Genomic DNA, 55,982 nt, shown 5'->3' with positions numbered 1-55,982 from the left:
CCGGGCGACGGAGTGCTTCTCGCCGTACTCGCTCATGTCGATGCGGACCGTCGCGCGCTCGTCGTCGAAGAGGAAGTCCGCGAGGGACTTCGCGAGCTCGGTCTTGCCGACGCCCGTGGGGCCGAGGAAGAGGAACGAGCCCGTCGGGCGGTCGGGGTCGGAGATGCCGGCCCGCGAGCGGCGGACGGCGTCGGAGACCGCGCGGACCGCGGTGGTCTGCCCGACGAGGCGCCGGCCGAGCACCTCCTCCATGTGGAGCAGCTTCTCCGTCTCCCCCTCGAGGAGGCGGCCCGTGGGGATGCCCGTCCACGCGGCGACGACCTCGGCGATGTCGTCGGCACCGACCTCCTCGTTGACCATGCGCTCGGCGCGCTCGTCGGCGTCGGCGCTGCCGGCGGCGTCGAGCTCCTTCTGCGCGAGCGGGATCTCCCCGTAGAGGAGCCGCGACGCGCGCTCGAGGTCACCCTCGCGCTGCGCGCGCTCGGCCTGGGCGCGGAGCTCGTCGATGCGGGCGGTGAGCTCCCCGACCCGGTTGAGACCGGCCTTCTCCGCCTCCCACCGCGCCTGCAGCCCGGCGAGGCGCTCTGCCTTGTCGGCGAGGTCGGCGCGCAGCCGCTCGAGCCGCTCCTGGGAGGCGGCGTCGTCCTCGTGGGACAGCGCGAGCTCCTCCATGCGCAGCCGGTCGACGCCGCGGCGGAGCTCGTCGATCTCGACGGGACTGGAGTCGATCTCCATGCGCAGGCGGCTCGCGGCCTCGTCGACGAGGTCGATCGCCTTGTCCGGCAGCTTGCGCGCGGGGATGTAGCGGTGGCTGAGCGTCGCCGCCGCGACGAGCGCGGAGTCGGCGATCTTCACCTTGTGGTGGGCCTCGTAGCGCTCCTTGAGGCCGCGGAGGATGGCCACGGTGTCCTCGGGCGACGGCTCGCCGACCATGACCTGCTGGAAGCGCCGCTCGAGCGCGGCGTCCTTCTCGACGTTCTCGCGGTACTCGTCGAGCGTCGTGGCGCCGACGAGCCGGAGCGCACCCCGGGCGAGCAGCGGCTTCAGCATGTTGCCCGCGTCCATGGCGCCCTCGGCGGCGCCCGCGCCGACGACGGTGTGGAGCTCGTCGATGAACGTGACGATCTGCCCGTCGGAGGCCTCGATCTCCGCGAGGACGGCCTTGAGCCGCTCCTCGAACTCCCCGCGGTACTTCGCGCCGGCGACCATGGCCCCGAGGTCGAGCGCGACCAGACGCTTGTCGCGCAGCGACTCGGGCACGTCGCCGGAGACGATCCGCTGGGCGAGGCCCTCGACGACGGCGGTCTTGCCCACGCCGGGCTCGCCGATGAGGACGGGGTTGTTCTTCGTGCGGCGGCTCAGCACCTGCACGACGCGCCGGATCTCCGCGTCGCGGCCGATGACGGGGTCGAGGCGACCCTCGCGCGCGTCGGCGGTGAGGTCGCGGCCGTACTTCGTGAGCGCGTCGTACGTGCCCTCGGGGTCCGGGCTCGTCACCTTGCCGGCGCCACGGACCTGCGGCAGGGCGGCGAGGAGGCCGTCGCGGGTGGCCCCGGCGCCGCGCAGCACCTCGCCCACCGGGCCCTGGTCCGCGGCCAGGCCGAGCAGGAGGTGCTCGGTGGAGACGAACGCGTCGTCGAGGCCGCGCATCTCGTCGCCCGCGGCGGCGAGGGTGGTGTGGACGCCGCGGGAGACCCGCGGTTCGGTGACGGAGGTGCCGGACGCGCTCGGGAGGGCGTCGACGAGCTGGTCGGCGCGCCGCCGCAGCGCGTCGGCGTCGGCCCCGACGGCCGCGAGGAGCGCAGAGGGCACCCCGGCACGGTCGGCGAGGAGGGCCTGGAGCAGGTGTGCCGGCTCGACGAAGGGGTTGCCCTCCGTCGTGGCGCGGTGGGCGGCCGCGGAGAGCGCCTCCTGGCTGCGGGTGGTGAGCTTCGGGTCCAACAGACGTCCTCCTGGTCTTGAGCCGATCGGGCTCAAGTATGGAAGTTGAGCCACGTCGCGTCAACTTCGGTGGGCTGCCGCCGGACGTCCCCACCCATAGGCTCGTCCGACATGGCGAGCAGGCAGTCCACCCGCGAGTCCGACGGCACGACGAGCGCCGCAGGCGACGGCAGCGGCACGCACGAGGACTTCGAGTCGCGCGCGTGGCTCACCGACATGGACGGCGTCCTGGTGCGCGAGGGGGAGATGGTCCCTGGCGCCGACCGGTTCCTCGCCGCGCTGCGCGAGGCAGGCCGACCGTTCCTCGTCCTGACGAACAACTCGATCTGGACCGCGCGCGACCTCGCGAACCGGCTCCAGGGCAGCGGCGTCGACGTCCGCGAGGAGGAGATCTGGACCTCCGCGCTCGCGACGGCGACGTTCCTGCGCGACCAGGCCGAGGGGGCGTCGGTCTACGTCGTCGGCGAGACCGGCCTGACGTCGGCGCTGCACGAGAGCGGGTTCGTCATCACCGACACCGACCCGGACTACGTCGTGCTCGGCGAGACCCGCACGTACTCGTTCGAGGCGATCACCAAGGCGATCCGTCACATCACGAACGGCGCCCGCTTCATCGCCACGAACCCCGACCCGACGGGCCCCTCCCCCGAGGGACCGCTGCCCGCGTGCGGAGCCGTCGCCGAGCTCATCGCGACGGCGACGGAGCGCCGCCCGTACGTCATCGGCAAGCCGAACCCCGTGATGTTCCGCTACGCCATGAACCTCATCGGGGCGCACTCGGAGACCACGACGATGGTCGGCGACCGGATGGACACCGACGTCGTCGCCGGCATGGAGGCGGGCCTCCGCACCGTCCTCGTGCTGTCCGGGTCCACCCACGAGAAGGAGCTCGGCCGCTACCCGTACCGGCCCACGCTCGTGCGGGAGTCCGTCGCCGACCTCGTCGACATCGTGTGAGCCCGGGCCGCGCGCCGGGGTGGCCCGGTCGGCGCGGGGTCACTACGGTCGGGCAGGTCCCGCTGCTCCCGGGCACCGGCGCCCGGGTCCCGACCCGAGGGAGCCCAGATGTCCGCGAGCCTGCCGCTGCTGGCGACGAGCGCCACGACCGGTCCGATCGAGCGGGTGGAGAACGCCATCGACGGCGCCTTCACACCGGTGTCCGACGCCGTCAGCGCCGTCATCTTCGCGCCCGTCACGTTCGGGGAGATCTCGTTCCCGTGGATCGTGTCGTGGCTCATCATCGGCGCGGTCGTCTTCACCATCGGCTACAAGTTCATCCAGATCCGCGGCTTCGCCCACGCGACCGCCCTCGCCCGCGGGAAGTACGACGACCCCACGGCGCCCGGTGAGGTCACGCACTTCCAGGCGCTGACCGCGGCGGTGTCGGGGACCGTCGGCCTCGGCAACATCGCCGGCGTCGCGGTCGCGGTGTCGATCGGCGGGCCGGGCGCGACGTTCTGGATGATCGTCGCCGGCCTGCTCGGCATGGCGACGAAGTTCGTCGAGTGCACGCTCGGGGTGGCCTTCCGCGAGGAGCACCCGGACGGCACGGTGACCGGCGGTCCGTTCCGCTACCTCGCCGTCGCCTTCCGCAAGCTCAAGGTGCCCGGCCTGGCCAAGGTCCTCGTCGCCGTCTACGCGGTCGCGATCCTCGCCTTCGGCCTCGCCGGCGGGAACATGTTCCAGGCCAACCAGACCTTCGCGCAGGCGGAGAACGTCACCGGCGGCGCGGACGGCCCGCTCGGCTCCGGCGGCGCGTCGCTGATCTTCGGTCTGGTGCTCGCGACGCTCGTCGGCGCCGTCATCATCGGCGGCATCCAGTCGATCGCGAAGGTCACGAGCCGGCTGGTCCCCGCGATGGCGATCGTCTACGTGCTCGCGTGCCTCACGGTCCTCGCGTTCAACGCGACCGCGGTGCCGGGGGCGTTCGCCGCGATCGTCGACGGCGCCTTCGACCCCGAGGGGGTCGCGGGAGGGATCATCGGCGTGATGGTCGTCGGCTTCCAGCGCGCGGCCTTCTCCAACGAGGCCGGGCTCGGGTCCGCGGCCATCGCGCACTCGGCGGTCAAGACCCGTCACCCGGTGACCGAGGGCTACGTCGCCCTGCTCGAGCCGTTCATCGACACCGTCATCATCTGCACGATGACGGCCGTCACGATCGTCGTGGCGTCGCCCCAGTCGTGGCTCGACGCGCGGGACGCCTACGCGGCCGGTGAGAGCCCGAGCCCCGACGGCGTCGTCCTCACCTCCGACGCCTTCGCGACCGTCATCCCGTGGTTCCCCGTCGTGCTCGCGATCGCGGTCGCGCTGTTCGCGTTCTCGACCCTCATCACGTGGTCGTACTACACGCTGAAGGCGTGGACGACGCTGTTCGGCCGCACGCCCGGCAGCGAGCTCACCTTCAAGCTCCTCTACTGCGTCTTCACCGTCATCGGCACGGTGCTGACGTTCTCCGCGGTGCTGAGCTTCGCCGACGCGATGCTCTTCATCTGCGCGCTCGTCAACATCCTCGGGCTCTACCTGCTGTTCCCCGAGGTGCGGCAGATGCTGCGCGACTACACCGCGGCGCGTCGGGCGGGCGAGATCGTTCCGATCGCGGAGCGCGAGCCCACCGCCTGACCGCCCACGTCGGCAAGAACGCAGACCTACGCGCCAACCGTCGACACAAACGCAGACCTACGCGCCAACCGTCGACACAAACGCAGACCTACGCGCCAGAAGTCGGCAAAAACGCAGACAGACGGCGGGGCGGGTCAGGCGCGGGACTGCGGGCGCCAGACCACGAGCGCCGTCGACACCTCGCGGCGGCGGGGGCGGCGGCCGGGCGGCATCGCGACGATGTCCCCGGCGGCCCCGGCGGCGAACACCCGGTCGGCGGCCTCGCGGGTGCGGCGCAGGTCGTCGCGCGCGGCGGCCAGCTCGTCCTTCAGCCGGCGGACCTCCGCCTCGAGCTCGAGGATGCGGCGGATACCGGCGAGGTTGACGCCCTCCTGCTGCGACAGGCGCTGGACCTCGCGGAGGCGCTCGACGTCGTCGTCGGTGTAGCGCCGGCCGCCGCCGCGGGTGCGGGTCGGGGTGACGAGCCCCTCGCGGTCGTACTGGCGCAGCGTCTGCGGGTGCATGCCGGCGAGGTCGGCCGCGACGGAGATGACGTAGGCCCGGCGGACGGTCCTCGCCTCGCTCACGACGCCACCTCCTGGCGCAGGGACTCCGCCGCGGCGAGCAGGTCGGCGCGCGGGTCCGCGCCCTCGTCGGCCCGGCGCAGCGTCTCGACCGCCGCACGCGCCTCGCCGCTCAGCTTCTGCGGCACGACGACGGTGACGGTCGCGAGCAGGTCGGTGGGAGCGCCCTTGACGGCGGGGCCGCGGCCCTTGAGCCGGAACGTCCGCCCGGACGGGGTGCCGGCGGGCACCTTGAGCCGGGCGACGCCCTCGAGCGTCGGGACCTGCACGGTCGCCCCGAGGGCGGCCTCGGCGAAGGTGACAGGCACGTTCACGCGCAGGGCGGCACCGTCCCAGGAGAAGACCTCGTGCGACTCGACGCGGACCGTCACGAGCAGGTCGCCCCGGCCCGCCGACCCGGTGGCGCCCTTGCCGCGCACGCGGACCTTCTGCCCGTCCTTCACCCCGGCGGGCAGGCGGACGTGGACGGTGCGCGGACCGGCGCCGGGGTCGGCGACCTGGACGTCGACCTCGGCCCCGAGCAGGGCGCGCGCGAGCGTCACCCGGGCGGTGGCCGTGAGGTCGGCGCCCTTGACGGGGCCGCGGGTGGCACCGGGGAAGCCGCCGGTCGGCCCGCCGCCGGGCGCGCCCCCGAACCCGGCCTGCCCGCCGAGGAGGTCGGCGAGGAGGTCGTCGAACTCCTGCGAGCCCTGGCTGCTGCGGCGGCCGCTCGTGCGGGTGCCGTAGCCGCCGCGGGGCGCCCCGCCGAACATGCCGCCGAACAGGTCCTCGAAGCCGGCGCCGCCGGGGCCCGCCCCGCTCCCCGCGGTGAAGCGGGCACCGGAGCGCATCGCCCGCACGGCGTCGTACTGCTGGCGCTTCTCGGGGTCGGACAGGACCGAGTACGCCTCGCCGATGTCCTTGAACCGCTGCTCCGCGGCGGCGTCACCGGCGTTGGCGTCCGGGTGGTGCTTGCGGGCGAGCGCGCGGTACGCCTTCTTCACCGCGGCGGCGTCGGCGTCCTTGGGCACGCCGAGGACCGCGTAGAAGTCCTTCTCCAGCCAGTCCTGTCCCGTCATGGTGCGGACCAGGGTGCAACCCTGAGTCGGGTCGTGTCAAGTTTGGCTCAGCCGTCGACGGCCGAGGCGGTGCGAGCCGCCTCCCTGAGCGCCGCCAGGTACGCCATCGACACCTCGAACGGCGTGTACCCGTTCGACATGACGACGGCGGGCGCGCCGCGCTCGTGCCCGACGACCGCGCGCAGCGCGGAGCCCACCGGACCCTCGCCGTGGAGGACGGCGGCCTGGACGGCCTCGTCGACGCCGCTGGAGCGCAGCGTCTCGGCGGGGTCGCTGCCGAGCACCTCGGAGACCGCCGACAGCAGCCCCGCCGTGTAGGCGACGTCGCGGTGCTCCGGCTCGAGCCGGCCGCACGCGCCCGCACGGGCGAGCATCGTGACGACGTGCTCGCGGGGGACCTTGCGCGACCCGCCGAGCACCATGAGCACGACCCACGCGCTGAGGATGCGGGGCCCGAGCAGGACGACGGCCTGCAGGACCGAGCGGACGGGGCGCCCGACACCGGCGGGGCTGCTCGCCGTCCGCAGCACCCGCAGGGCCAGGCCCGGGTCGGAGGACACGAGCGCCTCGACCTCGGACGCCTCCGCCTCCGCGGCCAGCGCGGCGAGGAGCCGGACGCACGCGACCTCGGACGGCGTGAGCGTCGACGTCGCGACGGTGCGGGGACGGTCGAGGAAGAAGCCCTGGACCAGGTCGGCGCCGGCCGCGGCCGCGAGCTCGAGGTCGAGCTCGGTCTCGACCCGCTCGACGAGGACCTGCGCGTGCGGTGCCACGGCTCGGGCCTGTTCGACGACCTGGTGGAGGGCGGCCTGGCCGAGGCGGGACAGGTCGATCTTCACGACGTCGGCGACCCGCAGGAGCGGCTCGCGGCGGGCGTCGCCGTCCCAGTCGTCGATCGCGACCCGGTAGCCCTGGGCGCGCAGCCGCTCGACGCCCTCGAGGACCTCGGCGTCGACACCCACGTGCTCGAGGACCTCGACGACGACCCGGTCCGGCACGTCGGGCAGCGGGACGTCGCCGACCACGTAGCCGCGCGGCGCGTTGACGTAGAGGGGCAGCCGGCCCGAGATGTCGTCGACCCCGAAGTCGCCGAAGACGGCGCTCAGCACCTGGGCCGTCGCCGCCTCGTGGTCCTGCTCGTCCTGCAGCGACTCGATGGGGAGCTGCCGGAACAGCAGCTCGTAGCCGACCAGCCCACCGGCGATCCCGCCGACGAGCTCATGGATGCCCTGACGGCCCACGAGGACCGTGTGGAGGCTGCTGGTGCTCACCGTCACACGGTCCTCGTTCGGCACCGCCCGTGCCCGACTTGACCCTCAGGCGGGGGTCGCCACCGCCACACGGGCGGGGCGCAGGACACGTTCACCCGTTCGGTAGCCCCGCTGGAGCACCTGGGTGCACGTCGGCACGTCTACCTCGGTCTGCCCGTCCTGCAGCAGCGCCTCGTGGAGCGAGGGGTCGAACGGCTCGCCGGCCTCCCCGAACGCCTCGAGACCGAGCCGCTGCAGCGTGGCGGTCAGCTTGTCCGCCACCGCCGCGAAGGGACCCGTGAGGTCGCCGTGCTGCCGGGCGCCCTCGACGTCGTCGAGGACGGGCAGGAGCGCGGCGAGGACGGCGGCGCGCGCCTCCTGCCCCGCCTGCTCCCGGTCGCGCTCGACGCGCCGGCGGTAGTTGACGAAGTCCGCCCGCTCCCGCTGGAGGTCCTGCAACCGCGCGTCGGCGAGGGCGAGCGCCTCACCGAGCGGGTCCGACCCCTCCCCGGCCGGCCGCTCCGGGCCGTCGACCGGCGGCAGCCCGCCCTCGGCCCGGGCCGCCGCCTCGTCGGCGGCGGCCACGGACTCGTCGGGTCCCGGGTGGTCGGTCCCTACGGCCTCCTGCTGGTCGACGGCCTCCGCCGCCGCGGCGAGGTCGTCGCCGGCGGGTGCGGGGACGTCGCTGCCGGGCTGGCTCACGCTGTCCTCGGGCTGACCGGTCACTTGCTCTCGTCCTCGTCGACGACCTCCGCGTCGACGACGTCCTCGTCGGACCCCGCACCGGCGTCACCGGGGGTGTCGCCGGCCGCGCCCTGCGCCCCCTCACCCGAGGCGGCCGTGGCCGCGTACATCGCCGCGCCGAGCGCCTGGCTCGTGCTCGACACCTTCTCCACCTTCGCCTTGAGGTCGTCGACGGGGGTGGCGGGGTCCTCGAGCGCCTTCTTGAGGTCGGCGAGGGCCGTGTCGACCTCCGCCTTCTCCGACTCGGGGAGCGTGTCGGCGTTGTCGGCGAGGAACTTCTCCGTCTGGAAGACGAGCCCCTCGGCCTGGTTGCGGGTCTCGGCCTCCTCGCGGCGCTTGCGGTCCTCCTCCGCGTGCTCCTCGGCCTCGCGCACCATGCGGTCGATCTCGTCCTTCGGCAGCGCCGAGCCGCCGGAGATCGTCATGGACTGCTCCTTGCCCGTGCCGCGGTCCTTCGCGTTGACGTGGACGATGCCGTTGGCGTCGATGTCGAAGGTGACCTCGATCTGCGGCACGCCCCGCGGGGCCGGCGCGATGCCGGTGAGCTCGAAGGTGCCCAGCGGCTTGTTGTGCTGCGCGAGCTCGCGCTCGCCCTGGAACACCTGGATGAGCACCGACGGCTGGTTGTCGTCGGCGGTCGTGAAGACCTCGCTCCGCTTGGTCGGGATCGCGGTGTTGCGCTCGATGAGCTTCGTCATGAGCCCGCCCTTGGTCTCGATGCCGAGGGACAGCGGCGTGACGTCGATGAGGAGGACGTCCTTGCGGTCGCCCTTGAGGACGCCGGCCTGGAGGGCGGCGCCGAGGGCGACGACCTCGTCCGGGTTGACGCCCTTGTTCGGCTCCTTGCCGCCCGTCAGCTGCTTGACGACCTCGGTGACGGCCGGCATGCGGGTGGACCCGCCGACGAGGACGACGTGGGAGATGTCCGAGACGCTGATGCCGGCGTCCTTGATGACCTGGTGGAACGGCGCCTTCGTGCGGTCGAGCAGGTGGGAGGTCATCTGCTCGAACTGCGCGCGCGTCAGCTGCTCGTCGAGGTGGACGGGCCCGTTCTCCGTCATCGACAGGTACTGCAGGGAGATGCTCGTGCTCGTCGAGCTCGACAGCTCCTTCTTCGCCTGCTCGGCGGCCTCCGAGAGGCGCTGCATGGCGATCTTGTCCTTCGACAGGTCGACGCCGGTCGACATCTTCACCTTGCCGAGCAGGTGCTCGACGACGGCGTTGTCCCAGTCGTCACCCCCGAGGCGGTTGTCCCCGGAGGTCGCGCGGACCTGGATTGTGGAGAAGCCGTCGTCGTCCTTGCCGACCTCGAGGAGGGACACGTCGAACGTGCCGCCGCCGAGGTCGAAGACGAGGATGTTCTCGTCCTCCTTGCCCTTGTCGAGGCCGTAGGCCAGGGCCGCCGCGGTGGGCTCGTTGATGATGCGGAGGACGGTGAGGCCCGCGATCTCGCCGGCCTCCTTCGTCGCCTGCCGCTCGGCGTCGTTGAAGTACGCGGGGACGGTGATGACGGCGTCGGTGACGGCTTCGCCGAGGTAGGACTCCGCGTCGCGCTTGAGCTTCTGCAGGACGCGGGCGCTGATCTCCTGCGGCGTGTACTTCTTGTCGTCGATCGACTGGGACCAGTCGGTGCCCATGTGGCGCTTGACGGAGCGGATGGTCCGCTCGACGTTGGTCACGGCCTGGCGCTTGGCGATCTCGCCGACGAGGACGTCGCCGTTCTTGGCGAACGCGACGACGGAGGGCGTGGTGCGCCCGCCCTCGGCGTTCGCGATGACGCTGGGCTCGCCGCCGTCGAGGATCGCGACGACGGAGTTGGTGGTGCCCAGGTCGATGCCTACTGCACGGCCCATCGGGGGTACTCCTTCTGCTGGGGCGTTCGCGCGGCCCGCCGGGTCGACGGGCCGTTCCGACCACGAGAGTCGGTCTTGAGCCGTCCCGTGTCAAGTCGGGACGCCTCATTCTTGAGCCGATCGGGCTCAACTCCGGCGATCTGTTGCCGCCACGGGTCTCCAGGGGCAGGGTCGGGACATGCCGACCTTCGCGTGGAAGCTGATGTCGATCGCCTTCCGCTTCGCCGCCCTGGCCGTGGTCAACAAGGTCCTCCTCGTCACGTGGAAGGCCGTCACCGGACGGGAGGCTCCCGAGGAGCCGGAGAGCCCGGAGGTGCGCGCGGTCGAGGCGCTCGTCTTCGCAGCGATCAGCGGCGCGGCCGTCACCGTCATCCGGACCATGGCGACGCGGCAGGTCGCCGCCCGGACGGCGAAGAAGGGCAACCAGCTGCCCGAGGCGATGCAGACGCCCTACACGGGCGACGAGACTCGCCCGAGGCGTCGTCGCTGAGCGCCCGTACCCTGGCTCCGTGCTGAGGTTCCTGCGCGGGAGGACCGCCGACGGCGAGGTGTCGCCCGCGGCCCGGCTCGTCGCCGTGCTCGTCGTCGTCGCCATGCTCGTGACGGCGGCCCCGCTCCTCGTGGTCGCGACCCGGTGGCTCGTCGGGCTCCTGTGAAGGGCAGCGGCCGGCGTCACAGCTGGTCGCGGACCCCCGCCTCGTGGCGGACCTCGCCGAGCTGCTGACGCACGTCGCCGTGCATCGCCACGCCGGCCGCCCCGCGCCGCCCCAGCGGCAGGGAGGTGCGGTGCGAGGCGTCCTCCAGCTCGAGGGCGAGGGCGGCGTAGAGGGCGAGCGCCCCGAGCACGAGCCCGGTCGCACCTGCGGCCGACGACCAGCCCGCCGACCCGGTGAGCTCCGCCACCCCTGTCACGGCGAACCGGAGGGCGGACAGGGCGATGACCGCCGCGGGCACGAGCTTGGTGCGCGCAGCGGCCGCCGGGACGCTCAGCGCGAGCGCCGAGAGCACGAGCAGGACGCCGAGGCCCGCGCTCGAGGCGCCGGGTGCAGTCGTGAGGGTGACGTACCCGACGACGACCCAGGTCCCTGACAGCACCGCCATACCGGTCCCGGCGACAGGGTCGCGTGCGAGGAAGCCGAACACGGACGCGAGCAGCTGGACCGGTGCGGTGAAGAGCAGGGCCGCGAGGGCGACCACCCGCCCCTGCTCCGGCGGCAGCCAGCCGAGCTGGAGGACCGCGAAGGCCGTCGTCGCCACCGCGAGACCGAGGAAGCCCAGCGGGAGGGGCGTGCCCACGGGTCGCAGGACGATCCTCGTCATGCCCAGCGCGTCGTCCGGGGAGCCACCCTCCCCCATCAGCTGACGAGGATCTGGGTGGCGGACTCCTTGAGCTTCGCGTTCGCCCACCGCATCTGCCGCAGCGTCTCGGGGTGGCAGGCCTTGCTGAGCGCCAGCAGCTCGGCGTCCCGCACTCCCTGCGCCGCCTGCGCGACCAGCTCCCAGTCGACCGAGACCCCGCACGCGAGCGTGTAGACCTCGCGGACGTCGACGAGCAGACGGAGGGCAGCCCGCGGGTCCCGACCGACGGCGTCCGACCACCGCTCGCGCGCGGCTGCCAGCAGGCCCTGCCCCGTGACCGGCTCGGGGTCGAGGTCGACGTCGTAGCGGCTTCCCGCGTCCGCGAGCGCGCGGACGTGCGCTTGCGACCACGACGCGAGCTCACGGCCGAGGTAGAAGACGTCGTGGTCGACCCGGTGCCGCTCCGACACCTCGAGCAAGGCCCGGGCGAGCTCGTTCTCCGAGCGGTGCAGCTCCCGCAGCGCCATCCCGATCTTCATCGTGCACCTCCGGCGACCCGGGCGCGGACGTCCTCCTCGACCGCGGCCGCCGGCCCTCCCGCCGTGGCGGGCGGACCGGTTCGCACCGAGCGGGACGCGGTCGTCGAGGGCGCGGCCGACGGCGTCCCGTCACCGCGCTCGAGCAGCCGGACCCGCGCGACGGCCGTCTTGAAGATCGGCTGCTTGGAGCAGGGATCCCACTCGGTGACCGTGAGCTCGTTGGCCGCGCGCGCGCCACCGTCGGGCTCGTGCCCCGACGGGGTGTCCCAGTAGCCGTAGTGGAAGGGCAGGAAGACGACGCCTCGCCGGATGCCGCTCACCCGCAGCCGCGCCTGCACGGCGGCGCGCGGGGACGCGACCTCGAGGAGGTCGCCCTCCGCGACGCCGTACGCGTCGGCGTCGTGCGCGGACATCTCGACCCACACCTCCGGGGCCGCGGCCTGCAGCTGGGGCGCCCGGGCCGTCTTCGTGCGGGTGTGGAAGTGGTAGAGGGTACGGCCGGTCGTGAGCTGCAGCGGGTACTCCTCGCTCGGCAGCTCGTGGGGCGGGACGTACCGGGCGTACTTGACGACCGCCTTGCCGTGGGGGTTGAGGGCCTTGTACTCGGTCTGGCTCACGGGCGCCCCGGTGACGAGGTCCCGCCCGTAGCTCTCGCAGTAGTCCGGTGCGCTCCAGAACGCCCCGTCGACGTACAGGCGCTCGGTGCCGTCCGGGCTGCGGTCGTTGCAGGGCCACTGGACGCCCGATCCACCCTGCAGCCGGTCGTACGTCAGCCCCGTGTAGTCGCACGGCCGACCGCGCGTGCACTCCTTCCACGCCTCGAAGGCCGACTCCGGGTCGTGCCAGTGCACGAGCGGGCCGCCGTCCTTGTCCTGGAAGCCCATGCGACGCGCGTAGTCGAGGAAGATGTCGAGGTCCGGTCGCGCCTCGCCGGGTGGCTCGACCGCCTTCCCCGAGTAGTGGACGGTGCGGTCGACGTTCGTGAACGTGCCCTCCTTCTCGCCCCACGTCGCCGCGGGGAGGACGACGTCGGCGATCTGCGCCGTCTCGGTGAGGAAGATGTCCTGGACGACGAGGAAGAGCCGTTCCTGGGACAGCACCGAGCGCACCCGGTGCAGCTCCGGGAGGGACACGAGCGGGTTGGTCGCCTGCACCCAGAGGAAGCGGATCGAGCCCTCCTCGGCGTAGCGCAGCTGCTGCATGACGTGGGTCGGCGGGGTGTAGTGCGGGATCGTCATCGGGTCGACGTTCCACACCCGCGCGAGGTCGGCGACGTGCGACTCGTTCGTCCAGTTCCGGAACGCCGCGAGGTCGCCGTCCGCGCCCGCCTCCCGCGTGTTCTGTGCGGTCGGCTGCCCGTTCATCTGGAGGATGCCGTTGCCAGGCGTCCCGAGCCTGCCGCGGACCAGGTGGATGTTGTTGACCTGGACCGCGGCCGCGGTCGCCTGGTTCGACTGGTAGAAGCCCTGGAGCACGGTGGAGAGCAGCCGGTCGGCGGTGCCGACGAGCCGCGCCGCCTCGCGGAGGTCCTCGACGGGCACGTCGCAGACGTCCGCCGCTCGGTCGGCCGACCACGTGGCGAGCTGCTCCTTCAGCTCGTCGAACCCGACGACGTGGCGCTCCACGTAGTCGTGGTCGACCCAGTCGTGGGCGATGACCTCCGCGAGCAGTCCGTTCATGAGCGCGACGTTCGTGCCGGGGCGTGGCGCCAGGTGCACCGCCGCCTCGCGCGCCACCGGGGTCAGGCGCGGGTCCACGCACACGACGGCGGGCGGGTTCGGCCCCGCGAGCCGGTCGAGGATGCGGGTCCACAGCACGGACTGCGTCTCCGCCATGTTGTGCCCGTACAGGGCGATGACGTCGGCGTGGTCGACGTCGGTGTACGACCCGGGCTGGCCGTCGCAGCCGAACGACTGCTTGAGCGCCGCGGCCGCCGTCGCGGTGCACAACCGGGTGTTCCCGTCGACGTGCGGGGTCCCGACACCGGCGTGGGCGACGACACCGAGGGTGTAGTACTCCTCGAGGAACAGCTGACCGGTCGTGTAGAAGCCGAGGGCGGAGGGTCCCTGCTCGGCGAGGAGGTCCTGGCTGCGGCGCACGACGAGGTCCATGGCCTCGTCCCAGTCGGTCTCCACGAGCCGGCCGCCCCGGCGGACGAGGGGACGTGTGAGGCGGTCCGGCGAGCGGTTCGCCTGCCACCCGAACAGGTCCTTCGGGCCGAGCCGGCCGTGGTTGACACGGTCCTCCCCGCGCCCCCTCACCCCGACCACCCGGCCGTCCTTGACGGCGATGTCGAGGGCGTCGCCGTTGCTGTGGAGGATGGACGCCGACTGGACCCACCGGTCGACGTCCGCCTCGGTCACCCCGTCGGCGAGGTGCATGTCGACGCGGACCGGCCACACCTCCCCCCGCCCGTAGGGCGTGCGGGTGCCCCACGGCGCCGCGATCGCGTCCCTGCTCATGCTGCCGCCCGTGTCCGCCGCTCCTGCATGGGCCTCGCGTACCCGGTGACGCAGGTTCGACACCCTCAGGTGGTTACTGGTCGGTAACATGAGAGGCTGAGCGCACCCGGAAGGAGCTTCAGCGTGGACTCTCTGCAGGTGCTGCAGGCCGTCGCCCTCGTCATCGCGCTCGCGGTCACCGCGGCCGGCGTCGCCCTGTTCGTCGCGACGCTCGCCCGCATGGTCGCCGTGCTGCGGCTCGGTCAGCCCGATCCCACGCGCACCGACGCCCTCGGCACACGCCTCGTCACGACCGTCCGGGAGGTCGTCGGGCACACGCGGATGCTGCGGCGGCGGTGGGTCGGCGCCGCCCACTGGTTCGTCATGGTCGGCTTCGTCGCGCTCGTCGGGACCCTCGCCACCGCGTACGGGCAGCTGACGGACCCCGGTTTCGTGCTGCCCGTGATCGGCCACTTCCCGCCCTACGAGTGGGTCGTCGAGGCGATCGCGTGGCTCACCGGCCTCGGCATCCTCACCCTCGTCGTCATCCGCCAGCTCCAGGGGCCGCGCGCCGCCGGCCAGCCGCGCCGGTCCCGCTTCTACCGCTCGACGACGTGGCAGGCCTACTACGTCGAGGCGACGATCCTCGCGATCGTCGTGTGCGTGCTCGCGCTCCGGGCGCTGGAGTACGCGTACGAGAGCGCCGAGGGCGCGGGCACGGCGACGCTGCTGCACTACCCCCTGACCGCGTGGCTCGGCGAGGCGCTCGTCGGGATCTCGACCGGCGCGCTGGCGGCCGCGATCACGGTCGTCGCCGCCGTCAAGATCGTCGTGTCGATGGCGTGGTTCGTCGTCATCGGGCTCACCCCGACGATGGGCGTCGCGTGGCACCGATTCACCGCGCCGTTCAACGTCTTCCTCAAGCGGCACGCGTCGGGCCGGACGAGCCTCGGCGCGGTGCAGCCGATCCGGGTCGGCGGGGAGGTCGTCGACCTCGAGGCGGCCGAGGACCTGCCCGACGACGCCGCCCTCGGGGTCGGCTCGGCCTCCGACCTCACGTGGAAGGGCCTGCTCGACGTCACGACGTGCACCGAGTGCGGCCGCTGCCAGGACCAGTGCCCGGCGTGGCAGACCGAGAAGCCCCTGAGCCCGAAGCTCCTCATCACCTCGATGCGCGCCCGGGCGTACGACGACGCCGCCCGCGCGCTGGACGGCCACGACTCCGGCTCTGACGCCCTCGGGCGCCCCCTCGTCGGCGAGGTCGCCGGCGGGGGCGACTACGCGGGCGTGCCCGCGGGGTGGGAGCGCGACCCGCACGCCGACGTCCTCGGCTCCCTCGTCGCGGCGGGCGCCGGCTCCGACGGCGCGGCGATGAGCGAGGACGTCCTGTGGTCGTGCACGACGTGCGGGGCGTGCGTCGAGCAGTGCCCGGTCGACATCGAGCACGTCGACCACGTCGTCGACATGCGCCGGCACCAGGTCCTGCTCGCCGACGCCTTCCCCACCGAGCTGGGGAACCTCTTCGGCAACCTCGAGAAGCGGCAGAACCCGTGGGGTGTCGGCGCGAAGCAGCGCATGGACTGGGCGAAGGGGCTGTCGTTCCCCGTGCCCGTCGTCGGCGGGGGCGGACCGGACGACGTCGACGCCTTGAGCGAGGTCGACTACCTGTTCTGGGTCGGCTGCGCGGGCGCGTTCGAGGACCGCGCCAAGAAGACGACCCGCGCCGTCGCCGAGCTCCTCCACACCGCCGGGGTCCGCTTCGCCGTCCTCGGCCCCGCGGAGGCCTGCACGGGCGACCCGGCCCGGCGCGCCGGCAACGAGTTCCTGTTCCAGATGCTCGCGGCGCAGAACGTCGAGACGTTGCAGGAGGCCGGTGCCGAGCCGGGCGGCACGAAGGTCGTCGTCACGTGCCCCCACTGCTTCAACACCCTCGGCAACGAGTACCCCCAGCTCGGGACGCAGCTCGACGTCGTCCACCACACCCAGCTGCTGAACCGGCTCGTACGCGACGGCCGCCTCACGCCGGTGTCGGCGCCGGACGCCGACCGTCGCGACGTCACGTACCACGACCCGTGCTACCTCGGGCGGCACAACGGCGTCTACGCCCCGCCGCGGGAGCTCATCGAGGCCTCGGGCACGCGCCTGACGGAGATGCCCCGCAGCGGCACGACGAGCTTCTGCTGCGGCGCCGGCGGCGCCCGCATGTGGATGGAGGAGAAGCTCGGCACCCGCGTCAACATCAACCGCACGACGGAGGCCGTCGCGACCGGAGCCGGGGCGATCGCGGTCGGCTGCCCGTTCTGCCGCGTCATGCTGTCCGACGGCCTCACGAGCCTCCAGGGCGAGCAGAGGGCACCGGAGAGCACGGAGGTGCTCGACGTCGCCCAGCTCCTGCTCGAGGCGGTGCGCCGCGGACAGCCGGCGGGGCAGTCGCAGGAGAGCGCCGAGCCCGCCGGCCAGGCCTGACGCCGGCCGGCGCCCGGATCAGACCTGGTAGCGGTCGACGAGGAAGCCGTCGGCGTCGACGATCGCGCCGCCGCCGAGCTCCGCGAGCGTGCGCGTGATGGCCGCCATCGGGCGGCGGGCCCGCTCGCGGCACGCCAGCGCAAGGCCCTCGAGGTGCTCGAGGAGGTGCCACTCCTCGTCCGGGGCCACCCACCGGACGTCGTAGACGGCCATCGGACCCGCCCCGAACGGCTCGCCCGCCACGGCGGGCTCCGGGTGCTCCGCCACCTGCCCCTCGACGACCACGGCCCCGGCCGGGCCCATCGGCAGGTGGACGACGAACGGGGTGCCGTCCGGCGCCTCGAGCGCCTCCGGGGAGGTGTCGCCGCCGACCGCGACCTGGACGCCCTCGCCCTCCTGCGCGCACACCGCCGCGACGTCGGCGGGCCGGATCCACGTCGGGGACACGACGCGCGTCTCGACGGCCGTCGTGTGGTCGGGCGTCAGCGCGTCCCGCGACCCGACGGGACGGACGGCACCGCCGAGCCGGCGGGCCAGGGCGAGGAGCAGCTCGAGCCCGGCGAGCTCGGCCCCGGTCGGGAGCCCGTCGGGGAAGGCGCGGTGCAGGCCGTCGGGTCGACGCGGCGGCTCGCCGGGTTGACGCGGCGAGCGCTCGACCTCGAGGTCGTAGGCCACCGACCACGGGGTGGGGACCTCGGCCGCGACGGCCGCCTCGGTGCTGATGTCGTGGGGGCCGTGGAGGGCAGCGACGCCGTCGAGGTCGGCGGTGCCGGTGCCGACGAGGTCGGCCTGCGGGTACCAGCAGCGGACGAGGGCGTCGACCTGGTCCGGACCGGCGACGGTCGGCACCAGCAGCAGGTGGCGGCCGCGCAGCGGCGCCCACGGGTCGGCGGCGGCCCGTCGGCGCAGTCCCGGCACGGCTCAGACCTCGCTGCGGTGGAAGTTCTGCCACGACCGGCTGGCCGTGGGTCCGCGCTGGCCCTGGTACCGGTTGTGCCGCTCCCCGCCGGAGCCGTACGGGTGCTCGGCCGGGCTCGAGAGCCGGAAGAAGCACAGCTGCCCGATCTTCATGCCGGGCCACAGCGCGATCGGCAGCGTCGCCATGTTCGACAGCTCGAGGGTGACGTGGCCGGAGAAGCCGGGGTCGATGAACCCGGCGGTCGAGTGGGTGAGCAGACCGAGGCGCCCGAGGCTCGACTTGCCCTCGAGCCGGGCGGCGAGGCCCGCGCCGAGCGTCACCTGCTCGTACGTCGAGCCGAGGACGAACTCGCCGGGGTGGAGGACGAACGACTCCCCCGCAGGCACCTCGACGAGCCGGGTCAGGTCGGGCTGCTCGACGCTGGGGTCGATGAGCCCGTAGCGGTGGTTGTCGAAGAGGCGGAACCACCGGTCGATGCGGACGTCGACGCTGCTGGGCTGGATCATCGTCGCGTCGTAGGGCTCGAGGACGATCTCCCCCGCCGCGACGGCGGCGGCGACGTCGTGGTCGGACAGCAGCACGAGCCGACCGTAGCCGAGCCAGGCGTGCGGCTCACGACCCGAGGTCGGACGCAGGGCGGGCGCGCTCAGGAACCCGGGCCGTTGCGCCGATGTGACGGACGTCATGTCGTCTCGACGGAGGAGGAGGTCGGCATGCGCACTCGCGCCGTGTCCCGCGACGCCGTCCTGCTGCTCGTGTACGTCGTCGCCATGTGGGTCGGCCGTGAGACGCGCCCTGAGGGTTCCCAGGTGTCCCTCGTGTGGCCGGCGGCCGGCGTGGGCGTGTGGTGGCTGCTGCAGCACCCGACGTGGCGCCGGGCCGCCCTCCCGGCGACGCTGCTCCTCCTGTGCACGGTCCTCATGAACCGGTGGACGGGCGCGGCGTGGGACCTGGCTGCGGCATACGGAGCGGTCAACGTCGTCCACGCCGCCCTCGGGGCCGCGCTCGTCCGCCGCGCGCTCTCGGGCGGGTCCGCGCTCCGCGAGCCCGGCGAGGTCATGCGGCTCCTCGCCGCGTGCCTCGCGGTCGGGGTCGTCAGCGGCACCCTCGTGACGGTGGCGCTGGCCGCTCTCGCCGATGCGAGTGCGTGGCCGACGTGGGCACTGGTGTCCGCACGGAACGGGGGCACGACCTTCGTCGTGCTCGCGGTCCTCCTCTCCCTGCGCCGTACCCGGGGCGACGCCCAGTGGGTGCGCCGCCCCGTGGAGACAGCCCTCGTCTGCTGCGCCGCCGGGGTGCTCGTCACGTGGCTCTTCCTCACCGACGGCGGCATCAGCACGCTGTTCCTCGCCCTCGCGGTCCCGGTGTGGTCCGGGGTCCGGCTCGGCCGACGGACGAGTGCCCTCCTCAGCGCGGTCGTCGGGGTCGTCGCCGTCGTCGGCACCGTCATCGGCACCGGGGCGTTCGCGGTCGTCTCGGACGAGGCGGCGCGGGCGGCGCTCGTCCAGTGCTTCACCGTCCTCGTCATGGTGACGAGCCAGGCGCTCGCGACCCTGCAGGAGTCCCGCGACACCCTCGCGGCCGAGCTCGCGGCCTCGCGGGACCGGCTCGCCGAGGCCAGCGACGCGGCGGTCATCGGCAAGGCGGTCGTCGTGCGGGGCACGGACGGTGGCTGGGTGCTCCGCGACGCCAATCCCGCGCTCGTGGTCCTCCTCGGACGCGACCCGTCGACGCTGCGCTGGCGCGAGCTCCTCGACCCCGACGACGCCCGCCGCACCCGCCGCGCCCTCGACGAGATCGCCCACGGCACGCGGACCCGGTGGGACGGGGAGGTGCGCCACCTGCGCCCCGACGGGACGCCCGTGTGGACGCAGGTCCACGTCTCCCTCATGTCGGCGCCCAACGGCCGCACGACCGTCGTCGCGCAGGTACTCGACGTCACAGAGCGGCGCGCCGCGCAGGAGCGGCTCGCGTTCCTCGCCCACCACGACCCGCTGACAGGCCTCCTCAACCGCCGTCGCCTCGTCGAGGAGCTCGACACCGTGCTCGCCGACCGGCGCAACGGCGGTGTCGCCGTCCTGTTCTGCGACCTCGACCGCTTCAAGGACGTCAACGACACCCTGGGGCACGAGGCGGGCGACCTCGTGCTCCGGCTCGTCGCGACCCGGCTGCGGTCGACGCTGCGCCCGCAGGACGCGACGGGGCGCCTCGGCGGTGACGAGTTCGTCGCCGTCTGCCCCGGCGTCCCCGACGCCGCCGTCGCCGACATGCTCGCCGATCGCGTCCGCGGGGCGCTCGCGCCCGCCCTCGCCGACGCGGCACCCGGTCTTCCCGTGGGCGCGAGCATCGGTGCCGTGGTCGCGGTCCCCGGCGATGACGCGGCCTCGCTCCTGCGGCGCGCCGACTCCGCGATGTACGAGGTGAAGCGTGCCCACCGGCGCCCGCCCGGGGTGCCGGCGCCGCGCTGAGGCCCTAGAGGAACGCGACCCCGACGATCGCCGCCACCCAGATCGTGGGGATGGCGAAGCCCTCGAAGCCGATCCCGCGGCGTCCGCGCAGGAGCAGCCCGGCGGCGAGCAGCGCGCTCATGAGGAGGGCGGCGGCGAGCAGCAGCAGACCCGTCGGTCCGGCGTCGGCGTAGACGACGCCCTGCCGGTAGAAGACGTCGGCGAGCGCGATCTGGAGGGCGTCGAAGACGTTGCCGCCGATGATGTCGCCCACGCCGAGCGCGAGCGCGCGCATCCGGACGGCCGCGATGAGCGTGACGAGCTCCGGCATCGACGAGACCCCGGTCGTGAGGGTCGACCCGACGAGGCCCCCGGAGAGTCCCGTCGCCTCGACGACGCCGAGCCCGGCGCGTCCGACCGTGTAGCCGGCCACGGCCATCGACACCGCGAGCGAGAGGAACAGCACCGCGAGCCGGCCCGCGCTGCGCTCCGACGGCTCCTCGGGCTCGTCGTGGACGGTGTCCGGGGTCTCGACCGGCTCCCACATCGGCTCGTTGCGCTGCTGGCGCACGAGGACGAGACCCGCGACGTAGAGGACCGGGATGGCGAGCGACGCCGGGTGGACGGCGAACAGCGACAGGTTCGGGACCGCGTAGCCGAACAGCGGCACGGCGAGCAGCCCGACGAGGATGAGGGACTGCATGAGGTTCTCGCTGCTGGCCGCGGCGTGCTCGAGGTTGACGCGGCGGTAGAAGATGTCGGCGACGCTCAGCCACACCGTCTGGATGAGGATCCCGCCGACGGGATTGGCGAGCGCGAACTGCGCGTCGCCGGCGAGCGCGCCCGTCGCGAGCGTGACGAGTCCGGGCAGGGACGTCGTCGCACCGAGGAAGATCGCCCCTGCGATGGCCTCCCCGAGTCCGGTGCGGTCGGCGATCTCGTCGACGACCCCGGTGATCTTCGTCCCGGTGTAGACGATGACACCGGCCGAGAGGAGGAGGGCGACCAGGCTCGGCCACAGCGGCCACGGGTCGCTGCCGGGCAGCAGCGCGGGCAGGACCTGCGGGAGCACGCGTCAGCCCTTGAGCGGGTCGTGCCCCCAGTTCATGAGGCTGTACCGCCAGGGCGTGTCCTCGACGTCGCCCTTCGGCCGCTGCTTGCTGTGCCGGGCGACGTAGCCGACGACCTTGCGCATGTGGGCGACGTCGGACTCGGTGAGGTCGGCCTTCTTCGTGTCCTTGATCTCGAGGATCCGCCGCCCGCTCGCGTGCCCGGTCGACTCGCCACCGCCGGAGGAGTCACCGACGGACGTGGACTCGTCGGTGTCGAGCCACTCGCGGAGCTCCTTCGGTGTCATGTTGACAGCGTCGTTGAAGTCGCCGTAGACGTCGTCGAGGTCCTCGGGCTGGGCGGAGTCGGCGGCCATGCGCTCGACTCTGTCGGGAGGACCCGCGGCCCGCCACCGGTGGCGCTCGCTACCGGGCAGCGCCTCCCGCTGGCTGGACCTGGTCGCCGCCCTGGCACCGCTCGGGTCCGTGGTGTCGGTCGACGTGCCGGGAAGCCTCACCGGCCTCACCGGCGCACCCGCCGGCCACCGGCCCGCGGTCCTGTCGGACGCGCGGTTCGTACGGGCCCTCCTGGACCACCTCGACCTCGAGCGCGTGGTGCTTGCACGGGTGATCCGCCGGCGGGCTGATCGCGGTCCTGGCCGCTGATCTCGTGCCCGATCGGGTGGGGGGACTCGTGCTCGCGGCCCCGGCCCTGCCGTGGCGGCGCACCGGACGGTCCGAGGTGCTGCTCTGGCGGACCGCGGGTCGTGCCGTCGTGGCGGCGGCACCGCCGGTGGCCCGTGCGGTGCTGCGCGTGGCCGGCGCGCCGCTGCTCCCCGCGACACGCGGCTCCGTCGAGGACCGGGTCGCGCCGGCCACCTGGCGCTCGGGTCTGCTCGGCGGCGACCCGTCCCGCGTGTCGGCGGCGCAGGCGCCTGTCTGGGCCGACGACGTCACCCCGGTGCGGACCCGGGTCCGCCACCTCGACCGGTTCGTCAGCGGGTTCGCGTCGACGGTCGAGGCGGTGCTCGTCGACCAGGAACCGGTGACCGCGGTCCTCGACCGGCTCACGGCGCCCGTGCTGCTCCGGTGGGGGGCCGACGACCACCTCGTCGACCCGCCCTCGCTCCGAGGCCACGCCGCACGAGCGGGATGGACCGCGCACGAGGTGTCGGGCGCCAGGCACCTGCTGCCGGTCGAGGTCCCTGAGGACCGCGCGCGCGACCGGCGAGTGGTGGGCGTCCGTCACGCAGTCGTCGGCGTAGCGGTGGTCACGGCAAGGCGGCCGTCGCCGCTTCCTGGACGACCAGCCCCGCCCGGTAGCGGTCGAGGTAGCGCGCGTACCCGGCCACGTCGTCCGGCTCCGGCTCGACGACCGCGGTGGCGGAGCGGGCGAACACGGTCCGGTCGAGGAACTCGGCGAGCTCCTGACCGGTGTCCCGCACCGCGTAGGCCGCCAGGACGGCGATGCCCCACGCGCCGCCCTCGTCCGCCGCGTCGTTGACGGCGACCGGGATGCCGAGCGCGGCCGCGAGCAGCCGCTGCGCGACACCCTCGGTGCGGAACAGACCACCGTGGCCCACCATCACGTCGAGCTCGACGCCTTCTTCCGCGAGCACCTCCATGCCGAGGCTCAGCGTGCCGAACACGCCGTACACCTGGGTGCGGGCGAAGTTGGCGAACGTGAGCCGGCTGTCGGGGGTGCGGACGACGAGCGGCCGCCCCTCGTCGAGGCCCGTGATCGGCTCACCGGCGAGGTAGTTGTAGGCGAGGAGGCCGCCGCCGTCCGGCTCGCCGTCGAGCGCAGCGCGCAGGAGCGCACCGAAGACGGCATCGGGGTCCGCACTCGCCCCGAGCGCCGCCGCGAACCCCCCGAGCAGGCCGGCCCACGCGCCGAGCTCGCTCGCGCCGTTGTTGCAGTGGACCATCGCGACGAGGTCCCCGACCGGCGTCGTCACGACGTCGATCTCGTGGTGAACACGGGCGAGGGGCTGCTCGAGCACGGCCATGGCGAACACGCTCGTGCCCACGCTGATGTTGCCGGTTCGGGGAGCGACGGCGTTCGTCGCGACCATGCCCGTGCCGGCGTCGCCCTCGGGAGGACAGAACGGGACCCCCGGCTGCAGGTCACCGGACGGGTCGAGCAGTGCCGCCCCCTCCGCCGTGAGGCGACCGGCGTCGGCACCCGCGGCGAGGGCGGTCGGCAGGAGCGCGGACAGCGCAGCCGCGGACGCGTTCCGCCGAGCCACCAGGGCGTCGACTCGAGACAGCAGGTCCGCGTCGTAGTCCCGGGTCGACGGGTCCACAGGGAACATCCCGGACGCGTCGCCCACCCCGAGGACCTGCTCCCCCGTCAGGCGCCGGTGGACGTACCCGGCGAGCGTCGTGAGCGACGCCACCTGCGGCACGTGCGGCTCGTCGTCCAGGACGGCCTGGTAGTAGTGGGCCACCGACCAGCGCAGCGGGATGTTGAACCCCAGCTCCTCGGTGAGCTCCGCCGCCGCCGCGCCGGTGGTCGTGTTGCGCCACGTGCGGAAGGGGACGAGCAGCTCGCCGTCGGCGTCGAGGGCGAGGTACCCGTGCATCATGGCCGACACCCCCGCGGCGGCGAGCCTTCGCGGGAGGACGTCGAAGCGCCGCTCCGCGTCGGCGCGCACCGCGCGGAAGGCCTCCTGGACGCCCGCCCACACGGCGTCGAGGGAGTACGTCCACAGCCGGTCGACGAAGTCGTTCTCCCACGCGTGGCCGCCGGTCGCGAGCACGTTGCCGGCGGGGTCGACGAGCACGGCCTTGATGCGGGTCGAGCCGAGCTCGATCCCGAGCACGGCGCGACCCTCGGCGAGGGTGCGGACGGCGTCGTCGCGGTCCACGGTCATGAGGTCCTCCGGGTGGTCGGGGGCGGGGCGGTGCTGGACCGTACGGCCAGCGAGGGCGTGACGGTGCGCTCCGGTACGCGGCCCCGGGGCACCTCGGCCCCGGCGACGAGGTCGAGCAGGGTCGCGACCGCGAGCTCGCCGAGCTCGGGGAAGTTCTGCCGGACGCTCGTGAGGGCGGGGCCGTAGAAGGGCGCCTCCGGCACGTCGTCGAACCCGGCGACCGAGACGTCGTCCGGCACCCGGCGCCCGGCCTCCTGCAGGGCGCGGACGACGCCCAACGCGGTCGGGTCGTTGGCGGCGAAGACGGCGGTGACGTCGGGGTCGCGTGCGAGCAGTTGCCCCGCGGCGTAGCCGTCGGCGGCGGTCCAGCCGCCGCCCACCGGTTCGGGGACGCCACGGCCGGAGTCGCTCAGCGTCGCCCGCCACCCGGCGACCCGCTCCTCGGCCTCGAGCCAGTCGGGCGGACCGGCGACGTGGTGCACTGTCTCGTGGCCGAGGTCGAGCAGGTGCTCGGTGACGAGCGCGGCGCCGAGCGCCTGGTCGACGCAGACGATGGGGAGGTCGGCGACGAGGCCGCCGTCCACCGCGACGACGGGCGTCCCCTCGGGCAGGGCGAGCATGACGTCGGCAGCCGTGCGCTGCGGAGCCACGACGACGACGCCTCCGACCCGGAGCTCCTCGAGGTAGGCGAACGCGTCCGCGACCGAGGCGACGTCGAGGTCGGGCAGGGACGCGACGTTGACCTCGCGCCCGCGTCGGCGCACCGACTGCTCGACGGCGAGGAGGATGCTCGCCGGGCCGAACAGCGTGGTGTCGGCGACGACCACCCCGACGGCGGCCGACCTGTCCGTCACCAGAGCGCGCGCCGCGGCGTTCGGCCGGTAGTCCAGCTCGGCGATCGCGGCCTCGACGCGCTCGCGGGTCGCCTGTCGGACGCCCGGGCTCCCGTTGAGGACGCGGGACACGGTCTGGTGGGACACGCCGGCGAGCCGGGCGACGTCGTGCATGACCGGCGCACGGCGGCCGCCGCGCCGACCCGCAGGAGCACCCGGCGCCGTCGTCACCTTGACGAGCCTACCCTCGTTAACGTTCACTTGTGAACGTTCACACCAGCCTCGTCGAGGAGGAGCCCGTGCCCCCCGCCACCGTCGACCTCTCCCCGGGCACGGACCTCGGCGCACGCGTCGCCGCCGTCCGCGCCGACGTCACCCGCCTCCACGGCGAGCTCGTCCGCTACGGCCTGGTCGCGTGGACCGCAGGCAACGTCTCCGGGCGCGTGCCCGGCGCCGACCTCTTCGTCATCAAGCCGAGCGGGGTCTCCTACGACGAGCTGACGCCCGAGGCGATGGTCGTGTGCGACCTCGACGGCGCCCTCGTGGAGGGCGACCGCTCGCCCAGCTCTGACACCGCCGCGCACGCCTACGTGTACCGGCACCGCGCCGACGTCGGCGGCGTCGTGCACACGCACTCGACGTACGCGTGCGCGTGGTCGGCCGTCCGTCGCCCCATCCCGTGCGTGCTGACGGCGATGGCCGACGAGTTCGGCGGGGAGATCCCGGTCGGCCCGTTCGCGCTCATCGGCGACGACTCGATCGGCCGCGGCATCGTCGAGACCCTCGAGGGACACCGTTCGCGCGCCGTCCTCATGGCGCAGCACGGCGTCTTCACGATCGGCTCCGACGCGAAGGACGCGGTGAAGGCGGCCGTCATGTGCGAGGACGTCGCCCGCTCGACGTTCCTCGCCCACCAGCTGGGAACGCCCGAGCCCCTGCCGGCCGAGGCCGTCGACAGGCTGTTCGAGCGGTACCAGAACGTCTACGGCCAGGGAACCGAGGGAGACCCCCGATGAGCGCGCGCGAGATCTGGTTCGTCACCGGCAGCCAGGGCCTGTACGGCCCGGAGGTCCTCGAGCAGGTCGCGGAGCAGAGCCAGCAGGTCGCCGCGCTGCTGCACGGGTCCGGCGCGCTGCCCGCGGACCTCACGTGGCGCCCGGTCGTCACGTCCTCCGAGGGCATCCACCGGCTCGCGACCGACGCCAACGCCGACCCCTCGTGCGTCGGGGTCGTCGCGTGGATGCACACGTTCTCGCCCGCGAGGATGTGGATCCGGGGCCTCGACGCCCTGCAGGTGCCGCTGCTGCACCTGCACACGCAGGCCAACGAGTCGCTGCCGTGGTCGAGCATCGACATGGACTTCATGAACCTCAACCAGGCCGCCCACGGCGACCGGGAGTTCGGCTACATCCAGTCCCGGATGGGTGTCGTCCGCAAGACCGTCGTCGGCCACGCGTCCGACGTGCACGTCACGGCGCGCCTGGCGGCGTGGACCCGCGCCGCCCTCGCGTGGCACGAGGGCCGCCGGCTCACCGTGGCCCGCTTCGGCGACACCATGCGGAACGTCGCCGTGACCGAGGGCGACCGCACCGAGGCCCAGTGGCGCCTCGGCGTCACCGTCAACGCCTTCGCGGTCGCCGACCTCGTCGCCGCGGTCGACGGCACCTCCGACGCCGAGGTCGACGCCCTCGTCGGCGAGTACGAGGACACCTACGACGTCGTGCCCGAGCTGCGCCGCGGCGGCGGGCGGCACGAGGCGCTGCGCTACGGCGCCCGCCAGGAGCTCGCGCTGCGCGGCCTGCTCGGCGACATCGGGGCGAAGGCGTTCACCACGAACTTCGAGGACCTCGCCGGGCTGCGGCAGCTGCCCGGTCTCGCCGTGCAGCGGCTCATGTCCGACGGCTACGGCTTCGGCGGGGAGGGCGACTGGAAGACCTCGGCCCTGCTGCGGATGCTCAAGGTCGCCGGCGAGGGACTGCCCGGCGGCACCTCGTTCATGGAGGACTACACGTACCACTTCGGGCCCGGCGAGCCGCTGTCCCTCGGCGCGCACATGCTCGAGGTCTGCCCCACGATCGCCACGGGGACCCCGCGCGTGGAGATCCACCCGCTCGGGATCGGCAACCGCGAGGACCCGGTCCGGCTCGTCTTCGACGCCGAGCCCGGTCCCGCGGTCGTCGCGTGCCTGTCGGACCTCGGCGACCGGTTCCGGATGGTGGCGAACGAGATCGAGGTCGTCGTGCCGCCCGAGCCGCTGCCGCGGCTGCCCGTCGGGCGCGCGGTGTGGAAGCCGGCCCCGGACCTTCGCACGTCGGCCGAGTGCTGGATCGTGGCCGGGGGCAGCCACCACACGGTCCTGTCGAGCCAAGTCGACGCCGAGGTGCTCGCCGACCTCGCGCGCATCACGCGCACCGAGCTGGCGCTGATCGACGCCGACACGCGGCCGGCTCGCTTCGAGCAGGAGCTGCGCTGGAACGAGGCGTACCACCGGCTCGTGCGCTGAGCGACGGGGACGACCGGCCGCGGAGTGGGACGACCTGTCGCCGACAGGGACGTCTCCGGGCCGGTTCCGACTACCGGCGTCCCAGTCGGCCCAGGATCGTCCCAGTCGTGGCCGACCGGCGTAGCGTCCCGCCCACAGCGAGGGAGAGGGGTCGACGTGGCCGACGACGAGGAGACCTCCGGGGGCTTCAGCGCCGCCGAGCGCGAGGCGATGAGGCGACGCGCGGAGGAGCTGAGGGTGGAGAAGGGCGGGGCGAAGAAGGCGGACGCCCTGCAGGCGACGCTCGACGCCATCGCCGACATGCCGGACGCGGACCGGCAGCTCGCCGAGCGGGTGCACGCGATCGTCACCGAGGTCGCCCCGCACCTGCAGGCGCGCACGTGGTACGGCATGCCGGCGTACGCCGACGGCAAGCAGGTCGTGTGCTTCTTCCAGGCCGCTGCGAAGTTCGACGCCCGCTACGCCACGCTCGGCTTCAACGACGCCGCCCGGCTCGACGACGGGGTGATGTGGCCGGTGACCTTCGCGATCACCGAGTGGACGGACGAGGTGCAGGACCGGGTCGAGGCGCTCGTGCGCCGCGCCACGGGCTGAGCGTGCGACGGCCCCGCACCCACGAAGGGGTACGGGGCCGTCGCCCGTGGCCGGTGAGGCGTCAGACCGAGGCGCGCACCGAGCTGAGGTAGTTCCAGCCGACCCGCGCCGTGGTGAGCGGGTCGACGTCGGGCTGGTCGTTCTCGACGATGTACTCCTGGACGCGGTGGTCACCGAAGATCAGCGGGAAGTCGATGAACCCGGTGCCGACGTCGGCGAAGGCCCGCTCGGACGACGTGCCGGCGTCGCGGTCCTTCACGTGGTACTGGAGCGTCTTCTGCGGGGCCGCCGCGATGACGTCGCTGGCGAACCGGCTCGCCGTCGCCTCGGTCGCCTGGCCGCTGAGGATGCCGCCCGTGACCGCCCAGTACAGGTCGACCTCGAAGTGGACGAACCGCGGGTCGAGGCGCTCGGTGAGGATGTCCCACGCGTTGGAGCCGTCGTCGAGGGTCTCGTACCACTCGTGGGCGTGGTTGTGGTAGCCGTAGCGGAGCCCGTACGTCCGAGCCACCTCGGCCTCGGCGTTCATCGCGTCCGCCCACGCGCGCCACTGGTCGGACGACTGCGACCGGAGGTACGGCACGACGCTGAAGCGCTGCCCCAGCGTGCGGGCGTCCTCGAACTTCGCCCGCGCCGCGTCGAGATCAGCGCTGAGACCCGAGTGCGCCGACGTGGCGGAGATGTCGTAGGAGTCGAGCAGGTCCTTCATCTCCTGCGCGCTGTAGCCGTACGTGCCCGCGAGCTCGACACGGCGGTAGCCGTAGCCGGACAGCGAGGCGAGCACGTCGGCCACGGTCGTGCCGTTCGTGATCGACCGCAGGGTGTACATCTGGATGCTGATCTTGGCGTCCGGCACGGGCGAGCCGGGCCCGAGGCCGTTGCCGGTGCCGGGTGCGGCGAGGGCGGGGCCGGCGGCGAGCGTCGCCGCTCCGCCGACGAGAGCGGCGCCGAAGCCGCGAAGCACGCCGCGGCGGTCGAGACCGCCCTGGCGCTCGGCCACCTCACGGACGGCCTTGTGGCCGTCGAATCCGAAGCACATGTCGTGGTTCCTCTCAGGGTGCAGTGGTGGGGTCGGTGCGGGGGTGACGACGTGGCGGCGGTGCCACGGCGGTCGCGGCCAGGGACCTCGGTGGTCCCTGGCCGCGACCGCCTTGTCGTGCGGGAGCGGTCAGCCCACGGGGACGAGACGCACCTGGTCGGTCCCGGTCTGCGGCGGGATCGCACCCGCGCCCGGGTCCGTGTAGCTGGCGACGAAGACCGCGCTGATCTCGTCGACCTCCGGGTCGTGACCCTGCGGGAGCGAGGTCTGGATCGTCCCGGTGCAGCCGGACGCCGTCGTGATCGGGTGCCCGTGCTGGTCGTGGCCCACGATGTAGGTCACGGTGACGGCGTCGCAGTCGACCGGCTGGTCGTCGGAGACGGTCACCTCGTAGCTGATCGTGTCGCCCCAGCTGAAGGTGTCGCCGTTGCCCGGGGTGACGAAGTCGACGACGGGCGCCTGCCCGCCCACCGAGATCTCGACGTACGTCGACGCGCTGCGCTTGCGGTCCTTGCCGCCGACGTCCGTCACCTGGAGGCTCGCCCGGTAGTAGCCCGGCTCCTCGTAGGTGAACGACGCGGTCGCGGAGGTGCTGTCGACCGTCCCGTCGGAGTCGAAGTCCCACGCGTACTTGAGGCGGTCACCCTCCGGGTCGCTCGACCCCGTGCCGGCGAAGTCGACGGTCAGCGGCGCCTCGGACCCGGTGACGGGGTCGGCCTCGATCACCGGCTGCGGGCTGCGGTTGCCGCCCTGGCCGATGAAGTCGAAGCGCGACAGCTGCGCGTCGGGGTTCTGCCGGAAGTACCCGTCGCCGTACTCGAGGACGTACAGCGCGCCGTCGGGGCCGAACTCCATGTCCATCGGGTTGTCGAAGACGAGCGACGGGAGGACGGAGTCGATCTCGACGATCTCGTCGGCGTCCTCGTCGAGGGTGAACATCTTGACGTAGTCACGCGTCCACTCACCGAAGAGCGGGTGCCCGATGTACTCCTCGGGCCAGGCGACGGACGGACGGCCCTTCATGAGCCCGCGGACGCCGGGCTCGACCCCGCGGTAGACGTCGCCGGCCATCGGGCCGATCCCGCCGGTGCCGAGCTCCGGGAACTCCGCGCTCGCCCCGAACTGGTACTCCAGCTCGCTGTCGGCGACCGGCGGCAGCTGCACGAGGCCGGTGTTGTTCGGCGACTCGTTGACGGGAGCGGCGCAGTCGAACGGCTCGCCGCTCTCGCCCGTCGCGAAGTCGTAGTCGACGTAGGGGGTGGTCGGGTCGACGCAGTACGGCCACCCGAAGTTCTCCCCGCCCTCGACGACCATCCACCGGCCGGTCCCACCGGGCCCGCGCTCGGGGTTGGCGAAGCGCGCGTCCGGCGAGTAGTCGCCGACGAACAGCAGTCCGGTCTCCTGGTCGAGCTCGATGCGGAAGGGGTTGCGGAAGCCCATGGCGAAGATCTCGGGCCTCGTGCCCTCGGTCCCGGGGGCGAACATGTTGCCCTCGGGGATCGTGTACCCGCCGCCGTCCGTCGGGGTGATCCGAAGGATCTTGCCGCCGAGGTCGTTCGTGTTCGCCGAGGTCCGCTGGGCGTCGTACGCCGGGTTGCGGTCCTCCCGCTCGTCGATCGGCGTGTACCCGCCCGAGGAGAAGGGGTTGGTGTCGTCGCCGGTGGACAGGTAGAGGTTGCCGTCGGCGTCGAAGACGATGTCGCCGCCGACGTGGCAGCAGATGCCCCGGTCGACGGGCACCTGCATGATCTTCTCCTCCGTCGACAGGTCGAGCTCGTCGCCGACGAGCTTGAACCGGGAGAGCTGGAGGTAGCCCTCGTAGGGCTCGAAGTCCTCGGGCTCGCCGAAGGCGGGCGCGTCGCCCTCGTTGACGTTCGGCGTCAACGGGTCGTCGAGCGGGGTGTCGAGCACGGGCGAGTAGTAGAGGTAGACCCAGTTGTTCGTCGCGAAGTCCGGGTCGATGGCGACGCTCTGCAGTCCCTCCTCGTCGTGGAGGTACACGTCGAGCTCGGCCGCTGTCGTCGTGAGGCCGGAGACCGGGTCGTGCAGCCGGACCTCACCGGCCCGTGTCACGTGGAGCACCCGGAGGTCCGGCAGGACCGCGAGGTCCAGCGGCTCACCGGGAGTCCGGTCGATGGTCACCTTGTCGAAGGCGCTGTCGGGGGGCAGGTCGGCGTCTGCGACGTGACCGGAGTGGAGCGGGGCGACCGTCGTCACCGCCGGGGCCGAGGCCCCGAGGGAGAGGACGAGCGCTCCGGCGGCCACGGCGGTCACACCGACCCGCAGGGGAGTTGTCGTCATGTGGAGTGTCTCCTCGTCGTCTCTGACAGGCAGAACGACGACGAACCTATGGACGGAAGGCCACTTCGGTCAAGCATGCGTCAAAAGTCATGTGTGATGCCGCACAAGCCGCGCGTTACTCCACTGGAAGACAGCAGGTCACGAGCAGTTGGCGTGCCGTGACCTTCAGGTCAGCCCAATCGCACGACCGCCCACGACAGCGGGGGGAGGCGGAGCGCCAGCGCGCCGCCGTCGACCGTCACGCCGGCGAGCCGGCGCAGTCGCACCCGCTCGGGGCCGGTCGCGTCGTTGCGCACGTGGCGGTCCTGGCCCTCCTCCGCGGCCAGCACCTGCGCGTCGACGACCCGCAGCGACCCGAAGTCGAGCAGGTCGGCGGTGAGGGTCGACGTCTCGTCGACGGAGCGGTTCGCGACGAACAACGACAGCGACCGCGAGTCCTCGTCCCACGTCGCGCTCGCGTCGACGACGGGCACGTCGCCGTACGCGTCGGACTCGTGACGGTCGCCTCGGCTCCGGACCGCGAGTACCTCGCCGACCGCGTGGCGGCGCACCTGCTCGAAGGGGTGGGCGATGGTCTGCTTCCACGCCGCCCCGCCCGGCTCGCTGCGCAGCAGGCCGATGACGTTGACGAGCTGCGCCTGGCAGCCGATGGCGACGCGGTCGGAGTGGCGGAGCAGCGAGTTGAGGAGCGTGCCGACGACGACGGCGTCGGTGAGGGAGTACTCGTCCTCGATGACGCGGGGCGCGACCGCCCACTCGCTCGTGCCGGCGGCGATCTCGCTCGCGCGGTAGCGGCTCTGGTACCAGACGTTCCACTCGTCGAACGAGATCGTGATCGTCTTCGAATGCCGGCCGCGGGCCCGGACGGCGTCGGCGGTGGCGACGACCTCGTCGACGAAGGCGTCCATGTCGGCGGCGCACGCGAGGAAGTCCGCGAGGCCGTGCGGGCCCTCGTGCTCCTCGTAGTACGCGTGCGCCGAGATGTGGTCGACGACGTCGTACGCCTCCTCGAGGACGACCCGCTCCCACTCCCCGAACGTCGGCATCGAGCGGCTGGAGCTCCCGCACGCGACGAGCTCGACCGACGGGTCGACGAGGCGCATGGCCCGCCCGGTCTCCGCGGCCAGCCGGCCGTACTCGTGGGCGGTCTTGTGCCCGACCTGCCACGGCCCGTCCATCTCGTTGCCGAGGCACCACAGCCGCACCCCGTAGGGATCTGTGTCACCGTGCGCCCGCCGCAGGTCCGACAGCCGCGTGCCGCCGGGGTGGTTGGCGTACTCCAGGAGGTCGCACGCCTCCTGCACCCCGCGAGTGCCGAGGTTGACGGCCATCATCGGCTCCGTGCCGACGAGGTCGGCCCAGCGCACGAACTCCGACAGCCCGAACTCGTTGGTCTCGATCGAGCGCCACGCCCGCTCGAGGCGGCGCGGACGCTCGCCCCGCGGGCCGACGCCGTCCTCCCAGTCGTAGCCTGACACGAAGTTGCCGCCGGGGTACCGCACGACGGTCGGCCCCACCTCCCGCGTGAGGTCGAGGACGTCGCTGCGGAGGCCGTGGACGTCCGCCTTCGGGTGGTCCGGCTCGTAGATCCCCGTGTAGACGCAGCGGCCCATGTGCTCGACGAAGGAGCCGAACAGCCGGGGCGGCACGGGCGCCACCGTGAAGTCGCGGGCGAGGCTGAGGTGGGTGGCAGGCACGGGCGGTCCTCTCGGCGGTGACGGAGTGGCGTCGGCCGCAGGATGCGGCTCGAGCTCCTCACGCTGCCACGACGGTCGGCCGAGGAACGGCCCGGGTGCCGTGACGGCGTATCGCCCCCATCCTGGTCACATGCCCGACACGCCCCTCGACGGCCCGCTCACCGTCCTCGTCGCGGGCGCGTCCGGCTTCATCGGCAGCCACCTCTGCGAGCGGCTCACCGAGGCCGGCCACACCGTGCGTGCGATGACCCGCCACCCGGACAACTACGACGGCGCCGGGACGCCCGTCGAGGGCGACGTCGCCGACCCCGCGTCGCTGCGCGACGCGCTCGCGGGCGCGGACGCCGCCTACTACCTCGTCCACTCCCTCGGCTCGGACGACTTCGAGGAGAAGGACGCCGAGGCGGCCCGGAACTTCGCGGCGGCCGCCGGGCAGGCCGACCTCCGGCAGGTGATCTACCTCGGCGGGCTCGGCCGCGAGGACGAGGACCTGTCCCCGCACCTGCGCTCGCGCCGCCAGGTCGAGAAGATCCTCGCCGACGGCCCGGCCCCCGTGACGGTGCTGCGGGCGGCTGTCGTCGTGGGCCACGGCGGGATCTCCTGGGAGATCACCCGCCAGCTCGTCGAGCACCTCCCCCTCATGATCACGCCCCGCTGGGTCGACACCCGCACACAGCCGATCGCGCTGCCGGACGTCGTCCGCTACCTCGTCGGGGTGCTCGGGCACCCGGATGCCCTCGGGCGCACGTTCGAGGTCGGCGGACCCGAGGTGCTGCGCTACGTCGACATGCTCCAGCAGGCCGCGCAGGTGGAGAGGAAGCGGCTGCCGCGCATCCGCGTCCCGCTGCTGACGCCCCGGCTATCGTCGTACTGGCTCGCGTTCGTCACCGACGTCGACATCCCGACCGCGCGCAATCTCGTCGACTCCATGACGAACGAGGTGGTCGTCACCGACCATGCGATCCACGACGTCGTCCCGGGCCCGACGCTGCCCTACCGGGAGGCCGTGGCCCAGGCGCTCGCCGAGCGGCGCGCCGAGGAGCGACAGCCGGCCGGACGCTGACCGGGCGCGACAGGCGGGGACGGGTGAGCGACGCGACACCGGTGTGGCGGCGGCTGCTCGCACCCCTCGCGCCCGCGCTCATCGACAAGGTCGAGCGCGACCACACCCAGCCGGACGCGGAGTTCCGGCGCCGGCGCCTCGTCGTCGCCGTCGTTCTCGTGGTCGGTGCGGTGCTGCTCGGGGTCTCGCTCGCCGTCGAGCCCGGCGACCCGGCGTTCTACCCGCTCACCCTGCTGACCGCCGGGGTGTGGGTGCTCGGCGGCATCCTCTCCGGGCCGCTCCACCTCGGCCGCATCCCGTTCCGCGGGACGCTGCGCCGACCCGTCGTCACGCCGGTCCTCCTCGGTCTCGCGGTGGCGGCGGTGTTCGTCGTCGGGGCGCTCGTCGTGCGGCAGGTGCCGCTCGCCGAGGGGTACGTCGACGACGTGCTCGCGCACTTCTTCGCCGGTGTCGTGCCGCTCGTGTGGACGGTCGCGCTCGTCAACGGGGTCGCGGAGGAGGTGTTCTTCCGCGGCGGGCTCTTCGCCGCCATCGGCCGGGAGCACCCCGTCGTCATCTCGACCGCGATCTACGCCCTCGCGACCGTCGCGACCGGCAACCCCGTCCTCGTCCTCGCCGCCGTCGTGCTCGGCGGGGTGCTGGGACTCCAGCGGCGCGCGAGCGGCGGGATCCTCGGCCCCGTCCTCACCCACGTCACGTGGTCGAGCGCGATGCTGCTCGCCCTGCCGCCGCTGTTCGGGTCCGGCTGAGGCGGCGCGCCACGCGGCGGAGCCGGTCCCGGGCCAACGGGCCGGTCCCGCGGCGCACAGGCCGCGGGACCGCCCCGCCGTCGGGCTCGTCTCAGCCCTTGCCCTGCTTCGCGGAGCCTGCGCCGTACTCCTTGAGCACATACAGGCCGCCGTTTCGGTCGGACGCGTAGATCCACGGCGACCTGGCCTGCTTGTGGATGCCCCACACGTCCTGGATGCCGCCGTTGCGGGCCTCGAACTCCGGGCCCGACTCGTGGTACCTCGCCACCTCGACGGGGTTGTACGGGTCGGACACGTCGAGCACGAGCACGCCGTCGGAGTACCAGCTGATGTACGCCTTCGTGCCTTCGACGATGACGTTGTGGCTGGAGTACGTGCCGCGCGGGTCGCACCCGTCGGCCACCGGGTCCGCGCTGCACACGGTGTTGAACGTGCTCGCGAGCACCGGGTTGGCCGGGTTGGAGTAGTCCCAGATCCGCATGCCGCTCCACCCGTTGGGCTCCACCGCGACCGTGACGGTCTCGCCGGCCGCTCCCAGCACGAGGTCCGCCGCGGAGCCGACGCCGGCGATGAGGAGCCCGGCCGAGTGGCCGACGAAGACGCCTGGCAGGTCGACCGGGTCACCGCCCATGCTGACGAGTGCATCACCGCGGGCCGCGTCGTTGAAGACGACGACGCCGTCGTAGCCGGCAGCGTCCGCGTTGTTGATCTTGTCGGTGAACGCGCAGACGCCGCGCTGGATGAGTGCGATCTGGCCGTCACCCGTGGCGGCGGGCAGCGGGTCGCCGTTGCACGCGAGACCGACGTAGACGGTCGGTCCGCTCATCTCGTCGCCCGGAAGGCTGTCGATGGGCACGGTGATGGCGCCCTCGGACGCGGCGTACTCGCCCGCTGCGGGTCCGGAGTCGATGGTGAACACGGTCTCGAAGGGGGCGAAGTCCTCCTCGCCCTCGACGACGATCGTGCCGTCGGCCGTGGGCCACACGGAGTGGCTGTTGACCTCGCCGTCCTCGCTCGCCGGGTCGATCGCCTGGGAGACGAGCGTCGCCGCCGAGCCGTCGAGGTCGCCCAGGTCGACGAGCAGGAGCCCGGCGTCCCAGTTGGCGAGGTACGCCTGCGCGCCGTCCGGTGTCACGTAGTGGTCGTGGAGGAACCGGTTCTGCGACGCCCCGTACCCGCTGAAGAGGTACGCCTCGGCCTCGATGATCGCGCTTATGTCGGTCGTCGTCGCCCAGTCGACGCCCGGGTCGAGCAGGTACTCGGCGCCGAACCACGAGACGAGCTCGACGTTCGCCGGGTCGGTGATGTCGTACACCTGGAAGCTGCCGAGCAGCCCTTCGACCTGGACGGCGTTGAAGTCGCGACCGTCCCGGCTGAACAGGTAGTTGTTGTGGACCCCGAAGTCCGTGTAGCCGAACTGCTCCCGCAGCAGCACGTTGATGTCGTCGGTCTGCACGTGGGCGAGGTGGACGGGGTGGCTCGGGTCGGTCACGTCGTAGATCTCGAAGCCGCCGGGGCCGCCGTCACAGCTCTCGTTGGAGTGGACGAGGACGTCGCTGCCGTCGCTCATGGTCGCGACCTTGACGTCGTTGATCCGGCTGCCGTCGACCGACGGCAGGTTGCCGACGTACTCGACCTTGTTGGGGTTGTGGACGTCGAAGACCACCACGCCGGGCGCGGTGCGGTCGTCGATGAGGTCGACGGCGCCGCCCTCGGCGTAGCCCTCCCCGGTGCCGCAGGGGTCATTGAAGGTGCCCAGGTAGGCGTAGCCGTCGTGCGACCACACGTCGGTCGTGCCGTCGGCCAGCAGTCGCTCGCCCCGCCCGGCGACGGCGAGGTTCTTCGTGACCTTGGCGTTCGGTCCGCTGCTGACGATGTCGTCGGACGTGGAGGCGTCGTGCTCCAGCAGGGGCGCCGCCGGGTCGGGTGGCGGCTGGATCTGCGTGGGGTCGGCGTGGTTGCCGTGCTCGTCCTCGTGGCCGGGTTCGTCGGTGACCGCACCGTCCGGGTGGGCGAAGGCGGGAGCCGTGAGGAGGGACAGCACCACAGCCGAACCTGCGAGGCCGACCCACCCCCTCCGCGTGTGTGTCGATCGGAGTCTCATCGTCGAGTCCTTCCGTCAGTGTGCCGCGGCGTCATTGCCGCAACTGTCATGGGACCCGCAGCACGCAACCACCGCGGCCGGCGCCGTGGCAACTTCCTGACGATCCGTCACCGCCGACGACACCGAGCGTGGTCGGTCAGCGCCGCCGAGCGACCGATCGCGCGCAGTCGATGCACGTGCGGGCCTCCGGCCGCGCCTCGAGCCGGCGCGGGTCGATGGTCGCGCCGCAGCGCTCGCACGTGGTCGCCTCACCGCGGGCGCGCGCGGCGACCGCCTCCTCCAGCGCCGCGCGGCTGCGGCGCACCTGGTCGAGGACCGCGGCGAGCTGCTGCCGCTCCCACGCGATGGTCGCGCCCTCGGGGTCGTGCTCGTCGTCGGCGTTCGACTGCTCGGACGCCGCCACGACCCGGTCCAGCTGCGCGAGCAGACGCTGCTCCTGGGCGGCGAGCGCGGTGAGCCGTGCGGTGAGGAGGTCCTCGTCGCTCACGCGAGACCCGTCCGCTCGAGGACGCGGTCGACGAGGGCGAGCTGCCGCTCGGGCGGGTAGCGGCGGGGGTCCGCGACGGCGTAGACCGCGAGCCCGTCCACGGCGCTCAGCACCTCGTCGGCGAGGAGCTCGACGTCGTCGTCCGTGGCACCTCCGTCGGCGTCTCCACGGCGGGCGCGCAGCTCGGCGACGAGCCGCTCCTGCGCGGCGGCGCACCGGTTCGCCAGCCGCTCCGCGAGCTCGGGGTCCTGGGCGCCGGCCTGGACCCCGGCGAGCCAGACGGTCACCTCCTGCCGACGGGTCTCGTCGAGCGGGAGCATCTCGGCGAGACCGGCCCGCGGACCCTCGCGCCGCCAGCTCGCGAGCAGCCGCGCCATCGACTCCTCCACCGCCGTGTCGACCGTCGCCTCGAGCAGGGCGCGCCGGTCCGCGAAGTGGTGGGTCACCGACCCCGTCGTGCACCCGGCCTCGGTGGCGATGCGCCGCAGGGTCGCCCCCTCGAGACCGTCGCGGGCGAGCACGCGGTAGACGGCCGCGACGATCTCCCGCCGTCGACCACCCGCGTTGACGTCGCCTGCCACGCCACCTATCGTAACAAGCGTTATGCATAACAGTCGTTACGCCTCCGCCTCCCGCCACAGCCGCACCCGCTGGTGGGGCCTCGCCGCCGTCCTGCTGTCGACGGCCGGCCTCGGCCTCGCGTACGGCATCGGCTACACCGTGACGAGCCTGCGCCTCGACTCGTGGGGCGCGCCGGGCTGGCTCGTCGGCCTGGCCGGCGCAGCGCCCTCCCTCGCCGTCGTCCTCCTCGTCCCGCTGGTCCCCCGGCTGGCCGCCCGCCTCGGCACCGTGCCGACGATGGTCGCCGGCGGTGCCATCGTCGGTGCGACGTTCCTCCTCATGCCGGTGCTCGAGGGCACGTGGTGGTGGGTGCTGCTCCGCTTCGTCTCCGACCTCGGCCTCACGCTCCCGTGGCTCGTCGGCGAGACGTGGATCAACACCGTCGTCCCCGACCGGGTCCGGGGCCGGGTGCTCGCCCTCTACGCGATGCTCCTCTTCACGGGTTGGGCCGTCGGCCCGGTCGTCCTCGAGCGCACCGGCACGGAGGTGTGGTCGCCGTACCTCGTCGGCACGGCCGCGACCCTGCTCATGTGCGTGCCGTTGCTGGCCGCGCGCAGGCTCGCACCGGCCGTCCCTGCGCACCAGGGCCTCACGCTGCGCGGGGCGGTGGCGTTGGCGCCGCTCGCGATGGCCGCCGCGGCCGTCGGCGGGGTGGCCGAGTTCGGCTGGATCTCGCTGCTGCCGAGCTATGCCCTGGACGCGGGCACCGGCACGAGCCTCGCGCTACGGCTGCTCACCGCGTTCCTCGTCGGGGGGCTCCTCCTGCAGCTCGCCGTGGGCTGGCTCGCGGACCGCCTCGACCGGCTGCGCCTGCTGGGCTCCCTCGGGGTGGCGCTCGCGGTCACGAGCACGCTGTTCGCCCTCGCGGTGGCGCGCGGCCCGGTGGCGGTCCTCGCGGCGGCCCTGCTCGGCGGGGTCGCGATGGGCTTCTACGCGGTCGGGCTCACCGTCCTCGGCGAGCGCGTCCCGGCGACGTCGCTGGCGACGGCCAACGGCGCCTTCCTCGTCTCCTACGAGGCCGGCGCCACCGTCGGACCGGTCGCCGGTGGCGTCGCGCTCGACGTGTGGCCGCCGCACGGTCTCGTCGTCCTCGTCGCGATCGTCGGTGTGGTCCTCGCCGCAGGCGTCCGCGTCGTGCGCCGACGACCGGAGCCCGGCCCGGCGCCCGTACCCTGCCGCGCGTGAACGTCCTCTCGATCCAGTCCCACGTCGCCTACGGCCACGTCGGCAACGCCTCGGCCACGTTCGTGCTGCAGCGGCTGGGCACGGAGGTGTGGCCGGTCCACACCGTGCAGTTCTCCAACCACACCGGCTACGGCAGCTGGCGGGGCCGGGTGTTCGACGGGGCGAGCATCGACGAGCTCGTCGACGGCATCGGCGAGCGCGGGGTGCTGCCGACGTGCGACGCGGTGCTGTCGGGCTACCTCGGCTCGGCCGACGTCGGCCACGCCGTGGTGGCCGCGGTCGCCCGGGTCAAGCGCGCGAACCCGGAGGCCCTGTACTGCTGCGACCCCGTGATCGGCGACGTCGGCCGTGGCGTCTTCGTGCGGCCCGGCATCGAGGAGCTCTTGCGCGACGTCGCGCTGCCCGCGGCGGACGTCGCCACGCCCAACCACTTCGAGCTCGACCTCCTCACGGGACGCACGACGACCAGTCTCGCCGAGGTGACGGCCGCGGTCGCGGACCTGCAGGCCGTCGGGCCGCGTGTCGTCCTCACGACGTCGCTCGACGTCGACGACACCCCCGCCGACGCCGTCGACCTGCTCGCCTCGGAGGGTGGTCGGCACTGGCGGGTGCGCACCCCGCGCCTGCCGCTGAGCGTCAACGGCGCGGGGGACGCCACCGCGGCGCTGTTCCTCCGGCACTGGGCGACGACGCGGTCCGCACCGGACGCGCTGGCCGCGACGACCGCGTCGGTGTGGGGTCTGCTCAAGGCGACCGCGGACGCCGGCTCGCGCGAGCTGCTGCTCGTCGCCGCGCAGGACGAGCTGGTCCGGCCCCGGCGGCTGTTCGACGTCACCGAGGTGTGAGAAGCGCTGGGAGCAGGGGTCAACCCTCGAGGCCGTAGCGGCTGACGAGCCACTCGACGGACGTCGGGTCGACGACGATGTCGTGCTCCGCGGCGACCTCCGCTATCCGGTCGAGGTCCGAGCCCTGGGCTCCGACCGACTTCGCCAGGTCCCAGAAGAAGCGCTCGAAGCCGGCCGGCGTGATGAGCTCGACGAGCCGGGCCTGCTCCTCACCGGGGTTCCAGAACGCGTGCCAGACACCCGCCGGCTTGTGCACGACGTCGCCGGGGCCCGCGGTCATCTCCTCGTCGCCGATCCGGACGCCGACGGTGCCCTGCACGACGACGCTGATCTCCACCGTGCGGGCGTGGACGTGCCACGGCGAGGCGAGGCTGCGAGGCGGCAGGACGTGGTCGACCACCGCCAGTCGACCGCCGGTCGCGGTCGCCGGCACGAGCTCGTGCACGAGGAACCCGTCGAGATCGACGCCGCCTCGCTGTCGTGCCGACCGCAGAAACGTGGTGTCGAGGTCCGTCGGTGAGGTGTCGCTCATGGTGGTCTCCGGTCTCCGAGGTCAGAGGGGGACGCCCGTGCGGACGAGTCCGGGTCGGGTGATGCGGCCGACCAGCGTCTGGCAGGAGAACCCTGACGCCCCGTGACCCGGCGCGCACGGCGTCCGACGCACGTGACGCCTGGTCCCGCGGGACATCGGTCCCGCGAGGCCCCGTCCTGTCCGAGGTGCCACCCTGGACGCCATGAGCGAGCAGCCCGACCACGAGCTCGAGGTCCTCGAGACCGACGAGACGGTGCCCCCGCGACCGGAGGAGGAGGCGGCCGACACCTACCGGGACGGGTCGTGAACGACCCCGACCTCGGACGGTTCCTCACCGCGCAGGACTCCGGCGGCACGTACGAGGCCGCCCTCGCCGAGCTGCGCGCCGGCCGGAAGCGGTCGCACTGGATGTGGTTCGTGTTCCCGCAGCTGGCGGGGCTGGGCCGCAGCAGGACCGCGCAGCACTACGCCCTCGACGGGCTCGACTCCGCCCGGGCGTACCTCGCCCACCCGGTGCTCGGCGCGCGACTGCGCGAGGCGTCCGACGTCGTGGCCTCGCTCGCCGACCCCGATCCGGTGCGCCTGCTCGGCGACGTCGACGCCCTCAAGCTCCGCTCGTCCATGACCCTGTTCGCCCACGCCGACCCGGCCGAGCCGGTGTTCCGGACCGTCCTCGAGCGCAGCTACGGCGGCGCGGAGGACGAGGAGACCCTTCGCCGCCTGTGACGGGCGCAGGGCCGGCGTCCACCAGCCCTGCGGCACAGGGGATATAGCGCCGGACAGGGCGATCTCGCGTCTACTCTCCCTGCGGCACAGGGGGTATAGCGCCGGACAGGGCGATCTCGCGTCCACCATTCCTGCGGCGCAGGCGTTGTAGCCCCAAGAGCAGTTTGAGCCGCTACACGTCGCGGCGGCTCAGCACCAGGACGGCGAGCGCGAGGACGACCGCGACCCACCCGGCGCTGTAGAGGACGAACCCCCACGCGATCGGCTCGGGACCGAGGAACGGGAACCCGCCGGCGACGTCGTCACCGGCCATCTGGAGGAGGGCGGTCGGGTCCTGGAAGGCGTTCATCGCGCCACGCCACAGCCCGTCCGTGGGCAGGAGCATCCGCGACACCGTCCCCACCCGCGCGAGGCTCTCCGGACCGAACGCCGCGCCGACCCCGCCGACGACGCCCGCGATCCACGTCGTCCCGAAGAGCCCGACGGCGACGATCCCCGACGCCATCGGCGACACCGCGGTCGACAGGAGCAGGCCGAGCGTGAGGAGCACGGTGGTCTGGAAGGCGAGCAGGAGCAGGCCCTCGACGGGGTCGGGCGGGGTGTAGCCGACGCTGAGCCGCACGACGAGCAGCTGCGCGAGGCCGGCGACCAGGACGAAGCCGCTGCCGAAGGCGGCCAGACCCAGCCACTTGCCGACGAGCACCGCGGAGCGACGCACCGGGCGGGCGAGCACCGCGAGTGCCGTACCGGACTCGAGGTCGCCGGCGAGGGAGGGACCGGCGAGGAAGGTCGTGCCGAGGGCGGCGATGAGGCTGAGCCCGAACATCACGAGGTTGAGCACGATCGACGCCGTCAGCCGGGCCTCCCCCGACGTGAGGGCGCCCCCGTCGAGCTCGAGGACCGCGAGCCGGGAGAACCCCCACGCGCTGAGGGTGAGGAGAAGCGCGGTGAGGACGACGAGCGCCCGGATGACGCGGCGGCGGCTCGTCTCCCGCAGCGTGAGGGCGGCGACCGTGAGGACGACACGGGCGCTCACGACGCCACCTCCTGCGCCGGCGTCGCACTCCGGAGGATGTCGAGGAGCCGCTCCTCGAGACTCATCCGGACGGGCTCGACGGAGTGGACCCGGACGCCGAGCGCGACGAGGTCGGCGACGAGGTCCGGGACGCGGCGGTCGTTGGCGTCGGGCTCCGCACCCGCGGTCGGCAAGGTGACGGTCACGACGTCTCCCTGCCGCTCGAGCGTCCCCACCGACGCCAGGCGCGCGAGCGCACGCGCGTCCAGGCCGCCGAGGCGCAGCCGCAGGCCGCGGCGGCCCAGCAGCTCCTCGAGGCTGCCGGACGCGGCGACGCGGCCGTGGTCGAGGACGACGACGTGGTCGCAGACGCGCTCGACCTCCCCGATGAGGTGGGAGTTGAGGAGCACGGCGACCCCCGACTCCCGCAGCCCGAGGAGGACGTCGCGGACGTCGGCACGGCCCAGCGGGTCCAGGGCCGAGGTCGGCTCGTCGAGGACGACGAGCTCCGGGCGGGCGACGAGGGCGACGGCGAGGCCGAGCCGCTGCTGCATGCCCTTGGAGAACCCGCCGACGCGGTCGTCGGCACGGTCGTCGAGCCCGACGAGCGCGAGCCGGTCCCGCTGCTCCGCGCCGGAGACGCGTGCCCCTGCGAGCCGCACGTGGAGGCGCAGCACCTCGGCCGGGGTGAGCCACGGCTGGTAGCGGAACAGCTCGGGCAGGTAGCCGACGGCGGCGCGGGACACGGGCTCGGTCGCGGGCCGACCGAGGAGCATCACCTCCCCTGCGTCGGGACGGACGAGGCCGAGCAGGCTCTTGATGACCGTCGTCTTGCCCGCGCCGTTCGGTCCGAGCAGCCCGACGACCCGCCCGCGCCCGACCGCGAACGACACGTCGTCGACGGCGGTGCGGCGCCCGTACCGCTTCCGCAGCCCGGAGCACCACACCGCGGGCGAGTCGTGGGCGGGGACCGGCACGTCCGTCCGGGCGGTCACCGGTCGCGAAGCCCACGGGCGACGGCGAGGACCTCGTCACCGCCGAGCGACCCGGCGACGGCGGTCACGACGCCGTCCTCGACCCACACGACCCCGGCCGCCGTCCCGTCGCGGGCGGTGACGACGGTGGCGTCGACCCCGCCGACGTCGGCGGTCGTCGTCGTCGCCTCGTCGGTCCCGATCGGCAGCGGCAGCGTGGCGCCGTCACCGGCGAACTCGGTGAGCGTCCGTGCCGTGCCGGGCGGGAGCCCGGGCAGGCTCGCGAGGAACTCCACGGCCTCCTCGAGCGGGACGCCCGTCGAGAACGCGGTGGGCGCGACGGCGCGGCCGACGACGAGCGCGGGCACCCCACGCGCCTCCGACCACACGCTCGCGTGACCGGGTCCGGCGACGAGGCGGAACCGGGTCCCGTCGAGGCCCCCCGGGACCGGCTCGAGGGCGGCGCCGAGCTCGGCGGCCGTCCGCGCGGCCTCCTCCTCCGAGAACGTGAACTCCGCGCTCACCTGCCCGGCGACGAGCAGCCGGGGGCTGCCCGTCACGCCCCGCGGGAGGTCGTGCACGACAGGGACGGCGAGACCCGTCGCAGCCTCCGCGGCCGCCGCACCGTCGACCTCACGGACCTCGGGCGGGGCGAGGACCTCGAGCGTGCCGTAGGCGTCGAGGTCCTCCGGCTCGGGCAGCGTGACGAGCTCGGCCCGGGTGGCGTCGGGCGCGGCGACGCGCTCGGTCCGGAAGATCGGGAGCCAGTCGCCCGCGGCGGCGGCGCCGGCGCCGGCGAGCACGGCCGCGGTGGTGACGAGCGCCGCGGCGGGGCTGCGCAGGGCCCGCCGCCAGCGGCGACGCGCCGGCACCGCGCCCCGGGGGAGGGCGGTCACCGGGGCGACGTCGTGTGCGAGGGCGGTGGAGAGCCGCTGCCACGCGGCGTCGACGTCGTCCTCGTGCCGCCCGACGGCCGGGTCGTCGAGCAGCAGGGCGGCGCGGGCGGCGTCGTCCCGCACGGAGCCGAGCGCCGCCGCGCAGGTGGCGCACGCGACGACGTGGTCGCGCTCGGTGTCGCTCACGCCGTGCGGCTCGTCGACGAGCCGTCGCAGCGTGCCGTCAGTCGGGTGTGCCATGGCGATCCATCTCCTCACGAAGGGCGGCCTCGGCCCGGCGCAGCGTCGTACCGACACCGGCGGGGGCGAGGTCGAGGGCGGCGGCGATCTCGGCGTAGCTGTGGCCGCTGTGCCGCAGGACGAGTGCGACGCCCTGGCGGTGAGGCAACCGGGCGAGCAGCGCCCGCACCCGGCGCCGCTCGTCGGAGGTGACGACCTCGTCGGCGACGTCCGGCGCGTGGTCGTGGTGCGTGGTCACGGCCTCCTCGCGGGAGGCGCGGCGGCGGTCGGTGCGCAGGTGGTTGAGCGCCGTGTGCGCCGCGGCGACCGACAGCCAGCCCGGCGCCTGGCCGGGCGGCACGTCGGAGCGTGCGAAGGAGAGGAAGACCTCCTGGGCGACGTCCTCCGCCTCGCTGCGGGCCCCGAGGACCCGTGCCGCGACGGCGACGACTCGGGGGTAGGCGGCGCGGAAGACGTCCTCGAGGTCCTCCCGCACCGGCTGCTGCCGGGCGCCCGTCGTCACGCTCCCCGTCTCCTTCCCCTGCGCGTCGGTCCGCAGCACCGGTGGCCCGGGCAGCGTCGCCGCGCTGCCGCCGTGCCGGATGAGGTCCATACCTCTACAGCACCGCCGGCCCGTCGGATGTGACGTCGTGACCTTGGTCCCGGCACGGTCGCTCCGGGCCGCGGGACGCTGACGTCCTCCGGAGGAGATGGTGACGATGGTCGTGCGGGTGTGGGTCGCGGGTCTGCTCATCACGGTCGGCGCGGTGTGGCTCCTCGACGCGGTCGAGGTGCTCGACGCAGGTGCGGTGCTGTCGCAGTGGTGGCCGCTCGCGCTCATCGCGCTCGGCCTCCTCTCGGTGCTCGCCGAACGACGCGTGTCGCTCGGCCCGGTCGTCGTGACCGTCGTCGGTGTCGTGCTGCAAGTGGGACGCCTCGTCGAGGTCTCGCTCAGCGTCTGGCTCTGGCCGACTCTCGCGATCCTCGTCGGCTCGTGGCTGCTGCTGACAGGGCTGCGTCGCAGGTCCGGCGACCCGACGGCGTCGGAGTCGGGCACCACGGTCGCCCTGCTCGGCGGGTCCGAGACCCGCAGCCGGTCTTCGCACTTCGAGCACGCGGACGTCGCCGCCGTCCTGGGTGGGGCCACCCTCGACCTCCGTGACGCCCGCGTCGCGCCCGGGGCCCGGGTCGACGCGTTCGCCCTCTTCGGTGGGGTCGAGGTGATCGTGCCGGAGGACACCCGCGTCACCCTCCACGGGCTGCCGCTCTTCGGCGGGCTCGACGACAAGACGTCCGGCAACGGCACGCCCGTCGACGGCGCACCCGTGCTCGACGTCCGGGCGACGGCGCTGTTCGGCGGCGTCGAGGTGAAGAACAAGGCCCGCTGACGGGAGTCCGACCGTCCGGTCGGCCGATTCGAGTGGTTTCGGCGTGTCTGTCCGCCGTCCCGCCTAGGGTCCCTCGGGTCCGCCGGAGCAGACCCCCCGGCGGCGGAGGAGATTCGCGATGAGGCGAACAGCACGGATCGGCGGCGCGGCCGCCATCGTGGCGGCGATGACGGTCGTGGCGGTACAGCCCGCGTCCGGCCACCCGGTCCACGACTTCGGCGGCGACGCGACCACGGTGCTCAAGGGCACCAACTACACCGGCGTCGTGGAGGACGTCAGCCCGGGTGGGGTGCCGATGGAGGCGCAGTCCGGGGTGCGGTGCGAGGACGGGATGGCGGGGATCTTCCCCTGCCACAAGGTGGATCTCGCCTCCTTCACGCCCCTGCCCGACCTCGAGGCGACGTTCCTCAACGACCTGTGGGGCTGGGAGGACTCCGAGACCGGGATGCAGGTCGCGATCGTCGGCAGCTTCGAGGGCACCGCCTTCGTCGACGTCACGGACGGCGAGAACCCCGTCTACCTCGGCACGCTGGAGTCCTCCGCGCCCGGCGACCAGGGCAACATCTGGGGCGACGTGCGGGTCTACGAGGACACCGCCTACATCGTCGCCGAGGCCATCGACCTCGCCACGTACAACCCGGCGACCGGCGACCTCGACGGCTTCGGCATCCAGGTCGTCGACCTCACGCAGTTCCGCGGGCGCACGGGTCCGGGGACCATCGAGAAGACGGCGCAGATCGACGACGTGACCCAGTCGCACAACGTCTCCCTCAACGTCGAGACGGGGCGGATGTACGTCGTCGGGTCCGTGTACGACGTCGCCGACGAGTGCGGGACGCCGAACCCGGGCTTCCCGGTGCTCAACGGCAGCGGCGGGGCGCTCGTCTACGACGTCGCGACCGACCCGAACGCCCCGAAGCTCATCGGCTGCATGAACGCCGACGGCTACAGCCACGACATCCACTGCGTGGCCTACAGCGGTCCGGACGCCGACTACCAGGGTCGTGAGATCTGCATCGGGTCGAACGAGGACACCGTGACGATCTACGACGCGACCGACGCCTCCGACATCACGGTCATCGACCGCCTCACGTACTACGAGGAGGGCCTGGAGGTCGGCGACATCTACACCCACCAGGGGTGGTGGAGCGAGGACCAGACGTACTTCTTCCTCGGGGACGAGCTCGACGAGCTGTCGGGCGCGGTCCCGGAGCGCACGACGTTCATCTGGGACCTCACCGACCTCGACGACGCGAGGGTGATCGGCGAGCACGGCGACGGCAACACGTCCATCGACCACAACATGTTCGTGCTCGACGGTCTGCTGTACCAGTCCAACTACACGTCCGGCGTGTGGCTCTACGACTCGTGGAAGGCCGACAAGGGCCGGCTCACGATGCGCGGCTACTTCGACGTGTACCCGGCCGACGACGCGACCGCGTTCGCCGGCACGTGGGGCAACTACCCGTTCTTCGGCGACGGGAAGGTCGTCGCGACGAGCTCGGACGAGGGTCTTTTCGTCCTGCAGTCGCGGGCGAAGTCCTCGAGCACCAACCGCGGTCAGGGCGGCGCGCGCTGATCCACCGGTGACAGGGCCGGTCGTGGGTCGCGTCGAGGCGCGGCCCGCGACCGGTCACCGGTCTCAGACCTCGAGCGCGGGCTGCAGATCGGTGTACCCGAAGTCGTCGCCCTTGAAGAGCAACCGCTCACCCGTGGCGGCGGCCAACGCGTACGAGTAGCAGTCGCCGAGGTTCAACCGCGCAGGATGTCCTGACCCGCGCCCGAAGCGTCGGTACGCCTCGCGCGCCAGTGCAGCGTGCTCGTCGGTGAAGGGCTCGACACGGAGACCGATCTCGCGGGCGAACCTGTCGAGGCGAGCGCTGAGCACAGGGTCGTCGCCCGCGGCGTCGACGACGACCGAGGTCTACACCCACGTCGGCGCCGCCATGAGCAGCCGGTCGTCCAGCATCGCCTCGACGTAGCGCGCCGCATCGGGCTCGTCGCGGAGGACGGCGACGACCGCAGAAGTGTCGACGATCACCGCGGCAGGCCCCTCTCGTCGTAGAGGAGGTCGCCGTGCTCGACCGTCACGAGGTGGTCGGGCCAGCGCCGCCCGGCATCGGCCGCCAGATCCAGGAGGCGGCGGCGGCGCGCGTCGCGGTCGGCGTCGCGAGCAAGTCTCGCGAGCCTCTCCTCGAGCGCGGTCGTGACCGCTTGCGTCAGCCCCTCGCCTGTCCGCTCCGCCACGGCGCGGGCGAGCGCCTCCGTGGACGCGTTCTTGATGGTGAGCGCCACGAAGTAACGGTAGCCCTGCGTGGTGTACATGAACCAGGGCGGCCGCTGAGGCGCTCGAGACGAGTGAGCGGATGACGGGAATCGAACCCGCACCGTCAGCTTGGGAAGCTGAAGTTCTACCATTGAACTACATCCGCGCGAGGGCGCTGCGGCCCTGCGAGCAGGCAGCATACCGGCTCCCTCCGGGCGGCCTCACCGCCCCGTCGCCGGGACCAGGACGTCGTCGTCACGCAGGTCCCGGACGGTTCGCACTCCGACCAGCGCCATCGTGAGGTCGAGCTCCGCGAGCACGTTGCGGAGCACCTCGTCCACACCCTCGGACCCGCCGACGGCGAGGCCGTACGCCCACGGCCGACCGAGCCCGACGAGGTCGGCACCGAGCGCCAGCGCCTTCGCGACGTCGGCTCCTCCCCGCACCCCGCTGTCGAAGAGCACAGGTACCCGGCCGTCGACCCGGGCGACCACCGCCGGCAGGGCGTCGAGGGCACCGACCGCCCCGTCGACCTGCCGCCCGCCGTGGTTGGAGACGACGACGCCGTCGACGCCGGCGTCGAGGGCCCGCTCGGCGTCGTCGGCGTGCTGGATGCCCTTGAGGACGATGGGCAGCCGCGTCCGCTCGCGCAGCCACGCGAGGTGGTCCCACGTGAGGTCGGACCGGGAGAACACGTCGAGGAAGGTCTCGACGGCCGCGCGCGGAAGGGGTGAGCGCAGCCTCTCGGCGAACGACCTGCCCGGGTGGCGGCGGGCGATCGAGGCGAGGGTGGCCAACGCGGCGGGGGTCGGGCGCGGCCGCGGTCCGCTGGCGACCGCCGCCGCCGCGCGGCGGCGCACGAGGTCGACGAACACGGGGTCGGAGGTGTACTGCGCGATCCCCTCGCCGCGCGCGAACGGCAGGTGACCGAGGTCGAGGTCGCGTGCCCGCCAGCCGAGCACGTGGGTGTCGAGGGTGACGACGAGCGCCGACGCCCCGGCCGCCTCCGCGCGGCGCACGAGGCTCGTCACGAGTTCGTCGTCTTTGCTCCAGTACAGCTGGAACCACCACTCCGCCCCGTCGACCGCCCGGGCCGTCTCCTCCATCGGCGCCGACGCCTGCGTCGAGGCGACGTAGGGGACGCCCGCCGCGGCCGCCGCGCGGGCCACGGCCACGTCGGCGTCCCCCCGCACGAGGCCCATCGCCCCCATGGGCGCGAGCACGAGCGGGGTGTCGCGGTGTCGCCCGAGGACCTCGGTCGACAGGTCGCGCGTCGCGACGTCCCGCAGCACCCGCGGGACCAGGTGCCACCGGTCGAAGGCCGCTCGGTTCGCGGCTGCGGTCGCCTCGGTCCCGGCCGAGCCGGCGACGTACGCCCACGCCCGCCGGCTCATCGCCCGTCGGGCCGCGCGCTCGAGCCGGACCGGTGCGACGGGTACCCACGGTCGGGTCCCCAGCGCCCCCGCGCGGTAGACGGACGACTGCGCGGCACGGCCCACGGACGGCGACGTCATCGCCCCTGACTACTCGCCTCGGCCGACGGGAGCATCCCGGGGCACGCGACGGGTAGGACCCGGACCATGACACGACGGTTCGGAGGGCGACGGGTGCTCGTGACGGGTGGCAGCAGGGGGATAGGCGCGGACGTCGCAGTCGCGTTCGCGCGGGAGGGCGCGGCCGTCGCGGTCAACGGGCGATCGCGGTCCGACGCGCTCGAGGACGTGATCCGTCGTTGCGAGGAGGCCGGCGGTCACGGGATCGCCGCCGTGGGGGACGTGTCCGACGCCGACGAGGCGGTCCACGTCGTCCGCACCGCGCGTGAGCAGCTGGGCGGCCTCGACGTGCTCGTCAACAACGCCGGGACGCTCGACGAGTCGCCGCTGGAGGAGATGCCGGTGGAGCAGTGGGACGCGATGGTCGCGAGCGACCTGCGCAGCGTCTACCTCTGCACCCACGAGGCGTTGCCGGGGATGCGCGAGCAGGGCTGGGGTCGCGTCGTCAACGTCACCTCGCAGCTCGCGGTCAAGGGGGCGCCCGGGATGGCGCACTACAGCGCCGCCAAGGCCGGCGTCATCGGGTTCACCAGGTCGCTCGCCCGCGAGGTCGCCGCGCACGGGGTGCTCGTCAACGCCGTCGCGCCCGGCCCCGTCGACACCGACATGACCGGCGACCTCGACGACGAGTGGAAGCAGCAGAAGACCGCCGAGCTGCCGCTCGGCCGCTTCGCCCGCGTCGAGGAGATCACGCCGAGCGTCCTGCTGCTCGCCGCCTCACCCGACGGCGACGTCTACGTCGGGCAGACGCTCCACCCGAACAGCGGGGACGTCATGCCGTGACGCACCCCGTCACGGCTCGCTCGAGTGCCCCGGGAACACGTGCGCGCTGGGATCGAGGTCGACCGCGAGGTTGTTGACCGCCGTCGCCGCCTCCCCGAACCCCGTCGCGATGAGCTTGACCTTGCCCTCGTACGTGCAGACGTCCCCGGCGGCGTAGACGCGTCGGCGGGTCGTCCGCATGCGGGAGTCGACGACGACGGCCCGCTTCCGCAGCTCCAGGCCCCAGCCGGCGAGCGGACCGAGGTCGGCGTGGAAGCCGAGGGCCGCGACGACGACGTCCGCCGGCAGCTCGTGCCGCTCTCCCGCGGTCGCCGGAACCCGGCCCTCGACCGTCACCGAGGCGAGCAGGCCCTCCGCGTCGGCCCCGAGCTTCACGACCTCGAAGCCGCCGAGCAGCGGCACCCCGAGCGTCTGGACGGCGGCGACCGTGCCGGCGTGGGCGCGGAACTGCTGCCGCCGGTGCACGAGCGTCACCGACGACGCGAGCGGGGCGAGCATGAGCGCCCAGTCGAAGGCGGAGTCCCCGCCGCCGACGACGACGACGTCGCGTCCCGCGAGCACGTCCGGACGGGGGACGAAGTGGACGACGCCCTCGCCGGCGAACCCGTCCGCAGCCGGCAGCGGCTTCGGCGTGAACTCCCCCATGCCGGCCGTGACGAGCAGGGCGCGGGCACGGACGGTCCGCCCGTCGGCGAGGGCGACCAGGAGCCCGTCGCCGTCGGGGTCGTCGACGAGCTCGCGGGCCTGGCAGCCGAGCAGGTACGTCGGGCGGTAGCGCGCCGCCTGCTCGACGAGCCCCTCGACGAGGTCACGGCCCTTGACCGCCGGGAACCCGGCGACGTCGTAGATCAGCTTCTCCGGGTACATGGCGGTGACCTGCCCACCGGGCTCGGGTAGGGAGTCGACGAGCGCGACCGACAGCCCGCGGAAGCCGGCGTAGTACGCGGCGTAGAGCCCGACCGGGCCTGCGCCGACCACGAGGAGGTCGACGGCGCCGGGGTCGGGGGCTCCGACCGTCGACAGGGCGGTCGCGGGGTCGAGGAGGTCGTCGAGCTCGACGACGTCGAGGGTCCCCGGGCGCACCGGACCGCCACCAGGCACCCCGTCCCGCGTCGGCACGCCCCCCAGGGTGCCGTCGGAGCCCTGCCGGTGGGAAGGGCGCGGCGGCAGGGTGAGGGCCCTTGCAAAAGTTACCCGTCGGTAGCATCCTCAGGGTTACCGACGGGTAACCGCACGGTCGGCGCGACGACGGGGACGTGGACGTCCCCTTACGGAGGACGGCGATGGGGCACTACCGGAGCAACCTGCGCGACATCGAGTTCAACCTCTTCGAGGTGTTCGGGCGCGACGAGGTGCTGGGCAGCGGCGCGTACGGGGACGTCGACACCGACGTCGCGCACGAGATCCTCAAGGAGGTCGCGCGCCTGGCGGAGAACGAGCTCGCGGACTCGCTCCTCGGCTCCGACGCCAACCCGCCGGTCTTCGACCCCACCACCCACTCCGTCACGCTGCCGGAGTCGTTCAAGGCCTCCTACCAGGCCTACCTCGACTCCGAGTGGTGGCGCATGGAGCTGCCCGAGGCGCTCGGCGGCACCGAGGTGCCGCCGTCGCTGCGGTGGGCGGCGTCGGAGATGGTCCTCGGGGCCAACCCGGCGGTCCACATGTACGCCTCCTCGTTCAGCTTCGCCCACGTCATGCACGCGCTCGGCACCGACGAGCAGAAGCGGCTCGCCCAGCTCATGGTCGACGACCGCTGGGGGGCGACGATGGTCCTCACGGAGCCGGACGCCGGCTCCGACGTCGGCGCCGGTCGCGCGCGGGCCGTGCAGCAGCCGGACGGCACGTGGCACGTCACGGGCGTCAAGCGGTTCATCACCTCCGCCGAGCACGACATGGCCGACAACATCATCCACTTCGTCCTCGCCCGGCCCGAGGGCGCCGGTCCGGGCACGAAGGGGCTGTCGCTGTTCATCGTCCCGAAGTTCCACGTCGACCCCGCGACCGGGGCGCTCGGGGAGCGCAACGGGGCCTTCGTCACGAACGTCGAGCACAAGATGGGCCTCAAGGTGTCGACGACGTGCGAGGTCCGCTTCGGCGAGGTCGACGGCGTCCCGGCCGTCGGCACCCTGCTCGGCGAGGTCCACGACGGCATCGCCCAGATGTTCAAGATCATCGAGTACGCGCGGATGATGGTGGGCACGAAGGCGATCGCGACGCTGTCGGCGGGCTACCTCAACGCCCTCGAGTACGCGAAGACGCGCGTGCAGGGCGCCGACCTCACGCAGATGACGGACAAGTCCGCTCCCCGGGTGACGATCACCCACCACCCCGACGTCCGCCGGTCGCTCATGACGCAGAAGGCGTACGCGGAGGGCCTGCGCGCCCTCATCGCGTACACCGCGACGTTCCAGGACGCGGTCGACCTCGCCGGCCGCCGCGGCGAGCGCGACGAGACCGCGGAGCGGGTCAACGACCTGCTGCTGCCGCTCGTCAAGGGCTGCGGCTCGGAGCGCTCGTGGGTGCTGCTGGGGACGGAGAGCCTCCAGACGCTCGGCGGCTCGGGCTTCCTCGCCGACTACCCGATCGAGCAGTACGTGCGGGACGCCAAGATCGACACCCTGTACGAGGGCACGACGGCGATCCAGGGGCTCGACTTCTTCTTCCGCAAGATCGTGCGGGACAAGGGGCAGGCGCTCGGTCACGTCGCCGGCCAGATCCAGGAGTTCGTGAAGGCCGACGACGGCTCCGGCGACCTCGCGACCGAACGGGAGCTCCTCGCGCAGGCGCTCGACGACGTCCAGGGCATCGTCGGCACGATGATCGGCGCCGCCATGGCCGCCGACCCTCGCACGGAGGGCGGTGACCCGCGGAGCATCTACCGGGTCGGGCAGAACTCCACGCGGTTGCTGCTGGCCGCGGGCGACCTCGTCGTCGGGTGGCTCCTGCTGCGCCAGGCCGACGTCGCGCTCGGCGCCCTCGCGCGCGAAGGCGTCAGCGCCAGGGACCGTGACTTCTACACCGGCAAGGTCGCGGCCGCCCGGTTCTTCGCGCGGACGGTGCTGCCGCGGCTGTCCGCGGAGCGCCGCATCGCCGAGACCGTCGACGACGGGCTCATGGAGGTGCCCGAAGCCGCGTTCTGACCCACGGGCGGCGTCGTCCACAGGCGGACGCCCGGACCGAGCGAGGTCGAGGGCTTCCGGGCTAGCGTCGAGAGCGTGATCAGGCCTGGGTTCCGCCGATGGCACGGCACGTGGGACGAGCTGGCGGAGATCCGGTCGCGCTCGGACCGGGTCACGGAGTACTTCACGAACCAGAGCCTGCGGCTCAGCATCACCCGGGCGCTCGCGATGGGCGCCGGGGGCACCGTCGCGATGCTCGGGGTCCTCGCGGCGGCGCTCTTCCTCCTGTACCCGCCGTCCGACCCCGAGGGACGACCGTCGGTCGACATCCCGTTCGGACCTGACGGCGGTGCGCTCCTCGTCATCGCCGTGCTGATCCCGGTGGGCCTCCTGCCCTACCTGTGGGTCCACCGCGCCATCGGCCGGTGGTTCGTGCGTCGCTACGGCGTGCCGGAACCGCCGGATTTCTGGGACGAGGCCGAGACGTGGACGCAGGAGGAGTGGGACGGCTACGTGGCGCCGCTGTCCGCGGACGACGACCCGGCGCCCGAGCACCCGGCCGTCCGGCACCACTAGGAGCGCGGCTCGCCCTCCGGTGCGGTCCACGCCGGCGGGGTGCCGAAGCGCCCGTCGTGCACGACCTCGGCCAGCGGTCGCCGGCCGCGCCGCAACGACGGCGAGCGCCGGTCGGGCGCGGGGTGGCCGAGGCTCACGACGCCGACGACGTGTCGGCCGCCCGGCACCCCGAGCTCGGCCTTGACCGTGTCGTGGTGCTCCGGCTGGACGCCGAAGAAGCAGGCTCCGAGACCCTCGTCGACCGCGCCGAGCAGCACGAGCAGCGCGGCCATCCCGGTGTCGACGTCCCAGTAGGGCGCCGCCCAGCGACCGGGGTCCCGGTCGGTCCAGCCCTTGTCGGGCTCGGCGTAGCGGTCGAGGTAGCGGTCGGGGTCCGACAGCACGAGCAGGCAGAGCGGGGCGGTGCGCATCCCCCGCAGCCACGAGTCCGGGACGCGCGCCCCGTCCGTCGTGAGCTCCCAGAACCGCTCGAGCACCGGACCTCGCATGACGACGAAGTCCCACCCCTGCGTGAACCCCGCCGACGGCGCCCGGACGGCGAGGTCGAGGAGCCGCTGGAGAACCTCGTCGACGACGGGGCGCCCGGGGTCGTAGGCGCGCACCATGCGACGGGCGCGGACGGCGTCGACGAGCTCCATGCCGTCAGCGTGTCAGCCCTCGGGCGGCGGCACCCGCCACCCCGGGCGCCGGCTCAGTGGTAGTCGTTGTCCGTGCGGCGCACCGTCTCCGTACCGGTCGGGGTCTGGTTCTGCTCGACGACCTCCGTGCGGCTCGTGCGCCGCGGGGCCGTGCGCCGCGACATGAGCCCGACGCCGATGAGCGTGCCGACCAGACCGCCGATCATGAGGATGTAGCCGATGGTCTGGACGTTGATGCCGCCGAACTGGTCGGCGTCGATACCGAACGCCAGGATCGCGCCCAGGATGATGAGGGCGATGCCGCTACCGATGGTCATGATCGGCAGATACCCGAGCGGTCCCCTCACGAAACCCGACGCCGCCCCTCACACCCCGCGAAGGTCCAGGTCACACCGGTTGGTCCCGCTTTCGGACAGCACCACGGGGATGCCCCAGTCCTGCTGGTAGAGGTGGCAGGCGGCGTGCTCGGGGACCTCCCCGGTGACGGGGTCACCGTCGCAGGCGGCGGCCTGCACGCTGACGTGGAGCACGCCCTCCGCACCCGGCGGACCGGCCAGGACGAGGTCGCGCCCGAGGCCGGCACCGCTTCCCGCGCCCTCCGCCAGCAGCTCCGGGGGCGTGGCCGACACGCTGAGCCGCGACGGGTCGCCCCACCGGTCGTCGAGCTTCTGCCCGCTCGGCGGGACGAAGGCCACCTCGAGCCGGACCGGGCCGGGCGCCACGGGCGTGGGGGGTCGCTGCGTGCGGCGAGCGCCGGTGTCGATCCGGGCCGCCTCGCGAGGGAGCCGGACGCGGACGACCTCGTGCGAGGCGCTCGCGACGACGAGCAGCAGGGAGGGGTCCGCCGGGTCGACGACGACGTCGGAGGGTTCGGCGAGCCCGTTCGCGAGCGTCGTCACCTCCTGCGTCGACGGGTCGTAGCGACGGACGGCACCGTTGTACGTGTCGGCGACCGCGACGCTGCCGTCGGCCAGCACCGCGACGCCGAGCGGGTGCTGGAGCCGGGCCGGCCCGTCGACCCCGCCCCGTCCGTCGACGTGGCCGAAGTCGAACAGGCCCGACCCGACGCCCGTGCCGACGACGTAGCCGGGCCCGGCTGCCGCGGCGGCGTTCGCCAGCCGCGTGTCCGTGACCTCCGGCGCGCTGCGGTCGGGGGCGGGCGCCGCGGGGTCGCCGAGGTCGGCGCGCTCGACCCACCGCAGGGCGCTGGTC

At 73.4% G+C, this 55,982-nt stretch carries 53 protein-coding genes, 1 tRNA gene and 1 pseudogene (2 of these 55 cut by a window edge); 20 read left to right on the top strand and 35 right to left on the bottom strand.

The features are described 5' to 3' along the window. Positions 1–1,941, bottom strand: the 5' portion of a protein-coding gene (clpB, locus tag WAB14_RS09460) for an ATP-dependent chaperone ClpB (RefSeq protein ID WP_340269334.1). Its footprint begins 663 nt before the window's first position; the window shows 1,941 of its 2,604 coding nt (coding positions 1–1,941); the start codon lies at positions 1,939–1,941; its stop codon lies beyond the left edge, outside the window. A gap of 216 nt (positions 1,942–2,157) precedes the next feature. Between clpB and WAB14_RS09455 the strand changes: the two genes are divergently transcribed. Further along, positions 2,158–2,898 (top strand): HAD-IIA family hydrolase, encoded by a 741-nt coding sequence (locus tag WAB14_RS09455; protein WP_340269650.1) that lies wholly within the window; start codon positions 2,158–2,160, stop codon positions 2,896–2,898. Positions 2,899–3,006: 108 nt separating this feature from the next. Next, complete coding sequence (locus WAB14_RS09450; protein ID WP_340269333.1) at positions 3,007–4,560, top strand: alanine/glycine:cation symporter family protein; 1,554 nt, start codon at positions 3,007–3,009, stop codon at positions 4,558–4,560. A gap of 134 nt (positions 4,561–4,694) precedes the next feature. Here the strand turns inward: WAB14_RS09450 and WAB14_RS09445 are convergent, their stop codons facing one another. From WAB14_RS09445 to dnaK, 5 genes are read right to left on the bottom strand one after another with little or no spacing between them, the layout of a single operon-like run. Continuing rightward, positions 4,695–5,063 (bottom strand): heat shock protein transcriptional repressor HspR, encoded by a 369-nt coding sequence (locus WAB14_RS09445; protein WP_377002812.1) that lies wholly within the window; start codon positions 5,061–5,063, stop codon positions 4,695–4,697. Positions 5,064–5,122: 59 nt separating this feature from the next. Further along, positions 5,123–6,181: a DnaJ C-terminal domain-containing protein gene (locus WAB14_RS09440; RefSeq protein ID WP_340269331.1), complete on the bottom strand. Its 1,059-nt coding sequence runs from the start codon at positions 6,179–6,181 to the stop codon at positions 5,123–5,125. Between the two features lie 47 nt (positions 6,182–6,228). Next, on the bottom strand, positions 6,229–7,452 hold the full coding sequence (locus tag WAB14_RS09435; protein ID WP_340269330.1) for an EAL and HDOD domain-containing protein: 1,224 nt from the start codon (positions 7,450–7,452) through the stop codon (positions 6,229–6,231). Between the two features lie 45 nt (positions 7,453–7,497). After that, positions 7,498–8,157, bottom strand: coding sequence for a nucleotide exchange factor GrpE (locus tag WAB14_RS09430; protein ID WP_340269329.1), 660 nt, complete (start codon positions 8,155–8,157; stop codon positions 7,498–7,500). Continuing rightward, positions 8,154–10,028, bottom strand: a complete 1,875-nt coding sequence (gene dnaK / locus WAB14_RS09425; RefSeq protein ID WP_340269328.1) for a molecular chaperone DnaK — start codon at positions 10,026–10,028, stop codon at positions 8,154–8,156. The genes WAB14_RS09430 and dnaK overlap by 4 nt, the downstream gene beginning before the upstream one ends. A gap of 178 nt (positions 10,029–10,206) precedes the next feature. Between dnaK and WAB14_RS09420 the strand changes: the two genes are divergently transcribed. Further along, positions 10,207–10,518 carry a DUF4235 domain-containing protein gene (locus tag WAB14_RS09420; protein WP_340269327.1) on the top strand — a complete coding sequence of 104 codons (312 nt, stop codon included), beginning with the start codon at positions 10,207–10,209 and terminating at the stop codon, positions 10,516–10,518. A gap of 19 nt (positions 10,519–10,537) precedes the next feature. Beyond that, positions 10,538–10,684 (top strand): hypothetical protein, encoded by a 147-nt coding sequence (locus WAB14_RS09415; RefSeq protein WP_340269326.1) that lies wholly within the window; start codon positions 10,538–10,540, stop codon positions 10,682–10,684. Between the two features lie 16 nt (positions 10,685–10,700). Here WAB14_RS09415 and WAB14_RS09410 read toward each other — a convergent pair whose 3' ends face one another. Genes WAB14_RS09410 through WAB14_RS09400 form a run of 3 tightly spaced genes read right to left on the bottom strand, consistent with a single transcriptional unit; the run spans position 10,701 to position 14,328 of the window. Further along, positions 10,701–11,348 carry an acetate uptake transporter family protein gene (locus WAB14_RS09410; RefSeq protein ID WP_340269325.1) on the bottom strand — a complete coding sequence of 216 codons (648 nt, stop codon included), beginning with the start codon at positions 11,346–11,348 and terminating at the stop codon, positions 10,701–10,703. Positions 11,349–11,383: 35 nt separating this feature from the next. Next, positions 11,384–11,866, bottom strand: coding sequence for a hypothetical protein (locus WAB14_RS09405; protein WP_340269324.1), 483 nt, complete (start codon positions 11,864–11,866; stop codon positions 11,384–11,386). Then, entirely contained in the window at positions 11,863–14,328 is a 2,466-nt protein-coding gene (locus tag WAB14_RS09400) for a molybdopterin oxidoreductase family protein (protein ID WP_340269323.1), read from the bottom strand. Before WAB14_RS09400 ends, WAB14_RS09405 begins: the two co-directional genes overlap by 4 nt. Before the next feature lie 123 nt (positions 14,329–14,451). Between WAB14_RS09400 and WAB14_RS09395 the strand changes: the two genes are divergently transcribed. Then, positions 14,452–16,773, top strand: coding sequence for a (Fe-S)-binding protein (locus WAB14_RS09395; protein WP_340269322.1), 2,322 nt, complete (start codon positions 14,452–14,454; stop codon positions 16,771–16,773). Positions 16,774–16,791: 18 nt separating this feature from the next. Here WAB14_RS09395 and WAB14_RS09390 read toward each other — a convergent pair whose 3' ends face one another. After that, on the bottom strand, positions 16,792–17,691 hold the full coding sequence (locus tag WAB14_RS09390; RefSeq protein ID WP_340269321.1) for a hypothetical protein: 900 nt from the start codon (positions 17,689–17,691) through the stop codon (positions 16,792–16,794). Positions 17,692–17,694: 3 nt separating this feature from the next. Continuing rightward, positions 17,695–18,273, bottom strand: coding sequence for a dCTP deaminase (gene dcd, locus WAB14_RS09385; protein ID WP_340269320.1), 579 nt, complete (start codon positions 18,271–18,273; stop codon positions 17,695–17,697). A gap of 132 nt (positions 18,274–18,405) precedes the next feature. Here dcd and WAB14_RS09380 point away from each other — a divergent pair, with 132 nt between their 5' ends. Continuing rightward, positions 18,406–20,160 carry a diguanylate cyclase domain-containing protein gene (locus WAB14_RS09380; protein ID WP_340269319.1) on the top strand — a complete coding sequence of 585 codons (1,755 nt, stop codon included), beginning with the start codon at positions 18,406–18,408 and terminating at the stop codon, positions 20,158–20,160. 4 nt (positions 20,161–20,164) lie between these two features. On the opposite strand, the gene WAB14_RS09375 is transcribed toward WAB14_RS09380, so the two are convergent. Together WAB14_RS09375 and WAB14_RS09370 are read right to left on the bottom strand one after the other, a co-directional pair. After that, a complete protein-coding gene (locus WAB14_RS09375) occupies positions 20,165–21,211 on the bottom strand; it encodes a sodium:calcium antiporter (RefSeq protein WP_340269318.1) in 1,047 nt (348 codons plus the stop codon). 3 nt (positions 21,212–21,214) lie between these two features. Continuing rightward, entirely contained in the window at positions 21,215–21,565 is a 351-nt protein-coding gene (locus WAB14_RS09370; protein WP_340269317.1) for a DUF3140 domain-containing protein, read from the bottom strand. Between the two features lie 266 nt (positions 21,566–21,831). On the opposite strand from WAB14_RS09370, the pseudogene WAB14_RS18230 reads away from it, so the two are divergent. Then, positions 21,832–22,377 (top strand): annotated as a pseudogene (locus WAB14_RS18230) (hypothetical protein); the annotation flags it as partial. Between the two features lie 82 nt (positions 22,378–22,459). On the opposite strand, the gene WAB14_RS09365 reads toward WAB14_RS18230, so the two are convergent. Further along, complete coding sequence (locus tag WAB14_RS09365; protein WP_340269316.1) at positions 22,460–24,064, bottom strand: xylulokinase; 1,605 nt, start codon at positions 24,062–24,064, stop codon at positions 22,460–22,462. Next, positions 24,061–25,128: a LacI family DNA-binding transcriptional regulator gene (locus tag WAB14_RS09360; protein ID WP_340269315.1), complete on the bottom strand. Its 1,068-nt coding sequence runs from the start codon at positions 25,126–25,128 to the stop codon at positions 24,061–24,063. The genes WAB14_RS09365 and WAB14_RS09360 overlap by 4 nt, the downstream gene beginning before the upstream one ends. Positions 25,129–25,196: 68 nt before the next feature. On the opposite strand from WAB14_RS09360, the gene WAB14_RS09355 reads away from it, so the two are divergent. The 3 genes from WAB14_RS09355 (at position 25,197) to WAB14_RS09345 (ending at position 27,994) form a co-directional block, all read left to right on the top strand. Continuing rightward, positions 25,197–25,913, top strand: a complete 717-nt coding sequence (locus WAB14_RS09355) for an L-ribulose-5-phosphate 4-epimerase (RefSeq protein ID WP_340269649.1) — start codon at positions 25,197–25,199, stop codon at positions 25,911–25,913. Beyond that, the gene (araA, locus tag WAB14_RS09350; RefSeq protein WP_340269314.1) at positions 25,910–27,400 is read left to right on the top strand and encodes an L-arabinose isomerase; all 1,491 of its coding nucleotides are present in this window, start codon (positions 25,910–25,912) and stop codon (positions 27,398–27,400) included. Before WAB14_RS09355 ends, araA begins: the two co-directional genes overlap by 4 nt. A 156-nt stretch (positions 27,401–27,556) precedes the next feature. Further along, on the top strand, positions 27,557–27,994 hold the full coding sequence (locus WAB14_RS09345; RefSeq protein ID WP_340269313.1) for an iron chaperone: 438 nt from the start codon (positions 27,557–27,559) through the stop codon (positions 27,992–27,994). Positions 27,995–28,055: 61 nt separating this feature from the next. Here the strand turns inward: WAB14_RS09345 and WAB14_RS09340 are convergent, their stop codons facing one another. The 3 genes from WAB14_RS09340 to arfA form a co-directional block, all read right to left on the bottom strand. Then, entirely contained in the window at positions 28,056–29,033 is a 978-nt protein-coding gene (locus WAB14_RS09340) for a sugar phosphate isomerase/epimerase family protein (protein ID WP_340269312.1), read from the bottom strand. A gap of 129 nt (positions 29,034–29,162) precedes the next feature. Then, positions 29,163–31,334 carry a PQQ-dependent sugar dehydrogenase gene (locus WAB14_RS09335; protein WP_340269311.1) on the bottom strand — a complete coding sequence of 724 codons (2,172 nt, stop codon included), beginning with the start codon at positions 31,332–31,334 and terminating at the stop codon, positions 29,163–29,165. Positions 31,335–31,504: 170 nt separating this feature from the next. Then, positions 31,505–33,031 carry an arabinosylfuranosidase ArfA gene (gene arfA, locus WAB14_RS09330; RefSeq protein ID WP_340269310.1) on the bottom strand — a complete coding sequence of 509 codons (1,527 nt, stop codon included), beginning with the start codon at positions 33,029–33,031 and terminating at the stop codon, positions 31,505–31,507. Positions 33,032–33,161: 130 nt separating this feature from the next. Here arfA and WAB14_RS09325 point away from each other — a divergent pair, with 130 nt between their 5' ends. Further along, positions 33,162–34,094: an NAD(P)H-binding protein gene (locus tag WAB14_RS09325; RefSeq protein WP_340269309.1), complete on the top strand. Its 933-nt coding sequence runs from the start codon at positions 33,162–33,164 to the stop codon at positions 34,092–34,094. A gap of 23 nt (positions 34,095–34,117) precedes the next feature. Next, entirely contained in the window at positions 34,118–34,843 is a 726-nt protein-coding gene (locus WAB14_RS09320; protein ID WP_340269308.1) for a CPBP family intramembrane glutamic endopeptidase, read from the top strand. 91 nt (positions 34,844–34,934) lie between these two features. On the opposite strand, the gene WAB14_RS09315 is transcribed toward WAB14_RS09320, so the two are convergent. From WAB14_RS09315 to WAB14_RS09305, 3 genes are all read right to left on the bottom strand, one after another. Further along, positions 34,935–36,890: a PA domain-containing protein gene (locus WAB14_RS09315; RefSeq protein ID WP_340269307.1), complete on the bottom strand. Its 1,956-nt coding sequence runs from the start codon at positions 36,888–36,890 to the stop codon at positions 34,935–34,937. A gap of 193 nt (positions 36,891–37,083) precedes the next feature. Beyond that, positions 37,084–37,434, bottom strand: a complete 351-nt coding sequence (locus WAB14_RS09310; RefSeq protein ID WP_340269306.1) for a TraR/DksA family transcriptional regulator — start codon at positions 37,432–37,434, stop codon at positions 37,084–37,086. After that, complete coding sequence (locus tag WAB14_RS09305) at positions 37,431–38,015, bottom strand: TetR/AcrR family transcriptional regulator (RefSeq protein WP_340269305.1); 585 nt, start codon at positions 38,013–38,015, stop codon at positions 37,431–37,433. The genes WAB14_RS09310 and WAB14_RS09305 overlap by 4 nt, the downstream gene beginning before the upstream one ends. A gap of 22 nt (positions 38,016–38,037) precedes the next feature. Between WAB14_RS09305 and WAB14_RS09300 the strand changes: the two genes are divergently transcribed. Both WAB14_RS09300 and pdxY read left to right on the top strand, forming a co-directional pair. Next, on the top strand, positions 38,038–39,240 hold the full coding sequence (locus tag WAB14_RS09300) for an MFS transporter (protein ID WP_340269304.1): 1,203 nt from the start codon (positions 38,038–38,040) through the stop codon (positions 39,238–39,240). Beyond that, positions 39,237–40,085: a pyridoxal kinase PdxY gene (gene pdxY / locus WAB14_RS09295; RefSeq protein ID WP_340269303.1), complete on the top strand. Its 849-nt coding sequence runs from the start codon at positions 39,237–39,239 to the stop codon at positions 40,083–40,085. Before WAB14_RS09300 ends, pdxY begins: the two co-directional genes overlap by 4 nt. Positions 40,086–40,104: 19 nt before the next feature. Here the strand turns inward: pdxY and WAB14_RS09290 are convergent, their stop codons facing one another. Further along, entirely contained in the window at positions 40,105–40,617 is a 513-nt protein-coding gene (locus WAB14_RS09290; RefSeq protein WP_340269302.1) for a cupin domain-containing protein, read from the bottom strand. Positions 40,618–40,920: 303 nt separating this feature from the next. Between WAB14_RS09290 and WAB14_RS09285 the strand changes: the two genes are divergently transcribed. Next, on the top strand, positions 40,921–41,343 hold the full coding sequence (locus tag WAB14_RS09285; RefSeq protein WP_340269301.1) for a DUF1810 domain-containing protein: 423 nt from the start codon (positions 40,921–40,923) through the stop codon (positions 41,341–41,343). A gap of 172 nt (positions 41,344–41,515) precedes the next feature. Here the strand turns inward: WAB14_RS09285 and WAB14_RS09280 are convergent, their stop codons facing one another. The 4 genes from WAB14_RS09280 to WAB14_RS09265 are packed head-to-tail and all read right to left on the bottom strand — an operon-like array spanning position 41,516 to position 45,060. After that, the gene (locus WAB14_RS09280) at positions 41,516–42,379 is read right to left on the bottom strand and encodes an ABC transporter permease (RefSeq protein WP_340269300.1); all 864 of its coding nucleotides are present in this window, start codon (positions 42,377–42,379) and stop codon (positions 41,516–41,518) included. Further along, positions 42,376–43,353 (bottom strand): ABC transporter ATP-binding protein, encoded by a 978-nt coding sequence (locus WAB14_RS09275; RefSeq protein WP_340269299.1) that lies wholly within the window; start codon positions 43,351–43,353, stop codon positions 42,376–42,378. The genes WAB14_RS09280 and WAB14_RS09275 overlap by 4 nt, the downstream gene beginning before the upstream one ends. Continuing rightward, positions 43,350–44,468, bottom strand: a complete 1,119-nt coding sequence (locus WAB14_RS09270; protein WP_340269298.1) for a hypothetical protein — start codon at positions 44,466–44,468, stop codon at positions 43,350–43,352. Before WAB14_RS09270 ends, WAB14_RS09275 begins: the two co-directional genes overlap by 4 nt. Then, positions 44,452–45,060 carry a sigma-70 family RNA polymerase sigma factor gene (locus WAB14_RS09265; RefSeq protein ID WP_340269297.1) on the bottom strand — a complete coding sequence of 203 codons (609 nt, stop codon included), beginning with the start codon at positions 45,058–45,060 and terminating at the stop codon, positions 44,452–44,454. The genes WAB14_RS09270 and WAB14_RS09265 overlap by 17 nt, the downstream gene beginning before the upstream one ends. A 106-nt stretch (positions 45,061–45,166) precedes the next feature. Between WAB14_RS09265 and WAB14_RS09260 the strand changes: the two genes are divergently transcribed. Both WAB14_RS09260 and WAB14_RS09255 read left to right on the top strand, forming a co-directional pair. Beyond that, entirely contained in the window at positions 45,167–45,835 is a 669-nt protein-coding gene (locus tag WAB14_RS09260) for a LiaF transmembrane domain-containing protein (protein ID WP_340269647.1), read from the top strand. Between the two features lie 118 nt (positions 45,836–45,953). Further along, on the top strand, positions 45,954–47,414 hold the full coding sequence (locus WAB14_RS09255) for a choice-of-anchor B family protein (RefSeq protein WP_340269296.1): 1,461 nt from the start codon (positions 45,954–45,956) through the stop codon (positions 47,412–47,414). A gap of 63 nt (positions 47,415–47,477) precedes the next feature. On the opposite strand, the gene WAB14_RS09250 is transcribed toward WAB14_RS09255, so the two are convergent. From WAB14_RS09250 to WAB14_RS09230, 5 genes are all read right to left on the bottom strand, one after another. After that, positions 47,478–47,723 (bottom strand): PIN domain-containing protein, encoded by a 246-nt coding sequence (locus tag WAB14_RS09250; RefSeq protein ID WP_340269295.1) that lies wholly within the window; start codon positions 47,721–47,723, stop codon positions 47,478–47,480. A 36-nt stretch (positions 47,724–47,759) separates the two neighbouring features. After that, positions 47,760–47,876: a type II toxin-antitoxin system VapC family toxin gene (locus tag WAB14_RS09245; protein ID WP_340269294.1), complete on the bottom strand. Its 117-nt coding sequence runs from the start codon at positions 47,874–47,876 to the stop codon at positions 47,760–47,762. Next, on the bottom strand, positions 47,873–48,130 hold the full coding sequence (locus tag WAB14_RS09240; protein WP_340269293.1) for a type II toxin-antitoxin system VapB family antitoxin: 258 nt from the start codon (positions 48,128–48,130) through the stop codon (positions 47,873–47,875). The genes WAB14_RS09245 and WAB14_RS09240 overlap by 4 nt, the downstream gene beginning before the upstream one ends. Positions 48,131–48,196: 66 nt before the next feature. Beyond that, a tRNA-Gly gene (locus tag WAB14_RS09235) sits at positions 48,197–48,267 on the bottom strand. A 55-nt stretch (positions 48,268–48,322) separates the two neighbouring features. Further along, positions 48,323–49,615, bottom strand: a complete 1,293-nt coding sequence (locus WAB14_RS09230) for an alpha-hydroxy-acid oxidizing protein (RefSeq protein WP_340269292.1) — start codon at positions 49,613–49,615, stop codon at positions 48,323–48,325. 66 nt (positions 49,616–49,681) lie between these two features. Between WAB14_RS09230 and WAB14_RS09225 the strand changes: the two genes are divergently transcribed. After that, positions 49,682–50,437 carry a 3-oxoacyl-ACP reductase family protein gene (locus WAB14_RS09225; protein ID WP_340269291.1) on the top strand — a complete coding sequence of 252 codons (756 nt, stop codon included), beginning with the start codon at positions 49,682–49,684 and terminating at the stop codon, positions 50,435–50,437. Between the two features lie 9 nt (positions 50,438–50,446). Here the strand turns inward: WAB14_RS09225 and WAB14_RS09220 are convergent, their stop codons facing one another. After that, on the bottom strand, positions 50,447–51,556 hold the full coding sequence (locus tag WAB14_RS09220; protein ID WP_340269290.1) for an NAD(P)/FAD-dependent oxidoreductase: 1,110 nt from the start codon (positions 51,554–51,556) through the stop codon (positions 50,447–50,449). Positions 51,557–51,720: 164 nt separating this feature from the next. Here WAB14_RS09220 and WAB14_RS09215 point away from each other — a divergent pair, with 164 nt between their 5' ends. Next, positions 51,721–53,577 carry an acyl-CoA dehydrogenase gene (locus tag WAB14_RS09215; protein ID WP_340269646.1) on the top strand — a complete coding sequence of 619 codons (1,857 nt, stop codon included), beginning with the start codon at positions 51,721–51,723 and terminating at the stop codon, positions 53,575–53,577. Between the two features lie 75 nt (positions 53,578–53,652). Then, a complete protein-coding gene (locus WAB14_RS09210; RefSeq protein ID WP_340269289.1) occupies positions 53,653–54,132 on the top strand; it encodes a hypothetical protein in 480 nt (159 codons plus the stop codon). On the opposite strand, the gene WAB14_RS09205 is transcribed toward WAB14_RS09210, so the two are convergent. The 3 genes in view from WAB14_RS09205 to WAB14_RS09195 are tightly spaced (at most 53 nt apart) and all read right to left on the bottom strand, a layout consistent with a single transcriptional unit that may run on beyond the window. After that, a complete protein-coding gene (locus WAB14_RS09205) occupies positions 54,129–54,770 on the bottom strand; it encodes a nitroreductase family protein (RefSeq protein WP_340269288.1) in 642 nt (213 codons plus the stop codon). The two genes, WAB14_RS09210 and WAB14_RS09205, sit on opposite strands and share 4 nt — an antisense overlap. Before the next feature lie 53 nt (positions 54,771–54,823). Then, entirely contained in the window at positions 54,824–55,087 is a 264-nt protein-coding gene (locus WAB14_RS09200; RefSeq protein ID WP_340269287.1) for a hypothetical protein, read from the bottom strand. 48 nt (positions 55,088–55,135) lie between these two features. After that, on the bottom strand, positions 55,136–55,982 hold the end of the coding sequence (locus WAB14_RS09195; RefSeq protein WP_340269286.1) for an NHL domain-containing thioredoxin family protein. The gene runs 1,154 nt beyond the window's last position; 847 of the gene's 2,001 nt are visible here — the last part of the coding sequence; the start codon falls outside the window, past its right edge; its stop codon occupies positions 55,136–55,138.

It is taken from the genome of Aquipuribacter nitratireducens, from assembly GCF_037860835.1.
In the GTDB taxonomy this organism is placed as follows: domain Bacteria; phylum Actinomycetota; class Actinomycetes; order Actinomycetales; family JBBAYJ01; genus Aquipuribacter; species Aquipuribacter nitratireducens.
The sequence above is the reverse complement of the archived record's forward strand: the minus strand, read 5'-3'. Positions and strand labels throughout refer to the sequence as shown.

Coding starts and splice junctions, on each gene's coding strand:
- WAB14_RS09230 (WP_340269292.1), bottom strand. CDS start 49,615: ATGACGTCGCCGTCCGTGGGCCGTGCCGCGCAGTCGTCCGTCTACCGC.
- WAB14_RS09215 (WP_340269646.1), top strand. CDS start 51,721: ATGGGGCACTACCGGAGCAACCTGCGCGACATCGAGTTCAACCTCTTC.
- WAB14_RS09455 (WP_340269650.1), top strand. CDS start 2,158: ATGGACGGCGTCCTGGTGCGCGAGGGGGAGATGGTCCCTGGCGCCGAC.
- WAB14_RS09340 (WP_340269312.1), bottom strand. CDS start 29,033: ATGTGCTTCGGATTCGACGGCCACAAGGCCGTCCGTGAGGTGGCCGAG.
- WAB14_RS09260 (WP_340269647.1), top strand. CDS start 45,167: ATGGTCGTGCGGGTGTGGGTCGCGGGTCTGCTCATCACGGTCGGCGCG.
- WAB14_RS09380 (WP_340269319.1), top strand. CDS start 18,406: ATGCGCACTCGCGCCGTGTCCCGCGACGCCGTCCTGCTGCTCGTGTAC.
- WAB14_RS09270 (WP_340269298.1), bottom strand. CDS start 44,468: ATGGCACACCCGACTGACGGCACGCTGCGACGGCTCGTCGACGAGCCG.
- WAB14_RS09440 (WP_340269331.1), bottom strand. CDS start 6,181: ATGACGGGACAGGACTGGCTGGAGAAGGACTTCTACGCGGTCCTCGGC.
- WAB14_RS09410 (WP_340269325.1), bottom strand. CDS start 11,348: ATGACGAGGATCGTCCTGCGACCCGTGGGCACGCCCCTCCCGCTGGGC.
- WAB14_RS09325 (WP_340269309.1), top strand. CDS start 33,162: ATGCCCGACACGCCCCTCGACGGCCCGCTCACCGTCCTCGTCGCGGGC.
- WAB14_RS09225 (WP_340269291.1), top strand. CDS start 49,682: ATGACACGACGGTTCGGAGGGCGACGGGTGCTCGTGACGGGTGGCAGC.
- WAB14_RS09370 (WP_340269317.1), bottom strand. CDS start 21,565: ATGGCCGCCGACTCCGCCCAGCCCGAGGACCTCGACGACGTCTACGGC.
- WAB14_RS09365 (WP_340269316.1), bottom strand. CDS start 24,064: ATGACCGTGGACCGCGACGACGCCGTCCGCACCCTCGCCGAGGGTCGC.
- WAB14_RS09300 (WP_340269304.1), top strand. CDS start 38,038: ATGCATAACAGTCGTTACGCCTCCGCCTCCCGCCACAGCCGCACCCGC.
- WAB14_RS09255 (WP_340269296.1), top strand. CDS start 45,954: ATGAGGCGAACAGCACGGATCGGCGGCGCGGCCGCCATCGTGGCGGCG.
- WAB14_RS09290 (WP_340269302.1), bottom strand. CDS start 40,617: ATGAGCGACACCTCACCGACGGACCTCGACACCACGTTTCTGCGGTCG.
- WAB14_RS09420 (WP_340269327.1), top strand. CDS start 10,207: ATGCCGACCTTCGCGTGGAAGCTGATGTCGATCGCCTTCCGCTTCGCC.
- WAB14_RS09400 (WP_340269323.1), bottom strand. CDS start 14,328: ATGAGCAGGGACGCGATCGCGGCGCCGTGGGGCACCCGCACGCCCTAC.
- WAB14_RS09335 (WP_340269311.1), bottom strand. CDS start 31,334: ATGACGACAACTCCCCTGCGGGTCGGTGTGACCGCCGTGGCCGCCGGA.
- araA (WP_340269314.1), top strand. CDS start 25,910: ATGAGCGCGCGCGAGATCTGGTTCGTCACCGGCAGCCAGGGCCTGTAC.
- WAB14_RS09265 (WP_340269297.1), bottom strand. CDS start 45,060: ATGGACCTCATCCGGCACGGCGGCAGCGCGGCGACGCTGCCCGGGCCA.
- WAB14_RS09205 (WP_340269288.1), bottom strand. CDS start 54,770: ATGGAGCTCGTCGACGCCGTCCGCGCCCGTCGCATGGTGCGCGCCTAC.
- dnaK (WP_340269328.1), bottom strand. CDS start 10,028: ATGGGCCGTGCAGTAGGCATCGACCTGGGCACCACCAACTCCGTCGTC.
- WAB14_RS09445 (WP_377002812.1), bottom strand. CDS start 5,063: ATGCACCCGCAGACGCTGCGCCAGTACGACCGCGAGGGGCTCGTCACC.
- WAB14_RS09200 (WP_340269287.1), bottom strand. CDS start 55,087: ATGACCATCGGTAGCGGCATCGCCCTCATCATCCTGGGCGCGATCCTG.
- WAB14_RS09450 (WP_340269333.1), top strand. CDS start 3,007: ATGTCCGCGAGCCTGCCGCTGCTGGCGACGAGCGCCACGACCGGTCCG.
- WAB14_RS09405 (WP_340269324.1), bottom strand. CDS start 11,866: ATGAAGATCGGGATGGCGCTGCGGGAGCTGCACCGCTCGGAGAACGAG.